This window comes from Rarobacter faecitabidus (genome assembly GCF_006716265.1).
In the GTDB taxonomy this organism is placed as follows: Bacteria; Actinomycetota; Actinomycetes; order Actinomycetales; family Cellulomonadaceae; genus Rarobacter; species Rarobacter faecitabidus.
The window spans coordinates 1-57,671 of the sequence record NZ_VFOS01000003.1 but is presented as its reverse complement, the minus strand read 5'-3'; the positions used below and the strand labels follow the sequence as shown (position 1 = coordinate 57,671).

Genomic DNA, 57,671 nt, shown 5'->3' with positions numbered 1-57,671 from the left:
GGCACCCCAGGAATCAGAAGGAAAAATTGACGTGAGTCGTACCCGCATTCGTAAATCAGCGCGCGCCACGAGAGCCGCATACAACACCATCATCAGCGCCATCGTGCTCGCGCTCTTCGCACTCGGCATGTTCGGTGCCGCGTCCGTCGCGAGCGCGCATGACACTCTCCTGAGCACTAAGCCAGCCGACGGTGCCGAACTCAAGACGCTGCCAGGCGAACTAGTGCTCGAATACTCCGCGAATCTGCTTGAAACAGGCATCGCTATCGAGGTCGACGGCCCCGATGGCGAGCAATGGCAGCACGGTGAGCCGACCGTCAAGGGCGCCAAGATCAAGGTGCCGCTACTCGCGAACGGCCCGGCCGGTGAGTACACCGTGACGTGGCGCGTCGTGTCCTCCGACGGACACCCGATCTCCGGCGAATACGCATTCACGGTCACCGAAGGCGTCGGGCAGGACGAGGCGCCCGCTACCGACCCCGCCACTCCCGCTGCGCCCGAACCGAGCGCGCCCGAACCGGGCGCGGTTGGCGGTGCCGAAGCGCCTGGTGCGATCAGCGACCAGCCCACCGAACCCGCGACCCAGGAACCGGGCGATGCCGAGGACGGCGCCACCGAAGCTGCAGCGACGCCCACCGCCGACGCCCAGGCTGAAGACGAGTCCGGTGCGTCGGGCTGGGGCCGCACAGGGCTATTCGCCCTGATCGGCGTCGTGCTGGGAGTCGGCGCCTACTTCGTCGCCAGCGCATCACGGCGTCGAGCGGGCCGCGCGACAGGCGAGGACGATTCCGCCGACAAGGGCGGCGACGAGCACGCCCCTCGCTGATCAGGTTTGGCGTCCGACCGGCGGGGCTCGGGATCAGCGAGTCAGTTAGCCTACCTCGTTGATCATCGTGGTCAGCGGCCACTGCACCACTAGTCCGGGATCGTCATCTGCCGGCCCGTTGGTCGGGACGACCTGAGTCGCTACGTCGTTGCCCTCGGGCCATGCTCCCGTTAGCGACATCTCTCCTAGGTGGTTCGCCGGACCGCAGGTGCGTGGGCAAAGGTTTGCCCGCATGATCCGATCACCTTCGCCCATCGGATCCGCCGCGTAGATAGTGGTGCGGCCCGTCGTGCCTGTGACATCCCAGAAGATGAAGCCGTAGGGATTGACCAAGAGTGGGACGTTTGCATCATCCAGTTCCAGCGTCCACACGACATTGCTTTCGTTGATAGGCACTACGTACGTGGTCCCAGAGATCGTTACCGCTATCGCATCACGAGATACCTGAACGGGAGGCGGTTCGGTCATCTTCTGAGTGAAGCGTAGGAAATCCTGCTGTCCATCTTTCGTGATATCGACGATGCCGCTAGGCGTGACATGATCTGCGGGGTCGACGGCGATGGCGTAGACGTTGTCGACTCCCGCCACGGGCCGAGTGATGTCGGTGGCGATCGTCGTGATCTTTGGATGCATCGCGCCGAGGTCGAACGACTTGACGACGTCGACGCCGCCGCGGGTTTCCGACCAGTACACGTGACCATCGCGCGAGGCGACCCTGGGGTTCTCATCCGTGTTGTCGGCGGTGTCCTCGGGGGTGGCGATGACCTTCACGTCTCCTGTCAGCGCGCTGGCATGGAACACCCAGAACGGTCCGGATGCCGTACCGACGGCCTCGGATTCGATCCACGTGATCCCATCGGCGCTTACGCTATCGACCGCCCACGAGGGGACCCAGCGGTCATGGGCGCTCGGTGCGACCTCCTGCGTGCTCTGCCATGGTTCGAACCCCCACTCCGTCGACCAGACTCCGAACTGCCTTACCCCCTTAGCGTCGCCGGATGGCCTCGTTGCGATCCACATATCTCCCATGGTCGACTCACTGAGCAGGTCGATCCCGGCAGGCGCAGGCTTCGTCGTCAGCGATTCGGTGGACAACTCGACGGACTCGGCCATCTGCGAGTCGTGGTACTCGAATGCGAACTCGCGCCCGTCGGCGCCTTCGATGGCCTCGTCGTGGGGACGACCCTTGCCGGTCTCGCCTTCGCTGGAATGGCGCTGATCGTCCCACGAAGAAGCACCCTCGCGCTGAACCTGACTTCGCATTGTCGTGGTGCCGTCGCCGCTCACCTCGACGAGGGCGATGTTGGACGAGTACACGGTAGAAACCCGGTCGGCGCGATCTCCGGAACCGATGACGGTCTCCAGATAACCCAGAACGACATAGGTGCCGGTCGGGATCAGTGAGCCGTTCTCCGATGGATGGGTTAGGACATCGCCGGTCGAACAATCCCTGCCGGTGTTCATCGAACCCCAAACGGTCCAGCGGCCATACGCTGGTGTGCTCGATAACTCGGACCTGGCGGGTAAAGGCCCTGCATTGACCCCGCCCGCGACAAGCGCGGACCCCGAAATGGTGCCTAGCGAGCCGTCCGTTTCTGCCGGCAGCCATACCGTGTTGAGGCGACTTCGGGAGACCCCTGCGAAGAGTTCGTTCGGGCTGTAGCGGAAGAGGGTGACGTCTCTATCCAGTTGGGCATGCGCCGAATCCGGTCCGTTGAACTCCGCGGAAGGATCGCCTTCCTCTCCGATCGTGAAGTTGTCGAGCGTCCATCCATCTGCGGACATGGGCGAGTCCAGGAGGTTGTCGGCTGTCACTGTGCAGCCGTCGGACCAGTCAAGAGCGGGTGGCGCGACGCGGGTGGGTCCCGCGATCTGCGGGTCTGGACGGTCGCTGCCTACCTGGCCCGCCACCGTCCAGCCGATACTGCCCAGGCCCACCACAAGCACCGCCGTCAGGGCGGTCGCAGTGATGGCCCGCGACGTTCGCTTGCGTCGCACGCTGTCGATCAACTCGGTGTGAGCATCCTCCCCGAGGGAGCCGCCAGCGCCGTCGATGTCCCGGCGGAGCGCGGCGGAGAACTCGTCCTCAAACCGTGAGCGCGAAGGGTCGTTGTGTCCGTTGTCAGCCACGGTGGGCCTCCTCTCCCCGCGCCGCCGGTTCGCCCGGGGACCACAACGCCATGGCGGCGCCGTCGTCCCGCAGGCGGGAAAGGGCATCGTGCAGGTGTCGTTTGACGGTGCCGTGCGCGAGCCCCAGGGCGTCAGCGATCTGCAACGTCGTCAAGTCGTCGTAGTAGCGCAGCAGCAGGCAGGCGCGCTGCTGCGGGCTCAGCGAAGACAGCGCGGCCGCGATGGCCGAACGCGATGCCGCCTCGTCGGCGTGATCCGGGAGCGATTCGGCCGTGGCCGCGGCGTGACGGATAGCCCGCCAGCGCTTGGCGCGCCGCGTCTGGTCGATGTAGATCGTGAGCATTGCGCGGCGCACGTACGCCGCCGTCGCCCCCGGAACCATCGCCGTCGTGACGTCGGTGCCCGACCTCGCCCCGAGCCGGGCGGGCCGCGACTTCATGCGCGCGAACACGCGCACGATCGCATCGTGCACCAGGTCCTCGCTATCGGCAGTGCTGCCCGTCAGGATGCGACCGTAGGCATACAGCGAGGTTCCGTGCTGGTCGAGCACCGCAGTCAGTGCCTCGTCCCACGACGCCATTGAACGCCCCTCGTTCGCTCTGGTAGCTGGCTGTGCGCTCCACTACGGGAAGCGGTGTGCTTCCTATGAGACTAGACGAGCGGGGTGACGTGAAAGGTTGGGGTGGTGCTCGGAGTGAACGGGCAACATGGAAACAGTCCGCCGTGGAAGGACATGCTCGTGCGGGACGCTAGCCGATCGGCCTGCTGGGATCCGCTGCCCGCTGGTCCTCCCACGTCGGATAGTCGTTGTACCCCTCCTCGCCGCCGCCGTAGCCGCGGCGCATGTCGACGGGAGTGAGCGGCCAGTCGTTCCGCATCCGCTCCACGAGATCGGGATTCGACATGTACGCCCTTCCGAAGACGAACAGATCGGCCTTGTCCGCATCGGCCGCGTTCTGCGCCAATTCCTTGGTGAGGTCTCCCGAGGCGATGACTGTGCCGCGGTAGCGCTCGCGGATGAACTCGTACGGGAAGCGGTGCCAGATCTCGCCATCGGCGAGGTCGTCGTTCGACAGGCCGGACAGCGAGCGCAACGATTCCGGCGTCTGGAAGGCGACGTATGCGAGATCCAGTTCATTGAACTTGTCCAGCAGGATCGAATACGTTTCCTCCACCTCGTTCTCCACGATGCCGTTGTAACGGATCGCAGGCGAGATCTTGACACCGATCCGGTGGGAATCGCCCCATGCCTCGATGAGGCGTGTCAGCACCTCGATCATGAACCTGGTCCGCTTCTCGGGGGTTCCGCCGAATTCGTCGGTGCGGCGGTTCGCGTCGTCGGAGAGGAACTGGTGCGGCAAGTAGCCAGATGCGCCGTGCAGTTCGATGCCGTCGAATCCCGCCGCCTTGGCCCGGGCCGCAGCTTTGCCGTACTTGTCGATGACCTCCCAGACCTCGTCAGTCGACAGCACGTGCAATTCGGTGGTCATCTGGACGAGGCCGTCGTCGCGCGCGAAGATCTTGAAATCCGCTGGCACGTCACTCGCTGCGCAGAGCGTCGTCCCTCCGTTGTTGACCTCGTGTCCCACGCGACCTGTGTGCTCCATCTGCAGGAAGATCCGCCCGCCCTTGTCATGAACGGCCCTAGTGATCGACGCCCAGGCATCCTGTTGCTCCTGAGTCTCGATGCCGGGGATGTCGAAGTAGCCCTGCCCGCGGCGCTCCGGCCAGGTTCCCTCGGTGATGATCAGCCCTGCGGAAGCCCGCTGAGCGTAGTGCGTGGCCATGATCGGCGTCGGTACGCCCTCTGGTGTCGCCTTGGCGCGCGTCATGGGCCCCATCACGATCCGATTGGGGAGCGTCAAGTCGTGGAGCTGGTACGGGTCGAAGATGGAAGGCATCGGTGGGCTCCTCACTGGTTGACTGCGGTGTCACCTTCAACGCTGCCGCGATATGGCGTCGAGTACCAGGGACTGAAGTCACGAGATGGGCTCATCGCGGCTGGAGGACTCGTCCATGGATCCCAAAGCCCGCCGAATCGTCACGCCCATGGCGAACAAGGCGCTTTTTCGGACTACTACGGGGTGGATCGCGGTTAAAGTCGAAAGCCACTGGGCCAGACGACCCTGCGCCTCGTGGCACCGGAAGGAGCCCCAATGTTCGAAAGATTCACCGACCGAGCGCGTCGGGTCGTTGTGCTTGCGCAAGAAGAAGCGCGCATGCTCAACCACAACTACATCGGGACGGAGCACATTCTGCTCGGCTTGATCCACGAGGGAGAGGGCGTCGCCGCCAAGGCGCTGGAGTCCCTCGGTATCTCGCTGGATGCCGTGCGCAGTCAGGTCACCGACATCATCGGTGAGGGGCAACAGGCGCCGAGCGGCCACATCCCGTTCACGCCGCGTGCCAAGAAGGTGCTGGAACTCTCGCTGCGCGAGGCGCTGCAACTCGGCCACAACTACATCGGGACGGAGCACATTCTGCTCGGCCTGATCCGTGAGGGAGAGGGCGTCGCCGCGCAGGTGCTGACCAAGCTCGGCGCCGACCTCTCGACCGTGCGCCAGCAGGTCATCCAGTTGCTGTCCGGCTACCAGGGCAAGGAGCCCGCGGCATCGGGTCCCGCCGAGGGTACGCCGTCCGGTTCGGCAGTGCTGGATCAGTTCGGCCGCAACCTCACGCAGGCCGCCCGCGAGGGCAAGCTCGACCCGGTCATCGGCCGGGAGAAGGAAATCGAGCGCGTGATGCAGGTGCTGTCCCGCCGAACCAAGAACAACCCAGTCCTGATCGGTGAGCCCGGAGTCGGCAAGACCGCCGTCGTAGAGGGCCTGGCGCAGGACATCGTGGCCGGGGACGTGCCGGAGACGCTCAAGGACAAGCAGCTCTACACGCTTGACCTCGGCGCTCTCGTTGCCGGTTCGCGCTACCGCGGTGACTTCGAGGAGCGCCTCAAGAAGGTGCTCAAGGAGATCCGTACCCGCGGCGACATCATCCTGTTCATCGACGAGATCCACACGCTCGTCGGCGCTGGGGCGGCTGAGGGCGCGATCGACGCCGCGTCGATCCTGAAGCCCATGCTCGCCCGCGGTGAACTGCAGACCATCGGCGCGACCACGCTCGATGAATACCGCAAGCACGTCGAGAAGGATCCCGCGCTGGAGCGCCGCTTCCAGCCGATCCAGGTCAACGAGCCGACCCTCAACCACACGATCGCGATCCTCAAGGGGCTGCGCGACCGGTACGAGGCGCACCACCGCGTGTCCATCACGGATGACGCTTTGGTCGCCGCCGCCACGCTCGCCGACCGCTACGTCAACGACCGGTTCCTGCCGGACAAGGCGATCGACCTGGTCGATGAGGCCGGTGCGCGCCTGCGCATCCGCCGCATGACCGCTCCGCCAGAATTGCGCGAACTCGATGAGCGCATCGCGAAGGCGAAGCTCGACAAAGAATCGGCGATCGACGAGCAGGACTTCGAGAAGGCCGCCCAGTTGCGCGACGCCGAGAAGAACCTGATCGCCGAGCGCAGCGACAAGGAGAAGGCCTGGAAGTCCGGCGACATGGACACCGTCGCCAAGGTGGACGAGGAATTGATCGCCGAGGTGCTGGCGATGTCGACCGGCATCCCGGTCCTCAAGCTCACCGAGGAGGAGTCCTCGCGGCTACTGCACATGGAGGAAGGGCTGCACAAGCGGGTCATCGGCCAGGACGAGGCCATCAAGGCCCTGTCGAAGTCGATCCGCCGTACCCGTGCCGGCCTGAAGGACCCGCGTCGCCCCGGCGGCTCGTTCATCTTCGCCGGTCCGACCGGTGTCGGTAAGACGGAGCTCGCCAAGGCTCTCGCCGAGTTCCTGTTCGGCGACGAGGACGCCCTGATCCAGCTCGACATGTCCGAGTACTCGGAGAAGCACACCGTCTCGCGGATGTTCGGCTCCCCGCCTGGATTCGTCGGCTACGAAGAGGGCGGTCAGCTCACGGAGAAGGTGCGGCGCAAGCCGTTCTCGGTGGTCCTGTTCGACGAGGTCGAGAAGGCGCACCCGGACATCTTCAACTCGCTGCTGCAGATCCTCGAGGACGGACGTCTCACAGATGCTCAGGGTCGCATGGTCGACTTCAAGAACACGGTGATCATCATGACGACCAACCTCGGCACCAAGGACATCGCTCGCGGTGTGCAGACCGGATTCAACTCGGGTGCCGACCTGTTGACATCCTACGGCCGGATGAAGGCCAAGGTTAACGAGGAACTCAAGCAGCACTTCCGTCCTGAGTTCCTGAACCGCGTCGATGACACGATCGTGTTCCCGCAGCTCACGCAGTCCGAGATCCTCGCGATCGTGGACCTGATGATCGCGCGCCTCAACACGCGGATGCTGGAGAAGGACATGGCGATCGAGCTCACGCCCGCCGCCAAGAAGCTCATCTCCGAGCGCGGCTACGACCCCGTCCTGGGTGCTCGTCCGCTGCGCCGCGCGATCCAGCGTGACATCGAGGATGTGCTGTCCGAGAAGATCTTGTTCGGCGATGTCAAACCGGGTCAGATCGTGATCGTGGATTCCGAGGGCGAAGGCCCGCTGGGCGAGTTCCACTTCGAAGGAGTGGATAAGTCCAGCTACGCCGCGACCAAGCAGGCAAAGGCCGCGGTCAAGTCCGACGAGCCCAAGTCGGACGCTGAGGTCGACGACGTCGTGGAGGCATCCGTGGCCGCTGACGGGACCAAGAACCCGGACGTCGGCTGATCGGCTGAGCCGCGTAGTCGAGCGGTGAAGGGCGGTGGCATTCCGGTGTCACCGCCCTTCACCTTTGTCATCTCAGCCAGCAGTTGCCGCGTCCCTGCGATGAACCGTGCGGCAAGCACTCGCGTCACGGGTTTTGCTGTGAGAAAAACCACTAGCCACAAATCCGCGCAAACTGGAATAGTCGTTACGGCGCATTCGTTGCCATTTTCGCTGACTGCTCACGAGTCGTCGGCTCCGCCAGCGGTCCAAAGGCCGCGCGGCACGTTGCGTCGTCCCCCCCACGGCGCCAACCTCGATAAGGAAATCATGGCGAACCCTCCTGCGTCGGCCGAGCCCATCGTCCTGACAAACCGCCGCATTTGGATCATCATGTCCGCCCTCATGGCTGGCATGTTCCTGTCATCGCTCGATCAGATGATCATCTCCACGGCCCTGCCGACCATCGTTGGCGAGCTCAACGGGCTGGAGCACCAGTCGTGGCTCATCACCATCTACATCCTGGCCGCCGCCGTCATGATGCCGCTGTACGGAAAGTTCGGTGACCTGTGGGGCCGCCGCTGGCTCCTGCTCGGCTCGATCGGCCTCTTCACCCTCGCTTCGGCCGGAGCGACCTTCACGCAGAACTTCGTCGAACTCGTCATCTGGCGCGGCATCCAGGGTATCGGCGGCGGCGGTCTCATGATCCTCGCCATGGCCGTTATCGCGGACATCGTTCCCGCCAAGGACCGTGGAAAGTACATGGGCCCGATGGGCGCGATCTTCGGCATCTCCGCTATTGCGGGACCTCTGCTCGGCGGCTGGTTCACGGAGGGTCCCGGCTGGCGCTGGTGCTTCGCGATCAACATTCCCATCGGCATCGCAGCATTCCTCGTCGCATTCGTTGCGCTGCGCATCCCGTCGCACCGCAGCGACAAGCCGGTGGACGTCTTCGGCATCATCACGATGATGCTCGGCACCGCGGGAATCGTGCTGATCGCCTCCTGGACCTCCTTCGCGAAGAGCGGGCAGTACGACTGGAGCAATCCGCGGCTCCTCAGCCTGCTCCTCGGCACTCTCGTCGCGATAGCACTGTTCATCCGGATCGAACTGAGCGTCACCGACCCGATCCTGCCGCTGCGGCTGTTCCGCAACTCGACGTTCACGCTGACCTCCGTCATCGGTCTCGTCCTGGGGCTAGGCATGTTCGCCGCGATCGGGTACCTGCCGACCTATCTGCAGATGACCAAGGGCGTCTCGGTCACCGAATCGGGGTTGCTGCTGATACCGATGATGGTCGGCATGATGTCGATGGCCATCATCTCGGGTCAGATCATCAACAAGACGGGACGCTACAAGGTGTTCCCCGTGGTCGGAATGTTCATCGCGCTCATGGGCTTGACCGCCCTGACGCGGCTGACCGCCGATACCAACCTGGTGCTGTTCGGGGCCATCATCTTCATGCTCGGCGCCGGCATGGGCCTGACGATGCAGAACGTCGTGCTGGCCGTCCAGAACGCCGTGGATCCGCACGAGATCGGCGTGGCCACCAGTTCCAACAGCTTCTTCCGCGAGATCGGCGGATCTGTTGGCGCGGCGATGTTCGGTTCGCTGTTCGCCACCCGCCTTGCCGAGCGCCTGGCGCCCCTTTTCCCGGGTGGCGGCACGGGAGGCGCGGGTGGTGGCCACGGGGGCGAGAGCTCACTGACCCCCGAGATCGTAGCTGGCCTGCCCGAGCCGCTCCACAGTCAGGTCACGCACGCCTTCGCCGATGCGCTGGCACCGGCCTTCTGGTACCTGATCCCGTTCCTGCTGGTGGGGCTGGTCGTTGCCTTCTTCCTCAAGGAGGTCAAGCTCTCCGATGAGGCGGGCATGGTCGCGCGCGGTGAGGCCGTGGTGGAGATCAAGGACGAGCACTCCGTCGCAGTCAAATAGCTAACGCTCGGGGGCGGGGCTGGAATCAACGGATTCCGGCCCCGCCCTTTTGCGGCAGGAAGTCCCGTGGAACCGGACAGGCGCCGGGGCGACGCATGATGCAACAATGCCTGAGTGAGTAGCGCGGATCAGTCGAGGCCCCTGCGCCAGAGCATTTCGGGGGAGACGATTCACGAAATCGAGATCAAGCGATCGAGGTTCATCGCGCACATCAGGCGCGTTGATTCCCTTCCCGACGCCGAGCGCTATCTCGGCGGCCTTCGCAAGCAGTACTGGGATGCCCGCCACCACTGTTCGGCCCTCGTCATCGGTCCGCACGGCGACCAGCAGCGATCCAACGACGACGGGGAACCTGCGGGCACCGCGGGTTTGCCCATGCTTGAGGTTCTGCGCCAGCGCGGCCTCACAGATGTCATAGCCGTAGTCGTGCGCTACTTCGGCGGCACCCTGCTCGGTGCTGGCGGCCTGGTCCGCGCCTACAACGCGGCCGTAGGTGAATGCCTCGACCTCGCCCCAAGGGTGACCCGATCCTGGCAGCAGACCACGGACCTTGCCGTGCCCATCACCGAACTCGGGAGGGTCGAGAATCAGTTGCGATTGTGGCTGGACCGCAATGGCGGCACGTTCCTGGGAGTGGAGTATGGCCAGACCGCCATCGCCCGAATGGCGATTTCGCCGGATTCACTGCGTGCGCTGGAGGCTCAGGTTGCTACAGTGACCAGTGGCGCGGGCACGCTCGCGCTTGGTGCGCTGGCTGTGGTTGAGACGGCCGCGTGATTCGATTCTTCAAGGCGGGCCTGTGACAATCCCAAACCAGGCGCGTGTCCGGACCGGTGCGCCAGCGCCAGCGAAGGCGCGGGCTCAGGCCGGCTCGGCGGGCGAGCCAGCGAAGTCGCGAAGGCACTTTCGCGCGGATATTCAGGCACTTCGCGCAATCGCGGTGCTGCTGGTCGTCATCTATCACTTGCGTCCAGAGCGAATCTCCGGTGGATTCATCGGCGTTGACGTGTTCTTCGTCATCTCCGGCTTCCTCATCACGAGTCATCTGGTCCGCGAGGCCGCCGCAACGGGCCGAGTGAGACTCGGCGCATTCTGGGCGGCGCGGGCGCGGCGCATTCTGCCCGCGAGCCTCGTCACCATCGCCGTGACAATTGGCGTGACCGCGTTCATCTCACCCGCCACGGCGCTGGAGGATCTGCGACGGCAGGCGCTCGCCTCGACCTTCTACGTGCAGAACTGGGTGCTGGCGGGCGACGCGGTGGACTATTCGGCGTCCGACAACGCCGCGACGGCCTTCCAGCACTTCTGGTCGCTGTCCGTCGAGGAACAGTTCTACGTCTTCTGGCCGTTCGCCGTGGCGTTGGCCCTGCTTGTCGCGGTGAAAGTTGCTGGCGGGCGTCCGGGCCCGCATCGATCGCGCGGCGACGGCGCGTTCTCGGCATCGGCGTTCCGCATGGGGCTGATGGCGATCTTCGGGCTCATCGTCCTTGCCTCGCTTGCCTACTCGATCTGGGCGGTGCGGGACGGCCGCGCCGACGGGTACTTCATTACGACGACCCGTATCTGGGAGCTCGGCCTGGGCGGTTTGCTCGCGGTCATCGGAACCCGCGGCCTTCCTCGTCCAGCGCGCTATGTGCTCGCCTACCTCGGCCTGGCGGCGATCCTTGCGTCCGCGTTCGTCCTCGACGGCGACACGCCGTTCCCCGGGCTGGCCGCGTTGCCGGTGGTGCTCGGCAGCGCTGCCGTGATCTGGGCGGGCACGTCGAAGGAGGACGAGTCACCCCTCGCGCGCTTCGATCCTTGGAGTTTCGGCGCGCGGCTGCGACCGGCGCAATGGGTGGGTGACCGCTCCTATTCCCTGTATCTCTGGCACTTCCCGGTGATCGTCCTGTGGCCGCTGATCTTCCCCGGGAGGATCGGGTATCTGGATGTCGCGGCGATGCTCGTCGTCTCGCTGGTACTGGCTCACCTCAGTTATCGCTTCATCGAGCAGCCTGTGCGCCGCTCCGCGTTCCTGACGCGTTCGACCGGACGTTCCCTCGGATTCGGCCTGACAGGCATGGTGCTCGTGGCCGGCCTCGCTGTCGCATACCCCTATATCGGCGGCCGCGCGACGGGGGACTGGGCGGAGCTCGCGTCCTATGCCGCCGCGCGGTCGCCGCTCGGTGCGCAGGCGGCGGGCGACGGGAAGGTCCCGACGTTCACGGGCCATATCGCCGCTATCACGCCGAGCCCACTGGTCGCGCGGAAGGACCGGAACATCGCCTTCAGCGCGGAAGACTGCGTCGCGGGTGCCCGCGGCAAGGTGACCCCGTCCTGCACGGCGGGCGATCCGGACGCCGCGTTGACCGTGGCGCTCGTGGGAGACTCGCACGCCCGCATGTACTCGACCGCGTTGGCCCAACTGGCGGAGCGGGACGGATTCCTGCTGACCACGTACCTGCACAACTCGTGCCCCTTCAATCCGATTCCCCGCGATCGGGAAGTACGCAACGAGACCGTCTGCACCGCGCCGAACAGCGTCACGATGAAGGCACTGCTCGCGGATCCGCCCGACCTGGTCATCACCACCTGGGCGTTCAACGCCAATGCTCACTTCATCGAGCACGGCGCCACGGGCGTTCCCGGTGCGAGCGGTTTCGCCGACTACTGGAACCAGTTGCGCGATGCGGGTTCGAAGGTCCTGGTGATCGCGGACGCGCCGGAGCAGGACCAGGACGCGGTCGATTGCGTGGCCGCGAACTACGACAATCCCGACGTGTGCGCGACCTCACGGAAGCAAGCCCTGGTCGGTCTCGATCTTCTCGCGGATGCGGCGCAGGCCGCACCGGACGCGACCGTGGCGGACTTCACCGATGCATTCTGCACTGACACGATCTGCAAAGCCGTCGTGGGAAATGTCCTCGTCTACACCGACGACTCGCACCTGACCGACACTTTTGCGGTGTCGCTGACGCCGCGAATAGAACGAGCGATGGACAGCGCGCTCGCCTCGTAGTCCGAAGATTGACGGTGGGCCAGGTGGCCGGCTGGCGATCGTCGCCTACCGTTGATCTGACGGCCTCTTCGGCTTGCCGTACCGTTCTGCAAGCCGTCGCCCGGCGACGGCGAGCCAATGCCTGGCATCGGACATGGCGCTATCCGCGCTGCCGGACAATTCCGTCAGCGAGAGCACTTCGATGCCACCGGTGGACACGTTCGCCGACGGTGCAGCAAGAGCGCGACGATCGATCTGGCCCGCGATGATCGCGACGTGGCAGCCGGAGCCCGGCGTTGCGGCTTCGCGGGTCAGTTCTACGGTGGTGCCGACCACCTTGCCCTCGAAACTGGTCGGATCCACTCGGCCCTCGCCGGTAATGACGAGATTCGCATCGTGGTTCGCGAGGATATCGCGGAGGCCCGTCAGCGCGGCGATTTGACCGGCACCGGGAACAGATCGGGCGCCCCACAGTGCCATGAGGCCAAAGCCCGCCCCGCCGGCAGCGCCCGATCCCGGACGGACGGCCACATCGTCCGCCGCCACGGCGGCCGCGCGCACGACTGTGGCGAGCCGCGTCATGCCGTCTTCGAGTTCGCGCACTTCGCGCGATGAGGCGCCCTTTTGCGGTGCGAACACGTTCGCTGCCCCGCGGGATCCCAGGAGGGGGTTGCGGACATCGGTCAGTAGCAGCACTCCACCTGCGGGCACGGGTCGCAGTCCGGTCACGTCAATGCTCGCGAGCGACCGCAGGCCGGCACCACCTGAGGGGATCGGGACGGATGCCTCGTCCACAAACCGGGCACCCAAGGCGCTGAGCGCGCCGACCCCGCCGTCGGTTGAGGCGGATCCGCCGAGCGCCACTACGACGCGCCGGGCGCCCGAATCGAGGGCCGCCGCGATGGTCTGCCCCAGCGGCGCGGTCGAGGCGGTGAGCGGGGCGGGGCGCGGGTACAGGCCGAGCCCGCAACAGGCCGCGAGCTCGACGACCGCCACGCCGTCCGGCAGTTCGAGCCACTGCCCGACCCCGGGGCCGTCGAGCGCGCTACGTGCCTCGCCAATCAAGCGTGCCCCATCGACAGCCGCCGCCAGCGCATCGAGCGAGCCCTCGCCGCCGTCGGCCTGCGGCAGGATCTGCAGGTCGTCCCCCGGGCGGACCAAACGCCAGCCCGCGGCGATCGCCTCCGCGGCGGCGCGCGCGCCGATCGTTCCCTTGAACGAATCCGGGGCGATCACGACCCGCAACGATGGGATGGCCATGCTCCATTGTCGCCTGTATCCCGCTGGGTCCACCGGTAGAGTTGAGGCATCCCACCGCCGCCGGAAGGGCGCAGAACCATGGCACGCGCACTGATCATCGTGGATGTCCAGAACGACTTCGTGGAGGGCGGTTCCCTCGGCGTCGAGGGCGGGCTGAACGTGGCTGGCGCAATCGCCGCGCACGTGGCCGCGAACCGATACGACCTGATCGTCACCACCCAGGACTGGCACATCGACCCCGGGGCGCACTGGTCGCAGCAGCCGGACTACGTCGACACCTGGCCCGTTCACTGCGCGGCCGGCACGTCGGGAGCCGAACTGCACCCCGAGATCGTCTCGGCACTGGCGGCTGCGCCCGGTCCCGTCCTCGGCGTGCGTAAAGGCCAATACCGGGCGGCATACTCCGGATTCGAGGGGCGCACCGGTCTGGACGATTCCTCGGGACAAGGGCTAACGGACCTGCTGCGCGCAGCAGGAGTGACCGACCTCGACATCGTGGGGATCGCCACCGATCACTGCGTTCGGGCAACCGTACTTGACGCCGTCGAGGCCGGATTCGACACTAACGTCATCGTCGGATTGACCGCAGGCGTGGCGGCCGACTCCACCGCTGCCGCGCTGCGGGCGATGCGGGAGGGCGGCGCGCGACTGGTCTAGCCCGGCGTGCGACTGCGCGCATCTCGCGCCAGGGCCGCCTCGCCGGCGTGTGACTGCGCGCATCTCGCGCCAGCGCTGTCTCTCCGGCGTGCGACTGCGCCCCTCTCGCGTCAGCGCTGTCTCTCCGGCGTGCGGCAAGAACGCGGGAGGGTCCCGGACCGTTTCCGATCCGGGACCCTCCCGAGCGCTCATCGGGGCAGAGCCCTGCCGAGGCTAGCTCAGCTTGAGCTTCGCAACCTTCGACTTCGACGCCTTGAGCGTGGTGGTGCCGAGGTAGTTCGCACGAACCTTCGCTGTGCCCTTCTTGACCTTCTTGCCGACCTTGATGGTCACAGTCGTGACCTTCTTGGCGACGGAGACGGTCTTGATGACCTTGCCGTTAAGGGTGATCCGGACCTTGCCCGAGATCGCCTTGCCGGCAGGGGCCGTGAGGGTGACCTTGACCTTGACCTTCTTGCCTCGCTTGAGCTTCTTCTTAGCGAGCTTGACCTTGGTCGTGGTCTTCGCCTTGGCCGTCGTGACCGGCGGCTTCGGCGTACCCGGAGCCGCAGTGACCCCGAGGGGCACGGCCGCCGAGGACGAACCGGTAACCGACTCGCTGGCCGGCACGTACTGCGCCACCAGGGAGTAGCTTCCCGCTGCCAAGCTTGCCGGAACCGGGATCGTCACGGTGGAACCGGCCGGGGCCGAGGCGATCACGGTCGCGCCGCTGACCAGCTTGACCACGCCGGCAACGGGAGCCGAACCGGTCGAGTAGCCGATCGTCGCTGTAGCAGTGATCGGCGACTTGGTACCCGACTGGAACGATCCGCTCGACAGGGACAGCGCCACAGTCGAGATAGCCGGGGTGATGGTCAGATCCGCTGCAGCACTCTCGGAACCGACCAGTGCTGCGCCTGCCGCCGGGGAGTACTTCGCCGTGAGGGCGTAGTCCCCGACCGCGATGGTCGACGGCAGCTTGAAGGTCGCATTACCGAACGAGTTGACGGCTGCGGTGGCGATCACGTTCGATCCGGACAGGATCTTGACGCTACCGGCGCGACTCGACGAGCTACCCGCAACCTTGACCGTGGCCGAGACCGCGTCACCGTAGGCGGCCGAATTGGTGCCCAGGGAGAGCGTGGTCGTCGTGGCTGCGGGGGCCGCGAGAACGCCTGACGTCGCCGCCGTCGCCGCCCAGTACAGGCCGGTTGCTACCTCGCTGAAGTGGCCGCGGGGGTGGACGCGGAACGTCACCGAGGTGCCGAAGACCAGGGCCTTGGCGCCCGAACTGACTGTGGACGAGACCACGGATGCCCGTCCTGCCGCAGTCTCCGGGCCGTTGGTGCCGGTGGTCGATCGCCAGTGGCCCGAGATGAGCGGGTTCTCGGAAGCGTAGGTCTGCTCGACGACACCCGAGGTCCCCGCCGCGACGGCGAACGAGTAAGCCGGGTAGACGAAGCCGTACTCGGTGCCAAGCTCGGCGAGCAGGCCGGTGGCCGCGGTCTCGAGCTTGACGATGCCGTTACCGGAACCATTGCCCGAGATCGTGGTGATTCCGGCGTCGTACCACGTGGTCGCGAACGTCGCACCAGCCGTACCCTTGGCAACGGCACCCCGCCCTGAATCCACGTAGTCCTGCAGCGCGGCGTAGGCCGCTGGCTGCGTGCCGGAGTTGATCGTCAGTGCGCTGCCGACCCAGAGGACGTCGATATCGTCCAGGATCGCGGGGTCTGACTGAATCCCGGCGGCAGACAGCGTGACCAACTGTTCCGGAGCGAAACCGAGCTCGTACAGCGAGAGACGGTCATCGGTCGAGCCGACGAACCCGATCGTCAGCTTCTCGAGCGGCTTGACCTCCGAGCCGGAGAGCTCGGTCCCATCGGCCTGTTCCACGGCGAGGCCGTAAGTGTCGATGAGCGAGTCGATCTTCGCCGGCGTTGCCTTGGCGCCACCGAACACGACCGTGTTGGTGCCGACGAGGGAGGCGGAGATGCCATCGCTGAGCAGGGCGTTCAGGCCACGGAAGTCATCCACGCCATCGAGCGTGAACTTCAGGTAGCCGCTGGCCTCGGCCGGGAGGCTGCCGGTTGGATCGGCGACGACCACGGGCACCGAGGAGACCGGGAAGTCCGTGTCGGTCGTCTCGCCGACGGCGGTCGTCGTAGCGCCCCACAGGAAGCCCTGGCTCCACGCCGAGATGTCGTACATCGACGGGATCCACGACGAGATGTCGCTACCGGCGGCCAGCAGGGCGTTCGCCATACCGCGCAGTGGCTGGTGCATGTCGACGTAGTAACTGCCCGCTGGATACAGCGTGCCCTCTATCGTCGCTGGTGCCGTTAGTTTGCGGACCAGCACTCCATGACTGATCAGGAAGTCGACGAGGTGCGCGGCATCCGAATCGGACTGCTGACCGTCACCGGCGGGGATCATGTAGGCACGGGGGAACTTCGGCGAGGTTTCTTCGTCGTGCCCGAGGGCGTCGGTGTCGCCCCACTCCTCGATCCACTGGGTCGGGCCGGGGTAGTCGGCCGGGTTGAGGTTCTCGGGAATCGTCTTGCGCGGTTCGCCCGCGGCACCGCGCCGGAAGATCTCGATCTGGTTGGCGAGGATGTCCTCGTCGTTCTCCGTGATGTAATCCATGGTGGCGGTCACGGCCGTGAGGCCGACCTCGGTGTTGACCTTGGTGCGCCGAGCGCTCTCGGTGGGGTTGTTGTTCACGCGTCCGAGCGGGAGCTCGACGGTGTAGGAGATGGCGCCCTGGAAGGCGACGTACTGAGCGGTGAAGATCGGCGGCCAGTCATCCCAGCCGGACGGGGTGTCGCGGTAGGGGATCTTGATGCCGGAGTTCGCCGTCTTGGTGGTCGAGATGGCGCCCGTCGTCTTGTCCATGTAGGTATTGCCCTCGATGGTCGCGTCCACGACGGCCTGTTCGATCTCCAGCGCCGCGGCGTATGCGTGCGGGATGAAGAGGTCGTAGTCGTAGTTCTCGCCGTGGGGCGGGCCGGTGGGCTCGACCTGGAGCACATTGGTGTAGCCGTGGTAGTCCGAGAAGAAGATGGGCTGGATCTGTGCCGTGAGGTCGCGAATCACCGAGGTCTCGGGGGTGACGTTCGTGACGAAGTCGCGGTTGGGGTCGAGACCCAGTGCGGTGGCGCGGGTCGCGTTGACGCGGCCATCGGGGTTGTTCACGACCGTGAAGTAGAGGCGGTAGTCGCTGATGAGTTCCTGCACTTGGGCGGTCTGCTCGTTCTCGAGGAGCCACTCGATGTAGCCCATCGTAATGTCGGTGCCCTCCCACTCGTTGCCGTGGATGTTTCCGTTGAACCACACGGGGCGCTTGTAGCCGGCGAGGAGAGCCGTGTCGGTGGCCGCTTTGGCGGCGTCGTACTTGACCTCGTCGCGCCACTTGACCTGCTGGGCCGTCTCGGCCGTGGTCTCGGGGGCGGTGATGGTGACCAGATAGATGTCGCGGCCCTGGGTGGAACGTGTCACGACCTGCGACGAGATGATGTCGCTCTGGTCCATCCAGTCGTTCAGCATCGGAGCGATCTTGTCGTAGGGCAGGGCGCCACGGCCGATCGACTGATCGCTGGAGTTGACCGCGGGCTCGGGAAGCTCGGGCTGGTACGGGAAGCTCGTGGGCAGGACCGTTGATGGCTCAACGGTCGGGACGGCTACCGCGGTGATCGCCGGGGCGACGGTGAACGTGGCTGCGAGCAACGCGGCCGTGAGCCCACCTACGGTGAGGCTCTTAGATAGTTTTCGTGTCATCAACACACACTCCAGTGCTCGGGTAAGCGGTGCGCGAGTGTCGTTTTCTTGCGTTGCGAGTGGCCTTGACGGGATTTAATCAATCCCTGACACCCAGCGGCTAGATAATCTCGCGCATTTTTCGAGTCTATGCATCAGAAATTCACGCGGGCTTCGAGCGCGTTACAGGCGCGTTAACCGTTGGTCTAACCGTCCAACATTTCTCATGGGACGCCGTCAGTCCGCCCGGCGAGCCGGCGAGGGGACCTCAATGAACCCGCGAAGAGTTACCGCCGGTCGCGCTCTCGTCAGCGCCGAGAGGGCGTGCTACGCCCGGTCGAGAATCTGGGTTAGCCGGATCGAGGTGATGGTGTTGTGCACGTGCTCGGCCTCGCGTACGCGCTCGATCGCCACCTCAAGGGCCGCCACGGTCGGGGCCACGACGAGCACGAGCGCATCGGCCTTTCCGGTGATGGTGCAGGCCCATTTCACTTCATGGATGTCATCGAGCGTGGTCAGCAGTCGCTCGGGACTGACGGTGCCGTGGCAGAACACCTCGAGGAACGCATGGATGTAGTCAGCGTCGAGGTTCCGGCTGGTCTGGACGGTGAAGCCCTCGATGATGCCGCACTCCACCAACTGGTCTACGCGTCGCTTGACCGCGGTGGATGAAAGTCCGACGGCTTCGCCGATGAAGGTGAACGAGGCGCGACCATCCGTGCGGAGCAGGTCGATGATCTGCGAGTCAATGGCGTCGAATTCGGACATGGGACAAAGGTACAAGCCCGGGAGCGCGTTGGTGCACTTTCTCGCGCAAGTGGTAGGCGCGGGCGGCCCACCGAGCACCCGAGAGTTCCGCTAACCGGTTTGGCGCGCAAGCCTTGAGGGCGACCGAGAGGAGTCCCGATCACGCTCCGGATGCGAAATCGGACTGCCGCCACGCCTCGTAGATCGCGATGGAGGCGCTCGACGTCAGATTGAGGGACCGTCGCCCTGCCAGCATGGGGATCCGCACCTCGGCGGTGATCCGTTCGTGCGCCAGTACCTCGGGCGGCAGTCCCGTGGGTTCGGGCCCGAACAGCAGGATGTCCCCGGGCTCGTAGTGGATGTCGGTGTAGCGCGTCGAGGCGCGCGTGGTGAAGGCCAGCACTCTGGCGCGGGGAAACGCGTCGAGCAGCGCATCGAGATCCGGGTAGACGGTTACCGAGGCGAGGTCGTGGTAGTCGAGTCCGGCCCGTTTGAGTTTGGGCTCGGACAGGTCGAATCCCAGCGGTTCGATGAGATCGAGGGCCGCGCCGGTGACGGCAGACAGGCGGATGGCGTTTCCCGTGTTCTGCGGGATGCGTGGCTCGTAGAACGCGATGCGGGGCAGTTGGCTCACTACACCATTGTCGCTACTCTGGATGAGTGACAGGCACACCGCGGCTCCGGGTTATCGGCCGACCCGAGCCGGAGCCGACGGGCGAGACCAATGCCGCGCCGCAGATGGAGGACGCAGTCCTCATCCGGGCCGCCCTACCGCGCGATGTCCCCGAGATCGACGCCCTCGTGCACGGCTACGCCGCCCAGCGCATCCTCCTTCCCAAGGAACTTGTGGGCTACTACGAGGCAGTTCAGGAGTTCGTCGTGGCGCAGGATGCGGTCACCGGCGAGGTCGTTGGCTGTGGCGCCCTGCACGTGATGTGGCGCGACCTCGCGGAGATCCGCACGCTCGCGGTGAACCCGGATCGCAAGGGGCACGGGATCGGGCGGCGCCTCGTCCAGACTCTGCTCGAGCGGGCACGCGAACTCACCCTGACGCGCGTCTTCTGCCTCACGTTCGAGGTCGAATTCTTCAAGCGGCAGGGGTTCCGCGAGATCACGGGGACTCCTGTGGACCGCGACGTGTATCAGGAGCTCCTGCGGTCGCACGACGACGGCGTGGCGGAATTCCTCGACCTCGCCCGCGTGAAGCCCAACACGCTCGGCAATTCGCGCATGCTCATCGAGTTCTAGCCGCGGGCAGCGAGTACTGCGGTTCGTCGTCCGGGCTCGCCCATTCCACGGCGAGGCCATCGTGGACGAGTGACTCAAGCGCCCTGTCGAACTGCGCCGACCCCGCGGTCGTCGCGCTCAGGAGGCGCGATCGACCCACTCGATCCGCCGCGCGCAGTTCCCGCATGATCTGCCCGCGGACCTGCCGATCCGTCCCGTGCCACGCCTGGGTGCGCCTGACCACTGCGTGCGCGTCCGCCGGCTTGCCGGCCGCGAGCCAGGCGCACTGGCCGGCGATAGGGCAGCGATCGCATGCGGGGTTGCGGGCGGTGCACACCAGCGCTCCCAGTTCCATGGTTGCCGCGGCCCATCGTGCCGCCGCTGCGGGGTCCTCGGGGACGAGCGCTCCCGCGCGCTGTCGCTCGGCGGTAGTCAGGTGTGGGCGGGGCAGCGCCTCGCCGCCGACTCCGCGGGCCAGGACGCGGCGCACGTTCGTGTCCAGCACCGTGGACCTGCCGCCGAAGGCGAATGCCACGACCGCGGCGGCCGTGTACTCGCCGATGCCTGGCAGGGATCGCAGGGCGTCCTCGTCCCGCGGCACCATCCCGCCGTGCTGGTCGACGATCGCGCGGGCGCATTCGGCGAGGCGCAGGGCCCGGCGCGGGTAGCCGAGCCGATCCCATGCGCGTAGCACTTCGTCGGTCGGCGCGTTGGCCAGGTCGGCGGGCGTGGGCCAGCGGATCAGCCAATCGATCCAGCGCGGTAGCACGCGGGCGACCGGCGTCTGCTGCAGCATGATCTCGCTCACCAGCACGCCCCACGGCGAGCAGTCGGGCCGCCGCCACGGCAGGTCGCGGCCCTCACGGGCGAACCAATCGTCGAGTTCGCGGTGCAACAGGGTAGGGTCGATCGCGGGCATCCCACCATTGTGCACATCGGCGCGCCGCCTCGACGCCTCTGACGACTGGACAATACCGTTGAGGTACTGGGCAGTTCCTTCCGATCTAGGAGGCGAGGAATGCAGAACGACCCTGTTTATCGCCGCCGCCGTGCTGTCGCGCTGGTCATAGTGATTGCGCTGCTCGTCCTGATCATCTGGGGTATTTCGGCGATCGTGACCGCCATTCGGGGCTCTGGCGATGAGGCCGCCCCGTCCCGTCAGGCCGCCAGCCCGAGCCAGAGCGGCGAGCAGACCCCGGGTGCGCCAGCCGAGTGCGCTGCCGATGATATCGAGCTCTCTGTCTCGGCTGCGAACGCGACCTACTCGCTGGGGGGTGAAGTCGACTTCGCCGTGGGGATCTCGTCGAAGTCGAAATCTCCCTGCCTCGTGAACGGCTCTGACGCGAGCCGCGTGCTAACCATCCGCTCGGGAAACGACGCGATCTGGTCTTCGGGAGATTGCGCGGACGATGCCGCTCGCGATCTGCTGATGTCTGAGGGCTCGAAGGACAGTCAGACGATCACCTGGAAGATGACCCGCTCCGCCCCCGGCTGCGAGAAGGTCAAGGGCAAGCTGCGGGCCGGAACCTATCGAGCCCAGGTTCAACTGGGCAAGGCGAAGTCCGAGGGCTTCATCTTCACGCTTCAGTAGCGAGCCACTGGTCCACGCCCGCCAGCAGCGAGACCTTCACCCGCTCGCCAGCCAGCGATGCTCGTATGGAGGACCGGGCCAGCTCGGCCAACTCCGCATCGCGCCAGCCGACATCTCGCAGGGCCCGATACTGATCGCTCAGCCGTGACGCGAACAGCAGCGGATCGTCCGCGCCCAGCGCAATTCGCGCGCCGCGATCGAACAACTCGCGCACCGGCACGTCGGCAATTCCGGGGTAGACGCCGAGTGACACGTTGGAGGTGGGGCAGACCTCGAGGGCGATGCCCCGCCGCACGACCTCATCGAGCAGGCCGGTGTCCTCGGCGAGCCGTACCCCGTGACCGATGCGCGTGGGAGTCAGATTCGCCAGCACCTCCCGCACGTGCTCGGGGCCGCGCAGTTCACCGCCGTGCGGCACGAGTGCTAGACCGGCGCTCGCGGCAATGCGGAAGGCCGGGGCGAATTCCGGCGTCCGGCCGGCGTGCTCGTCGTTGGATAGCCCGAATGCCACCACGCCGCCCGGCCCGTCATCCGCGTGCCTGGCGGCGAGCCGAGCCAGCGTGCGCGCGTCGAGCGGGTGGCGGATGCGCGAGGCGGCGACGACAAGGCCAACGTCGATGCGGTGCCGTGCGGAGGCGGCGCGGGCCTCGTCCACCACAATCTCAAGCGCGGGGGTGATGCCGCCCACCCGGGTCGCGTACGAGGTCGGGTCTATCTGGAGCTCTAAGCGGCCGGATCCGTCGGCGGCGTCGGCGGCAACTGCCTCGTCGACTATCCGCCGCATGTCCGCCTCGCCGCGAACGCAGGCGCGGGCAGCGTCGTAGAGGCGCTGGAACCGGAACCAGCCGCGCTGATCGGCGGGCACCCGCAGGGGCTCGGCCGACAGCAGTGCGGAGGGCAGGCGCATGCCGTGAACCTGCGCCATGTCCCGCAGCGTGCGCTGGTCCATCGAGCCGGTGAAGTGCAGGTGGAGGTGCGCTTTGGGAAGCTTGTTCAAGTCTCGCTGCTTAGCACCCGTCACCTGTCCAGTGTGTCATTTCTGGCCGAGCGCGGACCAACGGCCCACCCGGGACGGCAAATGAGCCGATTGGATAGAAGTCAGACAAATCGACTAGGGGAGGAGCGCTATGAAGGTTCTCGTAGCGGTTGCGAGCAAGCACGGTTCGACGCGCGAGATCGCGCAGGCGATCGCCGAGGAACTGGGCAGTTCCGGGGCGGACGTTGATGTCCGCGATGCCGCCGACGTGACGGATCTAGCCGGGTACGACGCTGCCGTGATCGGTTCCGCGGTCTACATGGGGCAGTGGCTATCGGATGCGCGCGTTCTGCTTGAGCGGATTGCGGACGAGTCCTCCGCCGCACCCCTGTGGCTGTTCTCCTCGGGCCTGAGTGATACCCCCAGCAAGGACACGAATTCCGCCGGCGCCCGGGCACTGCGCGAATCGAGTCAGCGGGTTCGCGAGCACCGGCACTTCCATGGCGCGCTGGATCTGACGAACCTCAACATCGCGGAGCGCGCCGTGATCGCGGCCGCCCGCGGCAAGGACGGCGATCAGCGGGACTTCGACGCCATCCGGGCCTGGGGGCGGTCGATCGCCGAGGCGCTCAATCAGTAGCCCTGCTCGCCCGGTAGCGCTTTGCGGTTGACGGAACGCCGGCCGCTGGCATGCCGGCCGCTGGCACCTCGGCCGCTGACACGCCCGAGCGCACCGCATTGCTTGGGCGAGGCAGGGCGTAGTGGCAATGGTGGGCGAGTGAGAGCTGCAGTCGTACCTACTCGGCTTCGGCGAGCAGTCGCTGGATGCGGGTGACGCCCTCGACCAGGTCGGCGTCCCCGAGCGCGTAACTCAGGCGCAGGTAGCCACTGGGGCCGAACGCTTCACCTGGCACGACCGCGACCTGGGCCTCGTCCAGGATGAGCGTGGCCAATTCGGCTGAGGTCTGCGGGGTGACGCCGCGAATAGTCTTGCCCAGCACGCCGCGCACGTCCGGGTAGGCGTAGAACGCACCCTGGGGCATGGGCGTGCGTACGCCCTCGATGTCGTTCAGCATGCCGATCATCGTGCGGCGGCGCCGATCGAACGCGACCTTCATCTCCTCGACCGCCGAGAGGTCGCCCGTCAGCGCGGCGAGTGCCGCATACTGCGAGACGTTGGCGACGTTGGAACTGAGGTGCGACTGCAGGTTGGTCGCGGCCTTGACCACATCGCTTGGTCCAATGAGCCACCCCACGCGCCAGCCGGTCATGGCGTACGTCTTGGCGACGCCGTTCACGATGATGGTCTGCTCGGCCAGATCGGGAACCAGGGAGAGGATCGACTTCGCCGTCACGCCGTCGTAGGTGAGGTGCTGGTAGATCTCATCGCTGACGACCCAGATGCCATGCGCCAGGGCCCACTCGCCGATCGCCCGCAACTCGTCCGGCGTGTAGACCGAGCCGGTGGGGTTCGACGGGCTACACAGCAGCAGGGCCTTGGTGCGGGGCGTCCGTGCGGCCTCGAGCTGCTCGACCGTGACCTTGTAATCCTGGTCCGCGCCGGCGAACACCTCGACCGGCACGCCGCCGGCGAGGCGGACCGCTTCGGGATAGGTAGTCCAGTAAGGGGCGGGCAGGATGAGTTCGTCGCCGGGGTCGAGGATCGTGGCGAACGCCTCGTAGACAGCTTGCTTCCCGCCGTTGGTCACCACGACGTTCGACGCGCTTGTACGCACGCCGGCGTCCGAGAGTGCTCGGGTGGCGATCGCCTCGCGGAGCGCGGGCAGGCCCGCGGCGGGGGAGTAGCGGTGGCTTGCCGGGTTCCTCGCGGCTTCGATGGCGGCTTCGACGATGTAGCCGGGCGTGGGGAAGTCCGGCTCGCCGGCGCCGAATCCGATCACCGGCTGTCCCTGGGCCTTCAGTTCCTTGGCTCGCGCGTCCACGGCAAGCGTCGCGGAGGGGGCGATTGCAGCGATGCGCTTGGAGATTCGGCGAATCGGTTGCGCGGCGGACGAGGACACGGGCGAAGATTCGGTGCTCACACATCTATGTTCTCAGATATCGCGCCCGGGGACGGTCAAAGCGTTGGCGTCTTTGCGGCAACGGTTAGACCCGTGCGGCAATTTCGCGTACAGTAGTGCGTCGTGGGATTTTCCCCTTGTACTTCTGCACGCCTACGGACGGCGTCGATAGGGTCCACGAAGGGCAGTGGCGCAATTGGTAGCGCAGCGGTCTCCAAAACCGCAGGTTGCAGGTTCGAGTCCTGTCTGCCCTGCAACGTGTATGCATCTCGCGTGGGTAGTACGGCGCGAGCAGGTGGCACGTGGCCAGCGGCCGGTCCGCTGACCGAATCGACCAGAACCAGCGAAGACAAGGAAGAATTGTGAGCGAGACTGCCTCGGCCGACTCCGGTGCCAATGGTGCCGTCGAGGGCGGCAAGAACAATGCAGCCGCGAACAAAGGCGGAAAGAAGACCGAGAAGAAGCGTGGCTTCTTCGGTCGGATCGCCCTCTTTGTCCGCCAGGTGATCGCAGAGTTGAAGCTCGTGGTCGTGCCGACGCGACCGCAGTTGATCAACTACTCGATCGTCGTGATCGTGTTCGTAGCCGTCGTGATGCTCTTCATCGTCGCGCTCGACTTCGGCCTGGGTAAGGCCGCTGGCGCCGTATTCGGCTGATCGACCGGCCTGGCCGCTCCTCATCCATAGCCTAAGAAAGCAGGTTGCCCGTGTCTGAGCAGTCGCTCGACCAGTCCGCCCCCGACCCGAATGAGGAAGTCGGCGGTGACGTTGTCGACCCCGCACAGGCACTCCGCGACGAACTGCGTTCGGCACCGGGCGACTGGTATGTGATCCACTCTTACGCAGGCTACGAGAACCGCGTTAAGACGAACCTCGCGACTCGCGTGCAGTCCCTCAACATGGAGGACTACATCTTCCAGGTAGAGGTGCCGATGGAAGAAGTCGTCGAGATCAAGAACGCGCAGAAGAAGACCGTCAAGCGCGTGCGGATCCCCGGTTACGTTCTGGTCCGCATGGATCTGACCGACGAGTCGTGGCGTGCCGTTCGTCACACGCCTGGAGTGACCGGCTTCGTCGGCAACACGCACCAGCCGGTTCCGCTCTCGCAGGACGAGGTCTACTCGATGCTCGCCCCCTCGCTACTCGCGGACCAGCCCGTGGCCGCCGACAAGGGCAAGGACTCGTCCTCGGCTCCGCAGATTCAGGTCGACTTCGAGGTCGGCGAATCCGTTACCGTTATCGACGGTCCTTTCGAGAACCTCGCCGCGACGATCTCCGAGATCAACGCCGAGGGGCAGAAGCTCAAGGTCCTCGTCTCAATCTTCGGCCGGGAAACCCCGGTCGAGTTGTCGTTCAACCAGGTCACCAAGATCTGATTCCTGGGAGCGGTTGAACGCTTCATGCAACCGGGTCATCGCCCACGGCGTCGGTCCACTACAGAGAAAGAAGTGAGGAAGCACTATGCCTCCCAAGAAGAAGGTCTCCGGCCTTATCAAGCTCCAGATCCAGGCTGGCGCGGCCACTCCCGCTCCGCCGATCGGTCCGGCGCTGGGTCAGCACGGCGTCAACATCATGGAGTTCTGCAAGGCGTACAACGCCGCGACGGAATCCCAGCGTGGCAACGTCATCCCGGTCGAGATCACCGTGTACGAGGACCGCTCGTTCACCTTCATCACCAAGACCCCGCCGGCCGCTGAGCTCATCAAGAAGGCCGCCGGAGTCGACAAGGGCTCGGCCACCCCGCACACCGTCAAGGTTGCGAAGCTGACCGCCGACCAGGTTCGTGAGATCGCCACGACGAAGCTCCCTGACCTGAACGCCAACGATCTCGACGCCGCGTCGAAGATCATCGCTGGCACCGCACGCTCGATGGGCATCACCGTCGAAGGCTGAGCCTGAGACACCCGCAAACTGAAACTGTGGCAGGGTCGCGCGGACCCACACCACGACTGCTAAGGAGAAAAGCAGATGGCAACGCGTTCAAAGGCCTACCGGGCCGCCGCTGAGAAGATCGACCGTGACGCTCTGTACTCGCCGCTGCAGGCTGTGCGCCTGGCGAAGGACACCGTCGCGACGAAGTTCGACTCGACCGTGGAGGTCGTCTTCCGCCTGGGCATTGACCCCCGCAAGGCGGACCAGATGGTGCGTGGCACCGTCAACCTGCCGCACGGCACCGGAAAGACCGCACGGGTCATCGTCTTCGCCAACGGTGAGAAGGCCGAGCAGGCCCTCGCTGCAGGCGCGGACGAGGTCGGCGGCGATGACCTGATCACCAAGGTCGCAGGCGGTTACACCGACTTCGATGCGGCCGTCGCCACCCCTGACCTCATGGGCAAGGTCGGCCGGCTCGGTAAGGTGCTTGGTCCTCGTGGCCTGATGCCGAACCCCAAGACGGGAACCGTGACGCTCGACGTCGCGAAGGCAGTGTCCGACATCAAGGGCGGAAAGATCGAGTTCCGTTCGGACAAGCACTCGAACCTGCACTTCATCATCGGCAAGGCGTCGTTCAGCGAGCAGCAGCTCGTCGAGAACTACGCCGCCGCGGTTGAGGAAGTCCTCCGTCTGAAGCCGTCGTCCTCCAAAGGACGCTACGTGCTGAAGGCGACGCTTTCCACCACCAATGGCCCTGGCATCCCGCTCGATTCGTCGAAGACCACGAAGCTCCTCGAAGAGGACTGATCTGACTCGCGAATCCAGTTAGTCGCTGAGATGAGGGCCGGACACCTTGCGGTGTCCGGCCCTCATCTCATGTCCCACAGCGCGGCGCTGCGCGAAATCCGTGTCCGCCGGATCGGGGACGCGGCTGAGATTGATGCCCGGCCCGCGCGGATGCGCACACCCGGGGGGCTGGGCCTCGCACTCCGCGGGGCTTCGCACCCCACGGAGCTTCTTGGCACGCCTCGCGCGGCTGTCCTCGCGCGACTATCCCCTCACGCCCTGCCGCGCCCTTCGCGCCCCTCGCACGACTATCGCCTCACGCCCTTCGCGCCCCCGCACGCCTATCGCCCTGCCGCGCCCTTCGCGCCCCCGCGCGGAGGCTTCGCGACGAGTGCTCGGGTCGAGAGGCAGTCCGTAGCGGGTGCTATCGCGCGACGCGTAACGTGGTGGTGGCTTTCGCCGTGGTGACAGTGGCGCTGCCGACCTAGGTCACCGTTACCTTCCACGTGCCCTTCGCGAGTCTCGGCAATCGGACCTTCCCTCTGCGATTCCCCGGAAAAAGCACAAAGAATAAGACTTGAACGCGTGAGCAGGATCGCGTTCAGTCGGCGAGCGGGACTCCGGACTCAATGGTAAGTTCACCGCATGAACCAATCGCACAGTGCAGTGCGGCGTGCTCTCTTGGCGACAGTGACGGTGCTGTCGTCGTTGACCCTTGTCGCGCCGGTCGCCATCGCCTCGACCAACCCGGCCGCGTCCGCCGCTTCACGCCCTGCCTCGGCGCAGCGCGCAGTGGGAGTGGCGGAGGCCTCGTCCGCGCAATGGCTGACCGGATACTGGCACAACTTCAACAACGGCTCCACGCTGCTCAAACTCACGCAGGTGCCGCGCGCCTACAACCTCATCGCCGTCGCTTTCGCGGAATCCAAGGCCGGCGTCGACGGTGGAATCGGCTTCACATTCGAGCAGGCCGATTTCGGTTCCTACTACAACGAGGCGCAGTTCCGCGCCGATATCAAGACCCTCCAGGCGCGGGGCCAGAAGGTCATCATCTCCGTGGGGGGTGAAAAGGCGCACGTATCGATCTCCAATCAGGCGCAGCAGGCGAACTTCACCGCGACTGCCAAGGCGCTGATCGAGGACTATGGCTTCGACGGCATCGACATCGATCTGGAGCACGGCATCAGCGCGGCGTATCTCGCCCCGGCGCTACGCGACCTGCGGAACTACTTCGGCAACGGCTTCGTCATAGCGATGGCGCCGCAGACAATCGACTATCAGGCATCCAGTTTCGAATACTTCAAGCTCACGGTGGCAATCAAGGACATTCTGACGGTCACCAACATGCAGTTCTACAATTCCGGTGGCATGTTGGGCCAGGACGGCCGGGTATACGCACAAGGGACCGCCGACTTCCTTGCCGCGCTCGCCGCGAAGGAGATCGAGGACATGGGCATCCGCCCTGATCAGGTCGGTATCGGTGTACCCGCGGTGCAATCTGCGGCGAGCGGGGGATACGTGTCCGCCGCAACGGTGGTCAAGGCGATCAACTGCCTTGAGACGCGCACCGATTGCGGCAGTTACGTGCCGCCGCGCGCCTACGGAAAGATCGGCGGCGCGATGACATGGTCGATCAACTGGGACGCGACAAACAGTTACGCACTCGCGGCGACGGTGGGTGGTCGCCTAGGTTCGGGGTCGGGGACGCCGGACCCCGGAACGCCCACGGACCCGGGCACGCCCACGGACCCGGGCACGCCCACGGACCCCGGGACACCCACGGACCCGGGCACGCCCACGGACCCCGGGACACCCACGGACCCGGGCACGCCCACCGATCCCGGGCCGGGAAACGGTTGCGATGGAATCGCGGCCTGGAGCGCGACCGCGGTCTACCTCGGTGGTGACCGGGTTGTTTATGCCGGCGATGTCTACGAGGCCCTCTGGTGGACACAGGGGGACGTGCCGCCGCAGAACCTGGGCAGCGGGCAGCCGTGGAAGCGAGTGGGTGTCTGCGCCGTCAACCCGAATCCGCCCGGCTCCGGTGGGAGCGACACCGGCGGCGACACCGGCGGCGGAACCGGAGGCGACACCTCGGGCGGGGGGAATCAGCCGGGTGGCGGCGGTGCGTCGGCCGATCCGGCCGCCAAACCGACCACGGTGACGCTCTCGACCACGCAGGTATCGGCGCGGTCATCGGACGAGCAGGCTTACGTCCGGGCCTCGATCACGGGCGCGAATCGGACGGCCCGGGTGTATGTCCAGCGCGGTAGCGCCTGGGTGGCCTCGCAGGTAGTCGAGGGCGAGTCCTCGGCCGGCGCGACGAACGTGCAACTCGACGTCCTCGCCGCGATCGGGACCACTGCTGGTGCGAAGTCGCTGATTCCTGGCGGCGCCTACCGAGTTCGGATCGTCTCGCCCGCGACGAGAAACGGCTCCGTGACTTACGCGGAAGGCTCGTCCGCGCCCCTCACGGTGCGCATCGCCAAGGAGGCGACCGCTATCGTCCGATCTGCCAAGATCAGTGCGAGAGTCAAGCGCGGTAAGCGGGCGAGCGCCCGCGCCGTCACGATCAAATGGGCGGGCGCCGAGGCGACGATCGCGATTCAGCGCAAGGCTGGCAAGGGCGCGTGGAAGACGATAAAGACGGTCGTCAGTGCCGCCGCAGGCGACCCGAAGCGCCGCTTCCAGGAGCGCGATCTCCGCGTGAGATTCCCGCGCGAATCCAGGCGCGGCGTGGTCAAGTACCGCGTCGTCGTCAAAGGCACCGCGGCGACGACGGGCGCGGTCGCGGTCATTCGATCGGTACGGGTGAGTTGACAAAGGGGAGGGCAGACGCATGCGCGGCGCGGCCCTCCCCGCCTTCCGCCGTGGTTTGCGGACGAGTTCCCCGCCGCCTGGATGCGGACTTGCGCGACGGGCGCGGGCTGGCGTACATTTACCTGGTAACCCAAGACCGCAGGTCGTTGGTCGTGCCCGGATTCTGCCGAAGACGGACGCGAACTACCGAAGTCCCGCACAGCGGAGGCCAGCGCAGGTGACGAGATTTGTGCGAGCCTTCCGCTCGTGTGAGCCCCGCCCTGCGCGGGGCTTTTTGCATGTGAGGCAACGGCGACTTGCATCATCGGAAGGAATGCCATGGCGAGGCCAGACAAGGCAGCCGCTGTAGCCGAACTGGTGGAAAGCTTCCAGCAGTCCTCGGCCGCCGTGCTGACCGAGTACCGCGGCCTGACCGTGTCCCAGCTCCAGGAGCTGCGCCGGTCGCTTCGCGGTAACGCATCCTACGCCGTGGTGAAGAACACGCTCGCAACTATTGCGGCCAAGGAAGTCGGCATCGAAGGATTCGACGCCGAACTGAACGGGCCGTCCGCAATCGCCTTCGTGACCGGTGACCCGGTCGAGGCGGCCAAGGGCCTGCGTGACTTCGCCAAGGCGAACCCTCAGCTCGTTGTGAAGGCGGGTGTCCTCGACGGACGTCCGGTTTCCGCCGCTGAGATCGAAAAGCTCGCGGACCTCGAGTCCCGCGAGGTTCTGCTGGCCAAGGCCGCAGGCGCGATGAAGGGCAAGCTGTTCCAGGCTGCCTACCTGTTCACCGCACCGGCGTCCAAGGCTGTTCGTACCATCGAGGCGCTGCGCGAGAAGCAGGCGTCGACCGAAGCTGCCTGATCCGCTTTCTGGATTGCAGCATCACCCCAACCCTGCTTCACGCAGACCTATTAGGAAGGAACGCCAAAAATGGCGAAGCTGAGCACTGAAGAGCTCATTGCGGCTTTCAAGGAACTGACCCTCATCGAGCTTTCTGACTTCGTGAAGGCCTTCGAAGACGAGTTCGACGTCACCGCTGCCGCTCCGGCCGCCGTTGCCGTTGCTGCTGCCCCCGGCGCTGCCGGTGGCGACGCCGCCGCCGAGGAAGAGAAGGACGAGTTCGACGTCATTCTCGAGGCCGCTGGCGACAAGAAGATCGGCGTCATCAAGGAGGTGCGCGCGCTCACGTCCCTCGGTCTCAAGGAGGCCAAGGAGCTCGTTGACGGTGCCCCCAAGCCGCTGCTCGAGGGCGTCAACAAGGAAGCTGCGACCAAGGCCAAGGAGGCCCTCGAGGCCGCTGGCGCCACGGTCACGGTCAAGTGATTCCCGCCCGCAAGGGCATCAGGTAGCAATACCTCGAACGAAGGCCCGCCGCCCCTGTCTGGGGTGGCGGGCCTTCGCTTTTCTGTCCGCATTGTTCGGGGTGCGTATCTTCGCCGTTGCATCCCGAATCCGTGGTCTAGCCGGTGCTGACCGGGCCATTCGGGACCTGCGCGCCGACACCGGATAGGGCTGTGTGACACCATGTATATCCGGTACTCGGTAACCCTGACGTGTGCTCGCACCGACGTTCGGGCCACCACTGCTCTATGTCGGTCATCGGCATCCGGCGACCTGGGATAGAGACGTGTTACACGACGCGCCAGACGCCCCATTCTCCGGTGGTGCCGGGAGTCTCGCCCTGCGTCCACCAGGCAGCGCGGTAGTTGACGCCGTTGTGCGTCACGACGTCGCCGCCGACATAGACCGCACTACTGCTCCACGCCGGATACGTCGTGCCGGGATCGCCCGGGCCCCCGGGGTTGCCGGGGTTGCCTGGATCCGTGGTGCCGCCGCCGGGCACGACGCGCCAGACGCCCCATTCTCCGGTGGTGCCGGGCGTCTCGCCCTGCGTCCACCAGCCCGCCTGGTAGACCACGCCGTTATGGACCACGCGGTCACCGCCGTTGTAGACGGTTGATGCGTTCCATGCCGGGTAGGTGCCAGGGTCGTTCGGATCCGTGGGGTCTGTGGGGTCAGTGGGATCCGTCGGGTCTGTGGGATCGGTGGGGTCCGTCGGGTCTGTGGGGTCCGTGGGGTCCGTCGGGTTGTTCGCATCGACCGGCCCCTGCGGCGCGGCTACGAGTTTGGCATTGAGCGTCGAGATCAGCTCGTTGTTGCGGTCACCGGAGAGTTCCCACCACATTCCACCGCCCAGTCCCTTCGCGACGATGTAATCGGCCTTGGCCTGAATGCTCTGCGGGTTGTCGTAGGACCACCAGGTGGAGCCGTCGTAGCGCCATGCGGCACCGGCCACCGGGTCGTAGTATCCGGTCCCCACGTTCTTGATACGCCAGTAGTCGTCATTGCCGGCCTCGTACGTGCCGGTTGCTGCGCGCAGGTTGCCCGATGCCCACGGAGTGTTCGTCGATACGTTGGTCCAGCCTCGTCCATATGCTGCGAGCCCGATGCCCAGCTTTGCGGGGTTGATCCCCTTCGACGTGTACAGCTTCACGGCTTTGTCAACGCTGAAGCGCTTGTCGGCGGTGCGCGTATCTGCCGGATCGTCGTAGAGGTTGGCCTGGTGCCCGGTCTTGGTCAGATCCCATGCGCCCCACAGGTCATACCCCTGGATGTTGCCGAAATCGAAGTAGTTGAACAGTTCGGGGTCGTTCCAGCCACCGGCATCGATGTCGACCTGGTTGGCGGGTAGGAAGCCGGACAGGAGGTAGTGCTTTCCGGTCTGTGATTGCAGTGCATTCAACTGCGCCCGGAATTCCTTGAGGAGCAGTTTGAAGTTACCTCTGTCGTTCACCGGGTCGACCAGGTTGTTGGCCTGCCCGTTTGGCGATCCGGGCCATTCCCAGTCGATGTCGATGCCGTCGAAGATGCCCGCGGCCGTGCCCGGCCCGCCGAATCCATCGATCACCGGTACGTTGCCCTTGAGATAAAGATCGATGCAGGACGACACCAGCGCCTTGCGCGAGGCATCGGTCTTGGCTGCCTGCGAGAAGTACTTGGAGTATGTCCAACCGCCGATCGAGATCATGACCTTAATGTGCGGGTACTTGGCCTTGAGTTGCTTGAGCTGATTGAAGCTACCTGCGAGCGGCTGATCCCATTTGTCCGCCTCGCCGGAGACGGAGTTCGCGGCGGTGTAGGTCTTGCCGTAGTCGGCGTAGGCGTCTCCCGAGCCCTCGGGGAAGCCCTCCTGCGCGGCCTTGTTGGCGATGAAGCACTTGTTCGTGTTGTGGTCGATATTCGCGAACGAATAGTTGATGTGCGTCAGCTGCGATGCCGCGCCTGAGGTGTCCAGGTTCTTCACGTGGAAGTCGCGGCCGTATACGCCCCACTGCGCAAAGTAGCCGACGTTGCGGTACCCGTTGATGGCTGAATCCCCGGCTGGCACGTCGGGAACCGCGGGGCTTGCGGTGGCGAGTAGGACGGTCGTGAGGCCGACGGCCGCGGCCCCGAGTGCTCCTATCGCGGTGCGCCAGGCGCCGCGAGATTGCTTGATCTTCATCTCGATCCTTCCGCGGCGCGCCCTTGCGCCGCAATTAGTTTAGAGGATGGACAAAACCAGGTTGGCACGAAATACGGCCGCCCGCCACCGCAAAACCGGCAAAATGGACCCGATGTGGCACTGCCAAACCGGTTCGATGACCCCGTCAGGGCGGCGGTGACCAGCAACAACGCGCGGGGGCCGAAAAAAGGAAAAAGGCCGCACCGACAGGCCGCACCGACAGGCCGCACCGACAGGCCGCGCCGGCTGGCAGCGCCGACACGCAGCGTCGACGCCGCACCGACAGGCCGCACCGACAGGCCGCGCCGGCTGGCAGCGCCGACACGCAGCGTCGCCGCCGCGCCGACGGGCCGTGCCGCTAGCGCGTCACGGCGAAGATGCCGTGCGCCCCCTTCTCGGCGAGCGACATCTGGTGATTCACGAACGGGTAGTCCCCGGCCTCCTTGGGGACGAACTCGACGAATCCGCCCTCCGCCGCGAGCAGGGGAAGCGCCTGCGCCCCCGTTGTCCCCTCGACCCCGGCCGCTTCGCCTTGACGCACCGAATAGACCCCCTCGCGCCACACCGTGTCGAACTGCGCGCCCACCACGTGGAACGTCAGCGACGAGTTGGGCCCGGCATTCAGCACCCACACGCGCACGCGCTCGCCCACCCGCGCGGCGAGCGGATGCGCATCGTACTGGAACGCCCTCCCGTTGAACGCGGCGACGTCGGCTATTCCGGCAGCGACCTTGCTAGCGTCCGCCGGTTCGCCGTTCCCGCCCAGGTACTGTTCGCCGTGCACCAGTACGTAGGTGCGATCGGCCGCGGGCAGGTCATCGGGCTCGATCACAACCGCGCCGAACATGCCGTTCGCGATGTGGTTCGACATCGGCATGGTGGAGCAGTGGTACATCCAGATGCCGGAGCGCCCCGCCGTGAACGTGTACTCGAGGGACTCCCCAGGTTCGATGGTCGCCATCGGGGCGTTCGGGGCCACCTCACCGGCGTGGAAGTCGATCGAATGCCCCATGGTGCCGTCGTTGATTAGCGTGATGGTGAACGTGTCCCCGACCCGGCCGTGCAACACCGGTCCGGGCGTCTGGCCGTTGTACGTCCAGATCTGCCGCGTGAGACCGGCCGTGACCTGCTGGGTGCTTTCCGTGACGCGGAAAGTGGCGCGATGGTACGTCTCGCTTCCAAGTGGCGGCAGCTCCGCCAGCGCCGCGTCGGACAGCTCGGCCTGCCTGGACAGTTCCGCCATGGTCGCCGAGGACGAGTTCTCCGTCGCACCGCCGCCCTGCCCCGCATCGGTGGCCGTCCCGCCGTGTCCAGCGTGGGCGCCGCCGTGTGCCGTTCCTTCGTCGTCCGCGCCGCCGCCTCCGTTCCCATCGTCTGCGTCTCCCGCGTCACCCGGCTCAGCACCGTTCGCGGGAGAGGCGGAGGACTCGTCCGAAATGCCCGTTGCCACGACCTGCACCGTCATACCCATCTGCCGATGCCCGGCGATGGAGCACCAACCTTCGACGTCGCCCGCGATGACGCCGACCGTGACTGTGGCACTCGCTCCGGGGGCGACGCCCTCGATGCGAGCGCCGTTCGCGAAGACGAGGTCGTGTCGCTGATCACCGGTGTTGTGCAGGGTGACGACCAGTGCGTTTCCGACGGGCACCTCGATGCGCGCGGGGGAGTACGACATGTTCTCGACGGTGAGGGTGACCTGCGTGGACTCGCCGGTCGGTGTGACTGACGCCGTTGTCGAGCCGCTCGGTGCGGCGGAATCGTGGGGGAGCGTAGCGATGAGCGTGATTGCGAGGACCGCGGTGATGCCGCCGAGTGCCCACACCGCGCGTGCGAGGGGGCCACCCAGCACTCCGGGATGCGGGCGTGGGCCCGGCGCGGGGGCGCGTTCCGGGACCGGGCTCGCGGGCGTGGCGTTCAGCGGTGGCGCGGCGACGCGAAGGGGACTCGTGGCGGGCGTGGGTGCGTCTCCGCGCCCCGGTGTTGTGTCGGGTGTGGTGGGTGTGGACGAGCGCTTCGCCCGCCCTTGGCGTACGCCGCTGAGTGCGAACAGGGCAATGTCGACTATGAACGTTGCCAACACGATTCCCCACCAGGTGAGCTGGAGGTCATCCCCGAATGGCCCCATGAGCAGGATCAGTGCTGCGCAGCGTGCGGCCAGGCGCGCCGGCCAAGCCGTTTCCAACGTGGTCATGCCCAGGCGGACATGTGCCGGACCGCCACCGACCACGATGGGCATGAGGTGAGTCAGTGCGGCGACGAAAATCTGGCACATTCCGCCTACCCCGAGCACGATCAGCCAGGGAACATTGAGGGCGCGCAGTTCCGAGACGTCACTTGCCCGCAGCGCGTTGACGGCTACGGCGCCGAGGGCGACAACGATGAAGGTGATTCCTGCCATCGTGGTCCACGTGGCATACGATCCGGGACGCTTGGCGAGTGCAGCTCGTCCGAGCGGCACGCCGATGCCCAGGAGCAACGCGAGGGTGAAACCGGCCAAGCTGGCGCCAACCAGCCACAGCGGGCCCGTGATTGCGCTGGTGGCAGCGGCCAGGAGGCTGAGTGCCAGCCACGTCAGCGCCCGCCGGGCACGCGGGACGGCGGATTCGTCCATCCTGGTGCGCAGCATCGTCGGTCCGAGGGTCACGAGCGTGCCCGCCATCGTCAGCCCGATCCAGCCACCCAGATTGACGATGGCATGAACCAGCGTCAACTCATCGCGCGCATCGACGATCCAGGCGGGCGCACCTGCCTCGAACATTGCGACCGTGATGAAACCCGCAACCACGCATCCCAGCACCAAGAACGCGGCGGCTGTCGCGTAATACCAGGTCAAGGTGCGGTAGTGGGAGGCGAGGGGAGTGCGTGCGGCAATGAGCAGGGCAATGCCGTGCCACGCGATGACCGCTCCGATCAGTCCCGCGCAGACTACCGTGAGCCAGGCGTGCGCGGACCACATGCCGGCGATGAGACCGATGAATACTACGTTGAAGGCCACCACGCGGATGGCGTTGTCGCGTCCCGAGTGGCGATCGTCGCGTCGCAGATGCAGCAGTGCGCGGGTGAAGAACCATGACCATTGCAAAATCGCGTTCGTCAGGACGCCGAGGGTGACGACGTGGATCATCGTCCAGTACTGCTGCGCCATGGACCCGCGCGTGGCGATCCCGACTCCCATCGTCACGACCGCCACAATCATCCACACTGTGGTGATGCGATCCGTGCGGCTCATGCGGCGCGGCTTCGTGGTGGCCTGGATGGGGATCATTGCGGCTCAGTTCTCCAGATGGTGCTACATGCGGGGCAGGAGTGGGGCGTGATCTCGCGCTGGGCAAGTCAGCGGTCGCACTCGCAGACGAGGTTGTACTGGACAACTTCCTCGCCCTCGATCGCCCAGGCCTCCGCCTCCGCGACGGAGGCGAAATTGCGCGGCGCAAGGCGACCGTTGGCCATTAGCACGCCAACCTTGATCTGATCCCGCGGATCGACCCAATCGGTGTCGGTGCGCGCCGGTGAGGTGGTCATGTCCTCATTGTCCCCCTTTGTGAGGGGTGGGACTAGGACCTTGGGGGCAATTGGGGCGTGTGAGGTCGCGTGCCGGGGCTCGGTTTTCCCACTCCGGAAACAACCCGGTCATTCCGCAACAACATCACGGCCTTACGGTGATCCCATGACTCTTACGATCGGGTACGTCGCCGCCCTTGAACAGTTCCATCCGACAGAGGTCGTCGACCTCGCGGCGTTGGCCGAAGCTCACGGATTCACCGGCGTGATGGCGGCCGATCATTTCCAGCCGTGGGTCCCCGCGCAGGGGCAGTCGGCATTCGTCTGGAACGTCCTGACTGCCCTGGGGGAGCGCACCTCCGGCGATATGGGGCCGGGTGTGACGGCGCCGATATTCCGCTGGCATCCGGCGATGGTTGCGCAGGCATCGGCCACTTTGGCGGCGATGTATCCCGGCCGGCACTGGCTCGGCCTGGGATCGGGGGAGGCCCTCAACGAGCACATCGTGGCGCAATACTGGCCCGAGGCGCCGGAGCGCATCAACCGCATGTTCGAGGCCATCGACGTCATCAAGAAGCTCTTCACCGCCTCGCGCCAGGGCAAGGATGTGAAGCACTCCGGGACGTACTACAAACTCGAATCGACGCGCCTTTGGACCATGCCGCCGCAACCGCCGGAAATCCTGGTCGCCACGGGCGGGCCGGTGACGGCCAAGCGGGCGGGCCGGGTCGCCGACGGGCTCATCACGGTGGGCGCTCCGCTGGAGAAAATCGACATGCTCTTCGGCAAGTTCGCCGACGGGGCACGTGAATCCGGTCGCGACCCCGACGCGATGCCGAAGGTGTTGCAGGTGCATCTATCGTGGGCGCCAACCGACGAGGAGGCGCTCGCGAACGCGATGACGCAATGGCCCAATGGTGGCATGAAGTTCCCCAAGGCGGACATCCGCTCGCCGCATGATTTCGAGCAGATGGCACGCCTTGTCAGGCCCGAGGATTTCGAGGGACGGATGGTCATCTCCTCCGATCCAGACGTGCACCGCGCGGCCCTCCAGAAATACGTTGATCTCGGATTCGACCGCATCTACCTGCACAACGTCGGCCGCAACCAGGTCGAATGGCTCGAGGTGTTCGGTCGCGAGGTTCTGCCCAAGTTGAAGCGCTGACATGAGCATCAACATCCGACCGGTCACCGGCGTCGGTGAGGTGGTGCCGGGCGATGACCTCGCTCACTTGATCTTGGCCGCGCTCACGCCATTCGAGGACGAGTCCACCGCCGCTCTTGCGGACGGCGACATCGTTGTGGTGACCAGCAAGGCGGTGTCCAAGGCGGAGGGGAGGATTCTCCGCGCCGCCGATCGCGAAGAGGCTATTTCTCGTCAGACAGTTCGGGCGGTGGCGTCGCGTCAGCATTCGGATGGTTCGGGCACCACCAGGATCGTGGAAAACCATCTGGGCCTGGTCATGGCCGCGGCGGGCGTTGACGCGTCCAACACCGCCGAGGGGACCATTCTGCTTCTTCCGCAGGACCCGGATGCCAGCGCACGGAATCTGCGAGCAGAGTTCAGGAGGGTGACACGAGCGAACGTCGGGGTGATCATCGCCGATTCGGCGGGGCGGGCGTGGCGCGAGGGAGTGACCGATATGGCTATCGGCGCCGCCGGGGTCATGGTGCTCGATGACATGCGTGGGCGTCCGGACGCTGGCGGCCGCAAACTATCGGCGACGGTGGTCGCCGTCGCTGACGAACTGGCGGCCGCGAGCGAGTTGGTGCGGGGGAAGGCCGATGGCGTCGCCGCGGCGGTCATCTCGGGTGCCGAGAAGTGGGTAATGCAGCAGGATGGTCCCGGGGCTCGGGCCATCGTGCGTCCCTCCGAGACGGACATGTTCCGCCGGGGAAGCGCGGAGGCTCACGCCGATGGTTACGCCGCGGGCTATGCCGCCGGGTACGCCGCCGGTCGGGTCCGCTGAGGCGCACCCTCAGGCGTGGCCGCTTATGCCGCTCTGCCCGCTCATGTCGCTCGCTCAACTCATGCCACTCGCTCCGCTCGGAGCCGCACTGCCGCTCAGTGGTCTTCGATCAGCTGAAGGCGAGCAGCGGCCGCCCGGTCTTGGGATTCGTCATGATGTCGCAGTGCACGCCGTAGACGCGGCCGATGAGATCGGACGTGAGCACGTCTGTCACGGACCCCGCCGCGACGATCGTGGAACCTGCCATCATGACGACCTGATCGCAGTGCGTCGCTGCCGTCTGCAGGTCATGCAATGCCGCGAGGACGGTCAGCCCTTCAGCGGCGAGGCGGCGGAGCAGCGCCATGGTTGCGAGCTGAGCTCCGATATCGAGATGGTTCGTCGGCTCGTCGAGCACCAGCAGACGCGGGTCCTGGGCCAGGGCGCGCGCCAGGTGCACGCGTTGCCGTTCCCCTCCGGAGAGCGTGGCGATACTCCTTTCCGCTAGCGCCGCGTCGCCCGCTCTCGCGAGGGCCTTACGAGCGATGTCCTCGTCTGACGCACTGGGACCCGCCAGGACGGAGCGATGCGGGAGGCGCCCCATCATCACCGCCTCGATCGCTGTCATGTCGAAGGTCGGTGATGCCTCCTGCTCCATGAAGGCCACCAATCGAGCCCGCTCGCGGACCGGCGTGCTCGCGAGATCGATCCCGTCGAACTGAAGGGTTCCCACCTCGGGCCGGCGCACGCCGGCGATTGCCCGCAACAGAGTCGACTTCCCGGCGCCATTCGGCCCGACCAGTCCTGTCACCGTCCCTGGCTCCAGCCTCAGGCTTGCCTCGGAGACGAGGGCCTTGCCCCCGATCGAGATCGTGATGCCGCTGGCCCGTAGGCCGTGTTCCGTAAGCGGAGGGTATGTCCAGCCCGGCGAGGCGATCGCGCTCATGCCGCGCTCCTGGTCCGGCGAAGAAGTATCGCGAAGATCGGCGCGCCGAGCACGGCCGTCACGACGCCCACCGGCAGCTCCCGCGGGGCGAACGCGGATCGGGCGATCGTGTCCGCCCACATCAGGACCAGGGCCCCCGCGGCGCCCGACAGGGGCAGCACCAGTCGATGAGATTGCCCGGCCACCAGCCGAACGGCATGGGGCACCACAAGGCCGATGAATCCGATCGCGCCCGATTGCGACACCAGCGCCCCGGTCAGCATGGCTGTGCCGACCAGAAGCAGGAGGCGGGTCCGCTCCACACGGATGCCGAGCGCGGCGGCGGCCTCGTCCCCGAACCCGAAGCCATCCAGCAGGTTCCCGCTGAGCGCCAGGCCGAGGCCGAGCGTCGCTACAGCGCCCACCGTGAGCCACACGGACGTCCACGTTGCCCCGGCGACCGATCCGAGCAGCCATGAGAGGATCTCGCGGTAGCTGTCCGCGCTCGCGGACCAGAACACGACGAGGCTCACGAGTGCCGCGCATGCCTGCGAGACCGCGACTCCCGCCAGCACGGTGCGGCCCGGTGAAGCGGCGCTCCCGCCCCAGGCTGCCAGCGCGAGCGCTGCGGCGAGGGCCAGCCCGGCACCGCCGAACGCCGCGATCGGCAGGAGCAGCGGTACGCCGAGCAGCAGCACCGCGACCGCCCCGAGTGACGCCCCGGAGGACAGTCCAAGGAGGTAGGGGTCGGCGAGCGGGTTGCGAGTGACGGCCTGCATCACCACCCCGCAGATGGCCAGTCCGGCACCGACGGCACCCGCCGTCAGCACGCGAGGTATGCGCAGGTCCCAGACGATGGCGTCTCGCAGGGGAGTGAGCGGCTGCGCGTCCAGCGCCGGGCCCAACCCCAGGTGGTGCAGGACCGAGCGGAACACCTCGGAGGGGGCGATGTCGGCCGCGCCGACGATGACGCACAGGAGGATGCTCACGGCGAGTGCCAAGCCGACGAGGACGACGGCCGGTACACGCAATCGGGTGCGCCCCACCATCGTTTCCCCTGCCGTCACAGCCGCCGTGACCATCAGCGCTCCTGGATTCCGGACAGTTGTGCGGCGAGGTCGGCTACCGCGTCGACGGTGCGCACTCCCGCCTCCGTCGCCGCGAAGGGAATCACCGCGTATCGGCCGTCCTTGACGGCGGACAGTTCGCGGGTGACGGGGTTCGACGCGAGGAAGTCCGTCTTTTTCTGCGCGCTGTTCCATTCCGAGTCGACCAGCACGATCAGGTCCGGATCGGCGGCGGCGATCGCCTCCCACGACATCGGTGCCCACGTATCGTGGGTGTCCGCCGCGATGTTGGTGAGCCCAGCGGAGTCCATGATGAGCTGCGGGGCCCCGATGCCGGCGCCGACGTAGGGGGTGTCCGTGCCGGACGACCACCACAGAGCGGTGAGCCCGCGTTCGTCGGGCACGACGGCCGCGAGCTCGGCTTGCTCCTCGGCGACGAGCGCGGTGGCGCTCTCGGCGGCGTCGAAGATCTGCCCGGCCTGAGCGATCTCGGTCCAGATGTCGTCGAATGTGAGGGGATCGGGCTGGTAGCCCGGCTCCTTGCACGCGGAGGGTGCGACGTACGTGCTGACACCGAGCCCTGCCAGCTGGCTCCGTTCCCCGACACCGTCGGCGCTGACGTTCGATTCCCATCCCGCGAATATCAGGTCCGGTTCGAGTTCGAGCGTCGCCTCCGACCCCGGAACCTTGTCGCTGAGCGGATTCGTCAGGGCGGGAACTGCGGCGGCAGCTTCCGCGAGGGCGTCCGGAACGGGTCCGTCAAGGTAGGCGGCGCCGACGATTCTGTCACCGACTCCGAGCGCGAGCATCATCTCCGCCGTGGACGACTTGATGGTGACAACGCGCCGCGGTGTGGCATCGATGGTGAGTTCGAACCCGCAATTGTCGATCGTGAGCGGATAGTCAGCCGCCGCGGTGAATGCCGCACTGGCGGCGGGTTCCGCCGTGGTGGTGTCGGTTGCGCAACCTGTCACGGCGAGGGCGGAGATGAGGACGAGCGCTCCGGCGCTCGTGGGCAATGGTGATTTCACGCAGATGCCTCCTGGGGAATCGGGCGGATGAGCCGGGCGAGGCCGACCCGTGGGTGCGTGCGACGTCGAAGTGCGCCACGATGACACGCGCCCGATTCAGTGGGTCGCTGCGACAGATCATGAGTGGATCCACGGTCAGCATTCATCGTAGGACGTACCCGGAAGATCGTTTACGCGCCTGAAACACCGGGTCAGGGGCGGGCGGCGTGAGCCAATACGCGAGCCAGATCGGTGACGTCCGCGAGGTCAGTGGAGAGCGAGATCCGGATGTGATCCCGGCGGGCGTATTCGCTGTCTCGAGCGGCGAAGAACGGCGTACCCGGCGCCGCGCTGACGCTGGCACTCGCGAGGCGGGTGAGCGCGACCTGCTCGTCGTGCACGGGGAGCCACATGTTGATGCCGTCCCCTGGCCGGATCTCGATGCCCTCGGCTGCCAGCGCGGCGGTGAGCAGGTGGGATCTGCTGTAGTAGACGCGGCGTGCATGGGTCACGGCGTCCATGGCATCCGCATCCGTGAGCAGGTCGATGAGCACGCGTTGCAGCAGTCTGCTCGTCCAGCCAGGACCGAGCATGCGCCGCGCGACCAGCGGGTCGATCACGGCGGCCGGTCCGCCGATGGCAGCGATGCGCAGGTCTGGACCGTGGGATTTGGAATAGGAACGAATCCTGACCACGCGCATGGGCAGGAGCGTGCCGAGACTGAAGTCTCGTGCGGCGCTCACATCGCCCGAATGATCGTCCTCGAACACGGTCACGCCCGGATGCTGCCGCAGAATCGCGGCCAGTTCTCGACCGCGCGTGGGGGAGATGCTCACCCCGGTCGGATTGTGCGCGCGTGGCTGCACGATGAGGGCCGTGACGTTCTTGCGCAGAGCGCTCTCAAGGCTGGGCGGCGTGATCCCGTGCTCGTCGAGTTCCACCAGCACCCGGTCGCGCCCAGCCTGTTCCAGCAGGTCGAACACGGGCGGAAAGCCCGGATTCTCCACGGCGATGCGGTCGCCGAAACTCGTCGCCTGCTCCACTGCACGGGCCAGGGCATCGAGCGCCCCATCGACGACCGTGATCCGTTGCGCGGTGAACGGCCAGGTTTCGCGGATCAGCGCCTCGAGCTCCGGGAGGACGGGCGCGGCGACATAGCTGCCGGTCTCCGCTCCCTGCAATCGGCTGGCCGCCCGGACGAGGGCGCGCCCGATGGAGGGAAGCAGTCTCGGATCGGGGGTACCGGTCGACAGGTCGAGCTCGGTGTCGTGCGTCGTCTCGTTCATCGTGCGGTAGCGCGGAGGCAGCCAGCTCGCCGGCTCCGGTAGGACGAACGTTCCCGCGCGTCCGCGTGTGACGACGAGCCCGACATCGGCGAGTGCATGCCACGCGCCGCTGACGGTCGCGGGGCTTACGCCGAGCGCTGCGCTCAGGCTCCGCACCGTGGGCAGCCGATCCCCGGGCCGCAATTCTCCCGCGCGCATGAGGCGGGCGATACCGGCGGCGATACCGCGGGGCGAGGGCTCGGCGATTTGTTCAACCAGATCGGAAACAGTGACGTGCATGCGTGCCATCGTGCCCCTTTTGGGCGACTCGGAGGGGTCAGAAAGGGCTTTCCACAGTGATCGGTAACGCGCCATGCGCAGGAATTAACCGAGTGGATACATAGTGCCCCTCCGCTCGGGGCAGAGGTTACGCCGCAGAAATGTTCAAGGGCCAGGGTTACAACTAAGCACGACGAGGTGGCGCTCCTGGTGGGCCTCGCCCACTGCTCGCCACCACCATCCACACCACTTGGAGGCGAGTAACACCATGAGCATTGTGCGAGCGGCATTCACCCAGGCACGGTGGACCGGCGACAAGGAGTCGATGATCCAGTTGCATGAAGACTGGACACGCGAGGCCGCTGCGGCGGGCGCACAGATCATCGGATTCCAGGAGTTGTTCTACGGCCCTTACTTCGGCATCACGCAGGATCCCAAGTACTACGAGTACGTCGAGACGATTCCCGGCCCCACGACCGATCGCTTCTCGGCACTCGCGAAGGAACTCGGCATCGTCGTAGTGCTGCCGATCTACGAAGAGGACCAGCCGGGCGTCTACTACAACACGGCGGTCGTGATCGATGCGGACGGTACCGTGCTCGGCAAGTATCGCAAGCACCACATTCCTCACCTGCCCAAATTCTGGGAGAAGTTCTACTTCCGCCCCGGAAACCTGGGCTGGCCCGTCTTCGATACGGCGATCGGCAAGGTCGGCGTGACCATCTGCTACGACCGGCACTTCCCCGAGGGATGGCGGACCGTGGCGCTGAACGGCGCTGAGATCGTGTTCAATCCCAACGCGACCGCCCCCGGCGTGTCGAATCGCCTGTGGGAGATCGAGCAGCCCGCCGCGGCCGCCGCCAATGGCGTCTTCGTCATCGCCAACAACCGCGTCGGCCTCGAGGACAACGAATACGGGGACGACGCCGTGAAGTTCTACGGATCTTCCTATGCCGTTGGACCGGACGGGAACTACGTCGGAGAGGTCGGCTCCACAGAGGACGACCAGCTGCTCATCCGCGACCTCGACCTGGACCTGGTGCGCGAGGTCCGTGAGCGCTGGCAGTTCTTCCGCGACCGCCGGCCGGACGCCTACGGGCCGATCGTCGCACCCTGACGCGCGGCAGCACTGACCCCGCGCGCCCACCCGAACGCGATCCGATGAACCAGGGAGGAAAACTGTGTCCATTCTCATCAGCGGCGGTACCGTCGTGAACTCCACCGGCCGATCCCAGGCGGACGTCCTCATCGACGGCGAGAAAATCGTCGCCGTGTTGCCGCCGGGGGCCAAGACCCTCGGAGTCGATCTCGCCGCGAGCGTCGATCAGGTCGTCGACGCCACCGGTAAGTACGTCGTGCCCGGCGGCATCGACGCGCACACCCACATGGAGATGCCGTTCGGCGGTACGTTCGCGTCCGACACGTTCGCCACCGGCACGACAGCGGCGGCGTGGGGCGGCACCACCTCGATCGTCGACTTCGTGGTGCAGTACCCGGACCAGAACATCCTCGAGCAGTACCAGGCATGGCATGACAAGGCCGCCGGACAGTGCGCCATCGACTACGGGTTTCACCAGATCCTGTCCGACGTGCAGGACTCATCGCTCACAGCGATGGACGAGCTCATCGCGGAGGGCGTGACCAGTTTCAAGCTGTTCATGGCCTACAAAGGTGTGTTCCTGTCCGATGACGGTCAGATCCTGCGGGCCTTCCAGAAGGGCGCCGACAACGGTGCGCTGATGATGATGCATGCGGAGAACGGGTCGGTCATCGACACCCTGGTCCAGCAATCCCTGGCAGCGGGCAACACCTCGCCGTACTACCACGGGGTGACTCGTCCGTGGCAGGCCGAGGCCGAGGCCACCAACCGCGCCATCCTTCTGGCAGACCTGGCTGGCGCGCCCCTGTACATCGTCCACGTCTCCGCCAAGCAGGCCGTCGACTACATCGCGACCGCTCGCGACCAGGGGCAGAACGTGTTCGGGGAGACCTGCCCGCAGTACCTGTACCTGTCCCTTGAGGAACAGCTGGGTGCGGTCAGCGAGCAGTGGGGAGACTTCGAGGGCGCCAAGTGGGTGTGCTCGACACCCCTGCGAGCCCGCGCGGAGGGCCACCAGGACCACATGTGGCAGGCGTTGCGCACCAACGACCTCCAACTCGTCTCCACCGATCACTGCCCCTTCTGCATGGCGGACCAGAAGGAACTGGGAATAGGCGACTTCGCCAAGATCCCCAACGGGATCGGCTCCGTGGAACACCGCATGGATCTGATGTACCAGGGCGTGGTCACCGGTGAGATCTCGCTGGAGAGGTGGGTGGAGATCTGCTCGGTCACCCCCGCCCGCATGTTCGGAATGCACGGACAGAAGGGCGTCATCGCGCCAGGTGCCGACGGCGATGTCGTCGTCTACGACCCGAACGGACACACCTCGATCGGCCTCAGCAAGACCCACCACATGAACATGGACTATTCCGCCTGGGAGGGCTTCGAGATCGATGGCCACGTCGACACCGTCATCTCGCGCGGCTCGGTCGTGGTGGCCGACGGCGAGTTCCGCGGCAGGCTCGGCCACGGCCGGTACATCAAGCGCGGCCTGAGCCAGTACCTCATTTAAGGAGCCGAGAGATGGACTTCGGAATCGTTCTGCAAACGGATCCACCCGCGTCACGAGTAATCGAACTGACCCGGCTGGCTGAAACCTACGGCTTCACGCACGCCTGGACCTTCGACTCCCATCTGCTGTGGGAGGAGCCGTTCGTCATCTATTCGGCGATGCTGGCCGCCACCCGCAAGATCGTGGTCGGACCTATGGTGACCAATCCAGCCACGCGTGACTGGACAGTCCTGGCATCGCTGTTCGCCACGTTGAATGAGATGTACGGCAATCGGACGATCTGCGGCATCGGACGCGGAGACTCGGCCGTGCGAACGCTGAATGGCAGGCCGTCTAACCTGGCCACCTTGCGCGACGCGGTCCACGTGATCCGCGAACTCGCCAACTCGCGTTCCGTCGCCATCAACGATCGCACGGTGCAGTTCCCGTGGGCGCAGGGATCGGCTCTGGACGTGTGGGTCGCGGCGTATGGCCCACTGGCGCTGAAACTGACGGGTGAGGTCGGTGACGGCTTCATTCTGCAACTGGCCGATCCGGACATCGCCGCCTGGATGATCAAGGCGGTACGCGACTCGGCCGAGGCCACGGGGCGCGACCCGGAGGCGATCAAGTTCTGTGTCGCCGCCCCGGCCTACACGGGCAACGGCGAGTCCCCGGCAGAACGATCCCACATGCGTGAGCAGTGCCGGTGGTTCGGCGGCATGGTGGGCAACCACGTCGCCGACATCGTCAAGCGATACGGCACTGATTCGGCTATCCCCAAGGCGCTCACGGACTACATCAAGGAACGGGAGGGATACGACTACAACGAGCACGGGCGGGCGGGCAATTCTCACACCACGTTCGTGCCGGACGAGATCGTCGAGCGCTTCTGCCTCCTTGGATCCCCGCGCGACCACGTCGAGAAATTGACGGAGTTGAGCAAGCTGGGAGTGACGCAGTTCGCGGCGTACCTGCAGCACGACAACAAGGAAGAGACGCTGCGGACCTACGGTGAGCGGGTCATTCCGGCGATGGCCGAGGCAGTGACGGCCACGGCATGAGTTCGCGGATCCGCCTCACGATCACCGGCCTGGCCGGTGTGCTGACGCTTGTCCTCGTGTGGGAACTGTACAAGTGGCTCGGGCCTGCAGACGGAGTGATGATCGGCGATCTGACAATCCTGCCGCGCACGACCGATACGGCCATGCCGCACGTGTGGGACATGGTCGCGCGCGCGATCGAACCCATCAACAGGGGTAAGGATGCGCTGCCGCTGTGGCAGTCGGTTCTGCTCGCGGGCGGCTTCACGCTGGGGATTGCGGGAGTCGGATGGCTGGTCGGCGTCGTGGTCGGGATCCTCCTTGCGGTGGTGATGCAGCGGTTCCGCACGGCGCGATCCGCGATTCTGCCGTGGGTCATCCTCAGCCAGACCGTTCCGCTGATCGCGTTGGCACCGCTGGTGAAGGGCTGGGGAACCAGACTCGAATTCGGCTCCTTCGAATGGCAGTCGTGGATGAGCGTGGCCGTCATCGCGTCCTACCTCGCGTTCTTCCCGGTCGCTGTGGGCATGCTGCGGGGACTCTCGTCGCCCGAGGCCGTGCACCTGGATCTGATGCGCGCCTACTCCGCGGGATGGGGCACGACCCTGTTTCGCCTGCGGCTGCCGGCCGCGGTGCCTTACTTGATCCCCGCGCTCCGCCTGGCGGCCGCCAACGCCGTCATAGGCGCGATCGTGGCTGAGGTCTCGACGGGACTCAAGGGCGGGCTCGGGCGCATGATCATCGAATTCGCCCAAGCCGGATCCTCCGACCCGGCCAAGGCCTGGTCGCCGATCTTCGGCGCTGTTCTCATCGGACTGGTGGCGGCGGGCACGGTCGCGGCGATCGGCAAACTACTGAAGAAATACCGATACGCGGAGGTCGACTGATGACTGAGGAGAACGCAGCCGAGAACCGTGGCGAGGCGGCAGTGATCGCAAGTTCCGGCCGATCTGCGCCCGCCGTGGCGGTGGACGTGCGGGACGTTACGCGGACCTTCGAAGCCCGTTCGGGTGTGGTGCACGCACTGAGCGACGTGTCCTTGCAGGTGGCGGCGGGTGAGTTCGTGTCGCTCATCGGGCCGTCGGGCTGCGGCAAGTCGACCCTCCTGCGCCTCATCGCCGACCTCGATCAGCCGACCTCGGGTGCTATCGAGGTGTTCGGGAAGCCGGCTCGCACTGCCCGTGAAGGCGGGGACTATGGCATTGCCTTCCAGCAGGCTGGCCTCCTACCGTGGCGGTCCGTGCAGGCGAACATCGAGTTGCCACTCGAACTCCATGGCGTCGGCAAGGCGGCGCGCCGGGAGCGGGCGCGCGAGCTGCTCGACATGGTCGGCCTGGCCGAATTCGCGGGGCACCAGCCAGCGCAGCTGTCGGGTGGCATGCAGCAGCGAGTGGCGATAGCCCGCGCGCTCGCGGAGAAGCCGAGTCTGCTGCTGATGGACGAGCCCTTCGGCGCGCTCGATGAGATGACTCGCGAGCGCCTTCAGACGGAACTGCTGCGCATCCGCGCCGATACGAACGCTGCCGTCGTCTTCGTCACGCACTCGATCCCCGAGGCCGTGTACCTGTCCGATCGCGTGGTCGTCATGTCGCCGCGGCCGGGACGTGTCACCGAGATCGTTCCGGTGTCTTTGGGTCGCGCTGCCGATCGGGACGACGACCTGCGTGAGGATGGGCAGTTCTTCGACGGTGTCGCGGCAGTCCGCGAGGCACTCCACAGTGCGCACGGTGAGCCCGTCGAATCCGGCGGCAAAGGGGTGGATCTGCGATGACTTCCGTCAGAGCGTGGGACAAGACACGCGTCATCGTCGCCCCTGTCGTTTTTGGGCTGGCCTGCCTGGGGATCTGGCAGTGGCTGGTGGTCGCGTTCGACCTCGAACCATACGTACTGCCGAGTCCCGGCGCGATCGGCGAACAGTTCACTGACAACGTGGGCCTCATCGCCAAGGCGGCCAGTGCCACGGCGCTGAATTCGTTGTACGGGCTGATCCTGGGAGTTATCGTGGCGCTCCTATGGGCGGGGACCGCCGCATCCTTCCGGCTGGTGCGCGAGGCGAGCGCTCCTATCGTGATGGCCGCGTCCGTCGTCCCCATCGTGGCGCTCGCGCCCGTGCTGTACGCCATGTTCGGGCAGAGCGTCCAGACGGCGCGCGTCCTGATAGCTGCACTCGCCGCATTCGTGCCGGTTTATGTCAACACCCTGCGGGGTCTCCTCACCGTTGCCCCCATCCATCGCGACCTCATGCGCGTATACGCGGCGAGCCCGTGGCAGATCACTCGCACGGTGACACTGCCGGGTGCTCTGCCCTTCTTCTTCACCGGTCTGGGCATCGCGTCCTCGGTATCGGTGATCTCGGCCCTCGTGGCCGAGTATTTCGGCGGACCGGTCGATGGGCTCGGCCGTGCCATCACCTCTGCGGTGTCCTCCTCACGCTATGCCCTGGCCTGGGCATACGTGGTAGGTGCCGTGGCCATCGGCGTGATCTTCTTCGTCGCCACTTCTGGGCTGGAGCGAGTCAGTCTTCGTCGCCGTTAGCGACGGCGAAGGCTTCGCTCCTCGTCCTCCCCTTACCGCCCAAAGAGAGGAACAACCTCATGAAGAACAACGTACGCACCGCGGTCAGGCTGGGTGCGCTCACCCTGACCGCCGCTCTCGCCCTGGCCGGCTGTTCGTCCTCGGATGACTCGTCCTCGCCCACGGCCTCCGACACGCCCTCGACTGCCGAAACTGACGGCGAATCGGGTGAACTGACCGACGTCACTCTGCAGCTCCAATGGGTGGCGCAGGCGCAGTTCGCGGGCTATTACGCTGCCGTCGATCAGGGCTACTACGAGGACGAGGGCCTCAATGTCACCATCCAGGAGGCGGGCACCGACACCGTGCCCATCGATGTGCTCGCCGCGGGCGACGCCGACTTCGCGATCTCGTGGGTGCCAAAGGTGCTCGGTTCAATCGAACAGGGCACCAACGTGACCGACATCGCGCAGATCTTCGAGCGCAGTGGTACCACGCAGATCTCCTTCAAGGACAAGGGAATCACCACGGCAGCAGACCTCGCCGGCAAGAAGGTCGGTTCGTGGGGCTATGGCAACGAGTGGGAGCTGTTCGCTGGCATGCAGAAGGCCGGGATCGACACCGCCTCAGGAATCGACCTCGTCCAGCAGGCATTCGACATGAATGCCTTCCTGTCCGGCGACATCGACGCGGCACAGGCGATGACCTACAACGAGTACGCCCAGGTCCTTGAGACGGTCAATCCGGACACGGGCGAGCTGTACACGCCGGATGACCTCAATGTCATCGACTGGAACGATGAGGGCACCGCCATGCTGCAGGATGCGATCTGGGCCGACGCGGACCGCCTCGCCTCGGACAGCGACTATGCCGACACCGCGGTGAAGTTCATCAAGGCGTCCATCAAGGGTTGGGTCTACGCCCGCGACAACGCCCAAGAGGCAGCAGACATCGTGACCGCCGCGGGTTCCACACTGGGCACCAGCCACCAGCTGTGGATGACCAACGAGGTCAACAAGCTGATCTGGCCGTCCACGTCCGGGATCGGGACCATCAACCAGGACCAGTGGGACCAGACGGTTTCCATCGCGAAGGAGACCAAGAACGAGACCGGTGCCACGATCGTCAGCACCGACCCGCCGGCCACCGCCTTCTCCAACGAGTACGTGGAGAAGGCGCTCGCCGAACTCGAGGCTGAAGGCGTCGACGTGCTGGGGGCAGATTTCACACCCATCGACGTGACGCTGAACGAGGGCGGTAACTGATCAGAACTCGGTAGCGGCGGGGCGGGAGGCTTCTGCGGAACCGGGACCTCCGCCCATCCACCCCGCCGCTACCGACCGCACGTTCGCAGAAGTCCGCTGTCCCAAGAAAGAAGGGTTCTCCATGTCTGTCGCTCCAACAGGCGCCGCCCTCGACGCCGCGGTGCTCGAATCGGATCACGCCAGCGTCTTCCACTCGTGGTCGGCTCAGGCGCACCTGCCATCCTTCGTGGTTGCCGGTGGCGAGCGCTGCACGCTGTGGGACCACGCGGGCAATCGATGGCTCGATTTCTCAAGTCAACTCGTCAACGTGAACATCGGCTATCAGCACCCACGAGTCGTCACGGCGATCAAGGAGCAAGCGGATCTGCTCACGACCATCTCGCCGGCGACCGCCAACGCCACTCGCGCAAAGGCGGCGAAGAAGATCCTGCGCCAGCTGCCGGACTCTTTTCAGAAGATCTTCTTCACCAATGCGGGAGCGGATGCCAACGAGAACGCGATTCGCATGGCGCGCCTGTTCACCGGCCGTGACAAAGTCGTGTCCCGCTACCGGTCGTACCACGGCAACACCGGTGCGGCGATCGCGGCGACCGGCGATTGGCGCCGTATCCCGAACGAGTATTCCCGCGGGCACGTCCACGTCTTCGGTCCCTATGAGTACCGTTCGGAGTTCTGGGCGGAGTCCCCGGAACAGGAATGCGAACGCGCACTGCAGCATCTGGAGCGCACCATTCAATGCGAAGGTCCCGAATCCATCGCCGCGATTCTGCTCGAGACCATTCCCGGCACAGCCGGCGTCATCGTGCCGCCTCCCGGCTATCTGGCCGGCGTGCGTGCCATTGCGGATAGGTACGGCATCGTCCTGATCCTGGACGAGGTGATGTCAGGATTCGGCCGGACCGGATCGTGGTTCGCGTTCGATGACCATGACGTCATCCCCGACCTGGTGACCTTCGCCAAGGGCGTCAATTCCGGTTACGTGCCGGCCGGCGGGGTGGCGATCAGCGCGCGGATAGCGCGGGCATTCGATGAACGAGTTTTCCCGGGTGGCCTCACGTATTCGGGGCATCCGCTGGCCATGGCCGCCATCGTGGCGACCCTGGACACGATGAGAGATGAACGGATCGTGGAGAACGCCGCACTCGTCGGCAAGCAGGTCATCGGGCCCGCGCTGGCGGAACTGGCCGAATCCAATCGCTTAGTGGGTGACGTGCGCGGAACCGGCGTATTCTGGGCCATCGAACTGGTCGAGGACAAAGGATCGAAGGCGCCGCTTCCCGCTGCGCAGATGGCGGAGATCAAGCAGCAGCTCTTCTCGCGCGGTCTCGTTCCCTTCATCTCCGACAATCGCATCCACATCGTGCCGCCATGCGTCGTCTCGGCCGTCGAGGCGAGTGCCGGTCTGAGCATCGTGGCTGACGTGCTGAACGAACTCGCCGAAGCACCTGCCTGATTGCGAAAACCCCATGGGCTCAGACCGCGGACGGAGAACTCGTCCTCGGCCCGGTCCGATCCGTACGGAAGGAAAGCGAATATGACTGCTCGATCCCCACGCAGGGTTCTGGTGACGGGGGCGTCCTCGGGAATCGGCGCTGCCACGGTGCGTCGAATGCGAGCCGAGGGATGGAACGTGGTCGCCTCGGCTCGGCGAGCGGACAGGCTGGCCGCGCTCGCGGCCGAGACGGGCGCGGAGGCGTATCCGCTCGACATCACGGATGCGGATGCGGTCGGGGAACTGGCCGAGCATTTGGCTGCGACCGGCGGGCTGGACGCCGTGGTCAACAATGCGGGCGGGGCACTCGGGCTCGATCCTGTCGAGCAGGCCGACGTCGAGCAGTGGCGCAGGATGTACGAGCTGAACGTCATCGGCACTCTGCAGGTCACCCAGGCGGTGCTGCCGCTCCTTCGGGCATCCGGCGCCGGCGATGTACTCGTCCTCACCTCGACCGCGGCCCACGCGCCCTACCCCGGAGGCGCTGGCTACACGGGCGTCAAGCACGCCGAGCGGATGCTGACCCAGACCCTGCGCTGGGAACTGGTCGGCGAGCCGATACGAGTGATCGAGATATCGCCCGGCAACGTCGCGACCGAGGAATTCTCCCTCGTCCGGTTCGACGGCGACACGGAGCGCGCGAAGGCCGTATACGAGGGCTACCAGCCGCTCGTGGCCGAGGACATCGCGGATGTGATCTCGTTCGCGCTGACCAGGCCCGCACACGTGAACGTCGACCTGCTTATCGTGCGTCCGCGGGCACAGGCGAACAACACCACCATCGCCCGAACTGGCGTCTAACCGGCACTTCGGTGCGCTCCCCGCGTCCGAGATGCGCGCAGTTGCTGCCGCTTGATCGGCTCGCACCATCGTTCGCGACCCGCCGCGCGGGAGGCCTGGTAATCGACTTTTCCCGCCACTTGCATTATCCTGCCGGACTCGGATATGCTGTCGCTTTGCGCCGTCGTGTGCCTCGCTTCAGCCTGCCGAACTTCACCAGAGGGTGATTTGGGGGAAGTTGCGTGGAACTCGAGTGTCGTTTGCGTCTCCGTTTCGCAGGGAAGGACCCCACTTGGCTGCCTCGCGCACCCCTTCTGCTCCATCCGCTGAAGCTATCGCGAACCGTACGGCATCTGGCCGTATTTCGTTCGCGCAGATCTATGAACCGTTGGAGGTTCCAAACCTACTTGCTCTCCAGACCGAGAGCTTTGACTGGCTACTAGGCAATGAGCGCTGGCAGGCGCGCGTCGCAGCGGCGAAGTCCGCCGGTCGGCGTGACGTGCCGGAGACCTCGGGACTCGAGGAGATCTTCGAGGAGATCTCCCCGATCGAGGACTTCGGCCAGACCATGTCGCTGCAGTTCTCGAACCACCGGTTCGAGCCGCCGAAGCACAACCCGGACGAGTGCCGCGCCAAGGACTTCACCTACGCCGCGCCGCTCTTCGTGACGGCTGAGTTCTACAACCACACGACCGAAGAGATCAAGAGCCAGACGGTCTTCATGGGTGACTTCCCATTGATGACCGAGCGCGGCACCTTCATCATCAACGGCACCGAGCGCGTTGTCGTCTCGCAGCTCGTCCGATCCCCGGGCGTGTACTTCGAGCGCATCCCCGACAAGACCTCGGACAAGGACGTCTACCTTGCCAAGGTCATCCCGTCGCGCGGTGCATGGCTGGAGTTCGAGATCGACAAGCGCGACGCCGTCGGCGTGCGCGTCGACCGCAAGCGCAAGCAGTCCGTCACCGTCCTGCTGAAGGCCCTCGGCCTCAGCGAGTCGGAGATCCGCGAGCGTTTCGCCGACTACCCGGCCGTGCTGGCAACCCTGGAGAAGGACACCGTCCACACCCAGGAAGAGGCGCTCACCGACCTGTACCGCAAGATCCGTCCGGGCGAGCCGCCCACGCCGGAGGCCGGTCGCAACCTGCTCGACAGCTTCTACTTCTCGTCGAAGCGCTACGACCTCGCCAAGGTCGGCCGCTACAAGATCAACAAGAAGCTGGGCGTCGACAAGGAACTCAGCGACTCGGTCCTGTCGGTCGACGACATCGTCGCCACCATCGAGTACCTGTGCGCCCTGCACGCCGAGAAGAACTCGATCGCGGGTATCCGCGGTGGCGAGATCACCGAGGTGCGCGTTGAGACGGACGACATCGACCACTTCGGTAACCGCCGCATTCGCGCGGTCGGCGAGCTGATCCAGAACCAGATCCGTACGGGCCTTTCCCGCATGGAGCGCGTGGTTCGCGAGCGGATGACCACTCAGGACGTCGAGGCGATCGCCCCGCAGACCCTGATCAACATCCGCCCGGTCGTCGCCTCGATCAAGGAGTTCTTCGGAACCTCGCAGTCGTCGCAGTTCATGGACCAGAACAACCCGCTCGCGGGTCTGACCCACAAGCGCCGCCTGTCGGCGCTTGGCCCCGGTGGTCTGTCGCGTGACCGCGCCGGCATGGAAGTCCGTGACGTGCACCCCTCGCACTACGGCCGCATGTGCCCGATCGAAACCCCTGAAGGCCCGAACATCGGTCTGATCGGCTCGCTCGCGTCCTTCGGCCGCATCAACCCGTTCGGCTTCATCGAGACGCCGTACCGCAAGGTCGAGGCCGGCCGCGTCACGGACGAGGTCGTGTACCTCACCGCGGACGACGAGGATCGTTACGTCATTGCCCAGGCGAACACTCCGCTGAACGAGGACGGGTCCTTCCAGCAGCCGCGCGTGCTCGTCCGCCTGAAGGGCGGGGAGACCGATGACGTCACGCCGGACTCGGTGGACTACATGGACGTCTCGCCGCGCCAGATGGTGTCGGTCGCGACGGCCCTGATCCCGTTCCTCGAGCACGACGACGCCAACCGTGCACTCATGGGCGCCAACATGCAGCGCCAGGCCGTGCCGCTGGTCCGCTCCGAGGCTCCGGTCGTCGGTACCGGCATGGAGTGGCGCGCGGCGATCGACGCGGGCGATGTGATCATCGCGCAGAAGGCCGGTGTCGTCACCGAGGTCTCTGCCGACCTGATCACCGTCGCCAACGACGACGCCACCACGTCGACGTATCGCGTGCGCAAGTTCGTCCGATCCAACCAGGGCACGAGCTTCAACCAGCGCGTGCTCGTGGACGCCGGACAGCGCGTCGAGGTCGGATCTGCTCTGGCGGACGGTCCTGCGACCGACGGCGGTGAACTCTCGCTCGGCCGTAACCTGCTGGTTGCGTTCATGTCGTGGGAGGGCCACAACTACGAGGACGCGATCATCCTCAGCCAGCGCCTGGTCAAGGACGATGTCCTGTCCTCGATTCACATCGAGGAGCACGAGGTTGACGCCCGCGACACCAAGCTGGGCCCCGAGGAGATCACTCGCGACATCCCCAACGTCTCGGACGAGGTCCTCGCGGACCTGGACGAGCGTGGCATCATCCGTATCGGTGCCGAGGTGACCAGCGGCGACATCCTGGTCGGCAAGGTCACGCCCAAGGGTGAGACCGAGCTGACCCCGGAGCAGCGCCTGCTGCGCGCGATCTTCGGCGAGAAGGCGCGCGAGGTGCGCGACACCTCGCTCAAGGTGCCCCACGGCGAGTCCGGAACGGTCATCGAGGTGCGCACGTTCAGCCGCGACGACGGCGACGAGCTGCCGGCTGGCGTGAACGAACTTGTCCGCGTGTACATCGCTCAGCGCCGCAAGATCACCGCCGGCGACAAGCTCGCGGGCCGCCACGGGAACAAGGGTGTCATCTCGACCATCCTGCCCGAGGAGGACATGCCGTTCCTCGCGGACGGTACCCCGGTCGACATCGTCCTGAACCCCATGGGTGTGCCGGGACGAATGAACGTCGGCCAGGTGCTTGAGGTCCACTTGGGCTGGATCGCCTCGCAGGGCTGGGACGTGACGGGACTCAAGGAATCGGCCAACGAATGGCTCAAAAAGATTCCCGCACACGCTCGCCAGGCGGAGCCCGGCAGCCGCGTTGCGACTCCGGTGTTCGACGGCGTGGAAGAGGACGTCCTGACGGGCCTGCTCGCCAACACGCTGCCGAACCGCGATGGTCAGCGCCTCGTCGGCCCGGACGGCAAGGCCCGCCTGTTCGACGGTCGCTCCGGCGAGCCGTTCCCGGACCCGGTGGCGGTCGGCTACATGTACATCCTGAAGCTGCACCACCTGGTGGACGACAAGATCCACGCGCGTTCGACCGGCCCGTACTCGATGATCACCCAGCAGCCACTCGGCGGTAAGGCCCAGTTCGGTGGCCAGCGCTTCGGTGAGATGGAAGTGTGGGCGCTCGAGGCATACGGTGCGGCCTACACCCTCCAGGAGCTCCTCACGATCAAGTCGGACGACGTCCCTGGTCGAGTGAAGGTCTACGAGGCGATCGTCAAGGGTGAGAACATCCCGGACTCGGGAATTCCCGAGTCGTTCAAGGTGCTGCTGAAGGAAATGCAGTCGCTGTGCCTGAACGTGGAGGTGCTCTCGATCGACGGCGGCATCATCGAGATGAAGGAGTCCGACGACGACGACGGTTACCGCGCCGCGGAGGAACTTGGAATCGACCTGTCGCGTCGCCCGAACGCCGCGAACAGCATCGACGAGATCTGACGTGCGTGTGGCGGCGGCCACGGGCATTGCGCCCCGGCGCCGCCGCCACACCACCACTCAAGGTTTTCCATATTTGCCAGCCCTGCTGCTGGCGACAATTAGGAAGTAGGACATCTTGCTCGACGTCAACATCTTCGACGAGCTGCGTATCGGCCTCGCCGACGCCGATGACATCCGCGCCTGGTCTCACGGTGAGGTCAAGAAGCCCGAGACGATCAACTACCGCACGCTGAAGCCCGAGAAGGATGGGCTGTTCTGCGAGCGGATCTTCGGTCCGACCCGCGACTGGGAATGCTACTGCGGCAAGTACAAGCGCGTGCGCTTCAAGGGCATCACGTGTGAGCGCTGTGGTGTCAAGGTCACGCGCTCCAAGGTTCGCCGTGAGCGCATGGGCCACATCGAGCTCGCCGCGCCGTCA

At 66.0% G+C, this 57,671-nt stretch carries 46 protein-coding genes and 1 tRNA gene; 30 read left to right on the top strand and 17 right to left on the bottom strand.

The genetic code is table 11. The annotated features are described in order from the left end of the window. Positions 1 to 31 precede the first annotated feature (31 nt). On the top strand, positions 32 to 826 hold the full coding sequence (locus tag FB461_RS09430; RefSeq protein ID WP_142121462.1) for a copper resistance CopC family protein: 795 nt from the start codon (positions 32 to 34) through the stop codon (positions 824 to 826). Between the two features lie 45 nt (positions 827 to 871). On the opposite strand, the gene FB461_RS09425 is transcribed toward FB461_RS09430, so the two are convergent. From FB461_RS09425 to FB461_RS09415, 3 genes are all read right to left on the bottom strand, one after another. Further along, the gene (locus tag FB461_RS09425) at positions 872 to 2,956 is read right to left on the bottom strand and encodes a hypothetical protein (RefSeq protein ID WP_142121460.1); all 2,085 of its coding nucleotides are present in this window, start codon (positions 2,954 to 2,956) and stop codon (positions 872 to 874) included. Next, a complete protein-coding gene (locus FB461_RS09420; RefSeq protein WP_142121458.1) occupies positions 2,949 to 3,536 on the bottom strand; it encodes an RNA polymerase sigma factor in 588 nt (195 codons plus the stop codon). Before FB461_RS09420 ends, FB461_RS09425 begins: the two co-directional genes overlap by 8 nt. Positions 3,537 to 3,705: 169 nt before the next feature. Beyond that, positions 3,706 to 4,857: an alkene reductase gene (locus tag FB461_RS09415; RefSeq protein ID WP_142121456.1), complete on the bottom strand. Its 1,152-nt coding sequence runs from the start codon at positions 4,855 to 4,857 to the stop codon at positions 3,706 to 3,708. A 255-nt stretch (positions 4,858 to 5,112) separates the two neighbouring features. Here FB461_RS09415 and FB461_RS09410 point away from each other — a divergent pair, with 255 nt between their 5' ends. From FB461_RS09410 to FB461_RS09395, 4 genes are all read left to right on the top strand, one after another. Next, on the top strand, positions 5,113 to 7,692 hold the full coding sequence (locus FB461_RS09410) for an ATP-dependent Clp protease ATP-binding subunit (protein ID WP_142121454.1): 2,580 nt from the start codon (positions 5,113 to 5,115) through the stop codon (positions 7,690 to 7,692). Between the two features lie 306 nt (positions 7,693 to 7,998). Then, positions 7,999 to 9,603, top strand: a complete 1,605-nt coding sequence (locus FB461_RS09405) for an MDR family MFS transporter (RefSeq protein ID WP_142121452.1) — start codon at positions 7,999 to 8,001, stop codon at positions 9,601 to 9,603. A gap of 114 nt (positions 9,604 to 9,717) precedes the next feature. Continuing rightward, a complete protein-coding gene (locus FB461_RS09400; RefSeq protein WP_246046190.1) occupies positions 9,718 to 10,380 on the top strand; it encodes an IMPACT family protein in 663 nt (220 codons plus the stop codon). A gap of 22 nt (positions 10,381 to 10,402) precedes the next feature. Continuing rightward, positions 10,403 to 12,601 (top strand): acyltransferase family protein, encoded by a 2,199-nt coding sequence (locus FB461_RS09395; protein ID WP_170222690.1) that lies wholly within the window; start codon positions 10,403 to 10,405, stop codon positions 12,599 to 12,601. A gap of 45 nt (positions 12,602 to 12,646) precedes the next feature. On the opposite strand, the gene FB461_RS09390 is transcribed toward FB461_RS09395, so the two are convergent. Next, positions 12,647 to 13,840 carry a glycerate kinase family protein gene (locus FB461_RS09390; protein WP_142121448.1) on the bottom strand — a complete coding sequence of 398 codons (1,194 nt, stop codon included), beginning with the start codon at positions 13,838 to 13,840 and terminating at the stop codon, positions 12,647 to 12,649. A gap of 78 nt (positions 13,841 to 13,918) precedes the next feature. Between FB461_RS09390 and FB461_RS09385 the strand changes: the two genes are divergently transcribed. After that, the gene (locus FB461_RS09385) at positions 13,919 to 14,497 is read left to right on the top strand and encodes an isochorismatase family protein (RefSeq protein ID WP_142121446.1); all 579 of its coding nucleotides are present in this window, start codon (positions 13,919 to 13,921) and stop codon (positions 14,495 to 14,497) included. A gap of 213 nt (positions 14,498 to 14,710) precedes the next feature. Here FB461_RS09385 and FB461_RS09380 read toward each other — a convergent pair whose 3' ends face one another. From FB461_RS09380 to FB461_RS09370, 3 genes are all read right to left on the bottom strand, one after another. Continuing rightward, a complete protein-coding gene (locus tag FB461_RS09380; RefSeq protein WP_142121444.1) occupies positions 14,711 to 18,253 on the bottom strand; it encodes a M14 family metallopeptidase in 3,543 nt (1,180 codons plus the stop codon). Positions 18,254 to 18,559: 306 nt separating this feature from the next. Beyond that, positions 18,560 to 19,000, bottom strand: a complete 441-nt coding sequence (locus FB461_RS09375) for an Lrp/AsnC family transcriptional regulator (protein ID WP_142121442.1) — start codon at positions 18,998 to 19,000, stop codon at positions 18,560 to 18,562. 139 nt (positions 19,001 to 19,139) lie between these two features. Beyond that, on the bottom strand, positions 19,140 to 19,604 hold the full coding sequence (locus tag FB461_RS09370; RefSeq protein ID WP_142121771.1) for a tRNA (cytidine(34)-2'-O)-methyltransferase: 465 nt from the start codon (positions 19,602 to 19,604) through the stop codon (positions 19,140 to 19,142). 113 nt (positions 19,605 to 19,717) lie between these two features. On the opposite strand from FB461_RS09370, the gene FB461_RS09365 reads away from it, so the two are divergent. Then, entirely contained in the window at positions 19,718 to 20,227 is a 510-nt protein-coding gene (locus tag FB461_RS09365; protein WP_142121769.1) for an amino-acid N-acetyltransferase, read from the top strand. On the opposite strand, the gene FB461_RS09360 is transcribed toward FB461_RS09365, so the two are convergent. After that, complete coding sequence (locus FB461_RS09360; protein WP_142121440.1) at positions 20,214 to 21,125, bottom strand: HhH-GPD family protein; 912 nt, start codon at positions 21,123 to 21,125, stop codon at positions 20,214 to 20,216. The genes FB461_RS09365 and FB461_RS09360 overlap by 14 nt on opposite strands. Before the next feature lie 99 nt (positions 21,126 to 21,224). Here FB461_RS09360 and FB461_RS09355 point away from each other — a divergent pair, with 99 nt between their 5' ends. Next, positions 21,225 to 21,797 carry a hypothetical protein gene (locus tag FB461_RS09355; protein WP_142121438.1) on the top strand — a complete coding sequence of 191 codons (573 nt, stop codon included), beginning with the start codon at positions 21,225 to 21,227 and terminating at the stop codon, positions 21,795 to 21,797. Here the strand turns inward: FB461_RS09355 and FB461_RS09350 are convergent. Further along, entirely contained in the window at positions 21,784 to 22,818 is a 1,035-nt protein-coding gene (locus FB461_RS09350; RefSeq protein ID WP_142121436.1) for an adenosine deaminase, read from the bottom strand. The genes FB461_RS09355 and FB461_RS09350 overlap by 14 nt on opposite strands. Before the next feature lie 106 nt (positions 22,819 to 22,924). Here FB461_RS09350 and FB461_RS09345 point away from each other — a divergent pair, with 106 nt between their 5' ends. Next, the gene (locus tag FB461_RS09345) at positions 22,925 to 23,413 is read left to right on the top strand and encodes a flavodoxin domain-containing protein (protein ID WP_142121434.1); all 489 of its coding nucleotides are present in this window, start codon (positions 22,925 to 22,927) and stop codon (positions 23,411 to 23,413) included. A 157-nt stretch (positions 23,414 to 23,570) separates the two neighbouring features. Here FB461_RS09345 and FB461_RS09340 read toward each other — a convergent pair whose 3' ends face one another. After that, entirely contained in the window at positions 23,571 to 24,815 is a 1,245-nt protein-coding gene (locus tag FB461_RS09340) for a pyridoxal phosphate-dependent aminotransferase (RefSeq protein ID WP_246046189.1), read from the bottom strand. A 160-nt stretch (positions 24,816 to 24,975) separates the two neighbouring features. Here FB461_RS09340 and FB461_RS09335 point away from each other — a divergent pair. From FB461_RS09335 to rplL, 8 genes are all read left to right on the top strand, one after another. Next, a tRNA-Trp gene (locus tag FB461_RS09335) sits at positions 24,976 to 25,048 on the top strand. A gap of 108 nt (positions 25,049 to 25,156) precedes the next feature. Then, positions 25,157 to 25,450, top strand: coding sequence for a preprotein translocase subunit SecE (gene secE, locus FB461_RS09330; RefSeq protein ID WP_142121432.1), 294 nt, complete (start codon positions 25,157 to 25,159; stop codon positions 25,448 to 25,450). 50 nt (positions 25,451 to 25,500) lie between these two features. Beyond that, complete coding sequence (nusG, locus tag FB461_RS09325; protein ID WP_246046188.1) at positions 25,501 to 26,169, top strand: transcription termination/antitermination protein NusG; 669 nt, start codon at positions 25,501 to 25,503, stop codon at positions 26,167 to 26,169. 85 nt (positions 26,170 to 26,254) lie between these two features. After that, the gene (gene rplK / locus FB461_RS09320) at positions 26,255 to 26,686 is read left to right on the top strand and encodes a 50S ribosomal protein L11 (protein WP_142121428.1); all 432 of its coding nucleotides are present in this window, start codon (positions 26,255 to 26,257) and stop codon (positions 26,684 to 26,686) included. A gap of 75 nt (positions 26,687 to 26,761) precedes the next feature. Further along, on the top strand, positions 26,762 to 27,472 hold the full coding sequence (gene rplA, locus FB461_RS09315) for a 50S ribosomal protein L1 (protein WP_142121426.1): 711 nt from the start codon (positions 26,762 to 26,764) through the stop codon (positions 27,470 to 27,472). A gap of 624 nt (positions 27,473 to 28,096) precedes the next feature. Further along, entirely contained in the window at positions 28,097 to 30,271 is a 2,175-nt protein-coding gene (locus FB461_RS12435; RefSeq protein ID WP_211349888.1) for a glycosyl hydrolase family 18 protein, read from the top strand. Between the two features lie 318 nt (positions 30,272 to 30,589). After that, positions 30,590 to 31,117 (top strand): 50S ribosomal protein L10, encoded by a 528-nt coding sequence (gene rplJ / locus FB461_RS09300; RefSeq protein WP_142121424.1) that lies wholly within the window; start codon positions 30,590 to 30,592, stop codon positions 31,115 to 31,117. 69 nt (positions 31,118 to 31,186) lie between these two features. Further along, complete coding sequence (gene rplL / locus FB461_RS09295; RefSeq protein WP_142121422.1) at positions 31,187 to 31,579, top strand: 50S ribosomal protein L7/L12; 393 nt, start codon at positions 31,187 to 31,189, stop codon at positions 31,577 to 31,579. Positions 31,580 to 31,886: 307 nt separating this feature from the next. Here the strand turns inward: rplL and FB461_RS09290 are convergent, their stop codons facing one another. From FB461_RS09290 to FB461_RS09280, 3 genes are all read right to left on the bottom strand, one after another. Further along, a complete protein-coding gene (locus tag FB461_RS09290; RefSeq protein WP_211349887.1) occupies positions 31,887 to 33,758 on the bottom strand; it encodes a glycosyl hydrolase family 18 protein in 1,872 nt (623 codons plus the stop codon). A 358-nt stretch (positions 33,759 to 34,116) separates the two neighbouring features. Then, positions 34,117 to 37,026, bottom strand: a complete 2,910-nt coding sequence (locus FB461_RS12325) for a multicopper oxidase domain-containing protein (protein WP_246046187.1) — start codon at positions 37,024 to 37,026, stop codon at positions 34,117 to 34,119. A gap of 68 nt (positions 37,027 to 37,094) precedes the next feature. Beyond that, positions 37,095 to 37,283, bottom strand: coding sequence for a hypothetical protein (locus FB461_RS09280; RefSeq protein WP_142121420.1), 189 nt, complete (start codon positions 37,281 to 37,283; stop codon positions 37,095 to 37,097). A gap of 145 nt (positions 37,284 to 37,428) precedes the next feature. On the opposite strand from FB461_RS09280, the gene FB461_RS09275 reads away from it, so the two are divergent. Together FB461_RS09275 and cofE are read left to right on the top strand one after the other, a co-directional pair. Next, a complete protein-coding gene (locus FB461_RS09275; RefSeq protein WP_142121418.1) occupies positions 37,429 to 38,427 on the top strand; it encodes a TIGR03557 family F420-dependent LLM class oxidoreductase in 999 nt (332 codons plus the stop codon). 1 nt (position 38,428) lies between these two features. Continuing rightward, the gene (cofE, locus tag FB461_RS09270; RefSeq protein ID WP_142121416.1) at positions 38,429 to 39,232 is read left to right on the top strand and encodes a coenzyme F420-0:L-glutamate ligase; all 804 of its coding nucleotides are present in this window, start codon (positions 38,429 to 38,431) and stop codon (positions 39,230 to 39,232) included. A gap of 109 nt (positions 39,233 to 39,341) precedes the next feature. Here cofE and FB461_RS09265 read toward each other — a convergent pair whose 3' ends face one another. The 4 genes from FB461_RS09265 to FB461_RS09250 form a co-directional block, all read right to left on the bottom strand. Next, positions 39,342 to 40,157, bottom strand: a complete 816-nt coding sequence (locus tag FB461_RS09265; RefSeq protein ID WP_142121414.1) for an ABC transporter ATP-binding protein — start codon at positions 40,155 to 40,157, stop codon at positions 39,342 to 39,344. After that, positions 40,154 to 41,218: a putative F420-0 ABC transporter permease subunit gene (locus FB461_RS09260; protein WP_142121412.1), complete on the bottom strand. Its 1,065-nt coding sequence runs from the start codon at positions 41,216 to 41,218 to the stop codon at positions 40,154 to 40,156. The genes FB461_RS09265 and FB461_RS09260 overlap by 4 nt, the downstream gene beginning before the upstream one ends. After that, positions 41,218 to 42,234, bottom strand: coding sequence for a putative F420-0 ABC transporter substrate-binding protein (locus tag FB461_RS09255; protein ID WP_246046185.1), 1,017 nt, complete (start codon positions 42,232 to 42,234; stop codon positions 41,218 to 41,220). Before FB461_RS09255 ends, FB461_RS09260 begins: the two co-directional genes overlap by 1 nt. Before the next feature lie 191 nt (positions 42,235 to 42,425). Next, positions 42,426 to 43,787, bottom strand: coding sequence for an aminotransferase-like domain-containing protein (locus FB461_RS09250; protein WP_142121410.1), 1,362 nt, complete (start codon positions 43,785 to 43,787; stop codon positions 42,426 to 42,428). 238 nt (positions 43,788 to 44,025) lie between these two features. On the opposite strand from FB461_RS09250, the gene FB461_RS09245 reads away from it, so the two are divergent. From FB461_RS09245 to FB461_RS09195, 11 genes are all read left to right on the top strand, one after another. Continuing rightward, positions 44,026 to 44,874, top strand: a complete 849-nt coding sequence (locus FB461_RS09245; protein ID WP_142121408.1) for a nitrilase-related carbon-nitrogen hydrolase — start codon at positions 44,026 to 44,028, stop codon at positions 44,872 to 44,874. 64 nt (positions 44,875 to 44,938) lie between these two features. Further along, positions 44,939 to 46,372, top strand: a complete 1,434-nt coding sequence (gene hydA, locus FB461_RS09240) for a dihydropyrimidinase (RefSeq protein ID WP_142121406.1) — start codon at positions 44,939 to 44,941, stop codon at positions 46,370 to 46,372. A gap of 11 nt (positions 46,373 to 46,383) precedes the next feature. Further along, positions 46,384 to 47,415, top strand: a complete 1,032-nt coding sequence (locus tag FB461_RS09235) for a TIGR03842 family LLM class F420-dependent oxidoreductase (RefSeq protein ID WP_142121404.1) — start codon at positions 46,384 to 46,386, stop codon at positions 47,413 to 47,415. Then, a complete protein-coding gene (locus FB461_RS09230; RefSeq protein WP_142121402.1) occupies positions 47,412 to 48,281 on the top strand; it encodes an ABC transporter permease in 870 nt (289 codons plus the stop codon). Before FB461_RS09235 ends, FB461_RS09230 begins: the two co-directional genes overlap by 4 nt. Next, a complete protein-coding gene (locus FB461_RS09225; protein ID WP_142121400.1) occupies positions 48,281 to 49,165 on the top strand; it encodes an ABC transporter ATP-binding protein in 885 nt (294 codons plus the stop codon). Before FB461_RS09230 ends, FB461_RS09225 begins: the two co-directional genes overlap by 1 nt. After that, positions 49,162 to 49,929, top strand: coding sequence for an ABC transporter permease (locus FB461_RS09220; protein ID WP_142121398.1), 768 nt, complete (start codon positions 49,162 to 49,164; stop codon positions 49,927 to 49,929). The genes FB461_RS09225 and FB461_RS09220 overlap by 4 nt, the downstream gene beginning before the upstream one ends. Before the next feature lie 59 nt (positions 49,930 to 49,988). Further along, on the top strand, positions 49,989 to 51,173 hold the full coding sequence (locus FB461_RS09215) for an ABC transporter substrate-binding protein (RefSeq protein ID WP_142121396.1): 1,185 nt from the start codon (positions 49,989 to 49,991) through the stop codon (positions 51,171 to 51,173). A 121-nt stretch (positions 51,174 to 51,294) separates the two neighbouring features. Continuing rightward, a complete protein-coding gene (locus tag FB461_RS09210) occupies positions 51,295 to 52,626 on the top strand; it encodes an aspartate aminotransferase family protein (RefSeq protein WP_142121394.1) in 1,332 nt (443 codons plus the stop codon). A gap of 81 nt (positions 52,627 to 52,707) precedes the next feature. Further along, positions 52,708 to 53,466, top strand: coding sequence for an SDR family oxidoreductase (locus tag FB461_RS09205; protein ID WP_142121392.1), 759 nt, complete (start codon positions 52,708 to 52,710; stop codon positions 53,464 to 53,466). Positions 53,467 to 53,737: 271 nt separating this feature from the next. Then, the gene (rpoB, locus tag FB461_RS09200; protein ID WP_142121390.1) at positions 53,738 to 57,253 is read left to right on the top strand and encodes a DNA-directed RNA polymerase subunit beta; all 3,516 of its coding nucleotides are present in this window, start codon (positions 53,738 to 53,740) and stop codon (positions 57,251 to 57,253) included. Between the two features lie 115 nt (positions 57,254 to 57,368). Continuing rightward, positions 57,369 to 57,671, top strand: a 303-nt coding sequence (locus FB461_RS09195) for a hypothetical protein (RefSeq protein ID WP_142121388.1), incomplete at its 3' end; no start/stop codon positions are given.

Bases quoted from the DNA above. Each gene is read 5' to 3' on its own strand.
- FB461_RS09220 (WP_142121398.1), top strand. From the start codon at position 49,162: ATGACTTCCGTCAGAGCGTGGGACAAGACACGCGTCATCGTCGCCCCT.
- FB461_RS09280 (WP_142121420.1), bottom strand. From the start codon at position 37,283: ATGACCACCTCACCGGCGCGCACCGACACCGATTGGGTCGATCCGCGG.
- FB461_RS09275 (WP_142121418.1), top strand. From the start codon at position 37,429: ATGACTCTTACGATCGGGTACGTCGCCGCCCTTGAACAGTTCCATCCG.
- FB461_RS09405 (WP_142121452.1), top strand. From the start codon at position 7,999: ATGGCGAACCCTCCTGCGTCGGCCGAGCCCATCGTCCTGACAAACCGC.
- FB461_RS09205 (WP_142121392.1), top strand. From the start codon at position 52,708: ATGACTGCTCGATCCCCACGCAGGGTTCTGGTGACGGGGGCGTCCTCG.
- FB461_RS12325 (WP_246046187.1), bottom strand. From the start codon at position 37,026: ATGATCCCCATCCAGGCCACCACGAAGCCGCGCCGCATGAGCCGCACG.
- FB461_RS09235 (WP_142121404.1), top strand. From the start codon at position 46,384: ATGGACTTCGGAATCGTTCTGCAAACGGATCCACCCGCGTCACGAGTA.
- FB461_RS09385 (WP_142121446.1), top strand. From the start codon at position 13,919: ATGGCACGCGCACTGATCATCGTGGATGTCCAGAACGACTTCGTGGAG.
- rplA (WP_142121426.1), top strand. From the start codon at position 26,762: ATGGCAACGCGTTCAAAGGCCTACCGGGCCGCCGCTGAGAAGATCGAC.
- FB461_RS09265 (WP_142121414.1), bottom strand. From the start codon at position 40,157: ATGAGCGCGATCGCCTCGCCGGGCTGGACATACCCTCCGCTTACGGAA.
- FB461_RS09390 (WP_142121448.1), bottom strand. From the start codon at position 13,840: ATGGCCATCCCATCGTTGCGGGTCGTGATCGCCCCGGATTCGTTCAAG.
- FB461_RS09225 (WP_142121400.1), top strand. From the start codon at position 48,281: ATGACTGAGGAGAACGCAGCCGAGAACCGTGGCGAGGCGGCAGTGATC.
- FB461_RS09420 (WP_142121458.1), bottom strand. From the start codon at position 3,536: ATGGCGTCGTGGGACGAGGCACTGACTGCGGTGCTCGACCAGCACGGA.
- rplJ (WP_142121424.1), top strand. From the start codon at position 30,590: ATGGCGAGGCCAGACAAGGCAGCCGCTGTAGCCGAACTGGTGGAAAGC.
- FB461_RS09250 (WP_142121410.1), bottom strand. From the start codon at position 43,787: ATGGCACGCATGCACGTCACTGTTTCCGATCTGGTTGAACAAATCGCC.
- FB461_RS09365 (WP_142121769.1), top strand. From the start codon at position 19,718: ATGGAGGACGCAGTCCTCATCCGGGCCGCCCTACCGCGCGATGTCCCC.
- FB461_RS09375 (WP_142121442.1), bottom strand. From the start codon at position 19,000: ATGTCCGAATTCGACGCCATTGACTCGCAGATCATCGACCTGCTCCGC.
- FB461_RS09355 (WP_142121438.1), top strand. From the start codon at position 21,225: ATGCAGAACGACCCTGTTTATCGCCGCCGCCGTGCTGTCGCGCTGGTC.
- rplK (WP_142121428.1), top strand. From the start codon at position 26,255: ATGCCTCCCAAGAAGAAGGTCTCCGGCCTTATCAAGCTCCAGATCCAG.
- cofE (WP_142121416.1), top strand. From the start codon at position 38,429: ATGAGCATCAACATCCGACCGGTCACCGGCGTCGGTGAGGTGGTGCCG.
- FB461_RS09215 (WP_142121396.1), top strand. From the start codon at position 49,989: ATGAAGAACAACGTACGCACCGCGGTCAGGCTGGGTGCGCTCACCCTG.
- FB461_RS09230 (WP_142121402.1), top strand. From the start codon at position 47,412: ATGAGTTCGCGGATCCGCCTCACGATCACCGGCCTGGCCGGTGTGCTG.
- FB461_RS12435 (WP_211349888.1), top strand. From the start codon at position 28,097: ATGAACCAATCGCACAGTGCAGTGCGGCGTGCTCTCTTGGCGACAGTG.
- FB461_RS09360 (WP_142121440.1), bottom strand. From the start codon at position 21,125: ATGCCCGCGATCGACCCTACCCTGTTGCACCGCGAACTCGACGATTGG.
- rplL (WP_142121422.1), top strand. From the start codon at position 31,187: ATGGCGAAGCTGAGCACTGAAGAGCTCATTGCGGCTTTCAAGGAACTG.
- FB461_RS09410 (WP_142121454.1), top strand. From the start codon at position 5,113: ATGTTCGAAAGATTCACCGACCGAGCGCGTCGGGTCGTTGTGCTTGCG.
- FB461_RS09260 (WP_142121412.1), bottom strand. From the start codon at position 41,218: ATGGTCACGGCGGCTGTGACGGCAGGGGAAACGATGGTGGGGCGCACC.
- FB461_RS09210 (WP_142121394.1), top strand. From the start codon at position 51,295: ATGTCTGTCGCTCCAACAGGCGCCGCCCTCGACGCCGCGGTGCTCGAA.
- FB461_RS09380 (WP_142121444.1), bottom strand. From the start codon at position 18,253: ATGACACGAAAACTATCTAAGAGCCTCACCGTAGGTGGGCTCACGGCC.
- FB461_RS09415 (WP_142121456.1), bottom strand. From the start codon at position 4,857: ATGCCTTCCATCTTCGACCCGTACCAGCTCCACGACTTGACGCTCCCC.
- FB461_RS09290 (WP_211349887.1), bottom strand. From the start codon at position 33,758: ATGAAGATCAAGCAATCTCGCGGCGCCTGGCGCACCGCGATAGGAGCA.
- FB461_RS09245 (WP_142121408.1), top strand. From the start codon at position 44,026: ATGAGCATTGTGCGAGCGGCATTCACCCAGGCACGGTGGACCGGCGAC.
- FB461_RS09345 (WP_142121434.1), top strand. From the start codon at position 22,925: ATGAAGGTTCTCGTAGCGGTTGCGAGCAAGCACGGTTCGACGCGCGAG.